Origin of the sequence: Acinetobacter sp. ANC 3813 (assembly GCF_002135435.1) — a bacterium.
GTDB lineage: Bacteria > Pseudomonadota > Gammaproteobacteria > Pseudomonadales > Moraxellaceae > Acinetobacter.
On sequence record NZ_NEGK01000011.1, the window covers coordinates 1 to 57671 of the forward strand.

53 protein-coding genes and 2 pseudogenes (1 of these 55 running past the window's edge) are annotated in these 57671 nt (G+C 42.1%); 29 read left to right on the top strand and 26 right to left on the bottom strand.

The window, feature by feature from the left end; translation table 11 throughout:
• A pseudogene (locus tag B9T34_RS15285) lies at positions 1–183 on the top strand (hypothetical protein); the annotation flags it as partial.
• 150 nt (positions 184–333) lie between these two features.
• On the opposite strand, the gene B9T34_RS19070 reads toward B9T34_RS15285, so the two are convergent.
• Positions 334–483: a hypothetical protein gene (locus B9T34_RS19070; protein WP_086214000.1), complete on the bottom strand. Its 150-nt coding sequence runs from the start codon at positions 481–483 to the stop codon at positions 334–336.
• Between the two features lie 512 nt (positions 484–995).
• On the opposite strand from B9T34_RS19070, the gene B9T34_RS15295 reads away from it, so the two are divergent.
• From B9T34_RS15295 to B9T34_RS15305, 3 genes are all read left to right on the top strand, one after another.
• Positions 996–2000, top strand: a complete 1005-nt coding sequence (locus B9T34_RS15295) for an LLM class flavin-dependent oxidoreductase (RefSeq protein WP_086214001.1) — start codon at positions 996–998, stop codon at positions 1998–2000.
• Between the two features lie 158 nt (positions 2001–2158).
• Entirely contained in the window at positions 2159–2623 is a 465-nt protein-coding gene (yiaA, locus tag B9T34_RS15300) for an inner membrane protein YiaA (RefSeq protein WP_086214002.1), read from the top strand.
• Between the two features lie 186 nt (positions 2624–2809).
• On the top strand, positions 2810–3376 hold the full coding sequence (locus B9T34_RS15305; RefSeq protein WP_086214003.1) for a flavoprotein: 567 nt from the start codon (positions 2810–2812) through the stop codon (positions 3374–3376).
• A 292-nt stretch (positions 3377–3668) separates the two neighbouring features.
• Here B9T34_RS15305 and B9T34_RS15310 read toward each other — a convergent pair whose 3' ends face one another.
• Positions 3669–4505 (bottom strand): pyruvate, water dikinase regulatory protein, encoded by an 837-nt coding sequence (locus B9T34_RS15310; protein ID WP_086214004.1) that lies wholly within the window; start codon positions 4503–4505, stop codon positions 3669–3671.
• A gap of 153 nt (positions 4506–4658) precedes the next feature.
• Between B9T34_RS15310 and ppsA the strand changes: the two genes are divergently transcribed.
• From ppsA to alr, 12 genes are all read left to right on the top strand, one after another.
• A complete protein-coding gene (gene ppsA / locus B9T34_RS15315) occupies positions 4659–7037 on the top strand; it encodes a phosphoenolpyruvate synthase (RefSeq protein WP_086214005.1) in 2379 nt (792 codons plus the stop codon).
• A gap of 81 nt (positions 7038–7118) precedes the next feature.
• Positions 7119–7907 (top strand): RDD family protein, encoded by a 789-nt coding sequence (locus B9T34_RS15320; protein ID WP_086214006.1) that lies wholly within the window; start codon positions 7119–7121, stop codon positions 7905–7907.
• 304 nt (positions 7908–8211) lie between these two features.
• Complete coding sequence (cyoA, locus tag B9T34_RS15325; RefSeq protein ID WP_086214007.1) at positions 8212–9288, top strand: ubiquinol oxidase subunit II; 1077 nt, start codon at positions 8212–8214, stop codon at positions 9286–9288.
• A gap of 3 nt (positions 9289–9291) precedes the next feature.
• On the top strand, positions 9292–11280 hold the full coding sequence (gene cyoB / locus B9T34_RS15330) for a cytochrome o ubiquinol oxidase subunit I (protein WP_086214008.1): 1989 nt from the start codon (positions 9292–9294) through the stop codon (positions 11278–11280).
• 4 nt (positions 11281–11284) lie between these two features.
• Positions 11285–11905, top strand: a complete 621-nt coding sequence (cyoC, locus tag B9T34_RS15335) for a cytochrome o ubiquinol oxidase subunit III (RefSeq protein WP_086214009.1) — start codon at positions 11285–11287, stop codon at positions 11903–11905.
• On the top strand, positions 11902–12231 hold the full coding sequence (gene cyoD, locus B9T34_RS15340; protein ID WP_026253413.1) for a cytochrome o ubiquinol oxidase subunit IV: 330 nt from the start codon (positions 11902–11904) through the stop codon (positions 12229–12231). The genes cyoC and cyoD overlap by 4 nt, the downstream gene beginning before the upstream one ends.
• A 10-nt stretch (positions 12232–12241) precedes the next feature.
• The gene (gene cyoE, locus B9T34_RS15345; RefSeq protein WP_086214010.1) at positions 12242–13120 is read left to right on the top strand and encodes a heme o synthase; all 879 of its coding nucleotides are present in this window, start codon (positions 12242–12244) and stop codon (positions 13118–13120) included.
• A 504-nt stretch (positions 13121–13624) separates the two neighbouring features.
• A complete protein-coding gene (gene rpsF, locus B9T34_RS15350) occupies positions 13625–14011 on the top strand; it encodes a 30S ribosomal protein S6 (protein WP_086214011.1) in 387 nt (128 codons plus the stop codon).
• 12 nt (positions 14012–14023) lie between these two features.
• Positions 14024–14251: a 30S ribosomal protein S18 gene (rpsR, locus tag B9T34_RS15355; RefSeq protein WP_054582282.1), complete on the top strand. Its 228-nt coding sequence runs from the start codon at positions 14024–14026 to the stop codon at positions 14249–14251.
• A gap of 9 nt (positions 14252–14260) precedes the next feature.
• On the top strand, positions 14261–14707 hold the full coding sequence (rplI, locus tag B9T34_RS15360; RefSeq protein ID WP_086214012.1) for a 50S ribosomal protein L9: 447 nt from the start codon (positions 14261–14263) through the stop codon (positions 14705–14707).
• A 206-nt stretch (positions 14708–14913) separates the two neighbouring features.
• Positions 14914–16344 (top strand): replicative DNA helicase, encoded by a 1431-nt coding sequence (gene dnaB, locus B9T34_RS15365; protein ID WP_086214013.1) that lies wholly within the window; start codon positions 14914–14916, stop codon positions 16342–16344.
• A gap of 50 nt (positions 16345–16394) precedes the next feature.
• Positions 16395–17468 (top strand): alanine racemase, encoded by a 1074-nt coding sequence (gene alr, locus B9T34_RS15370; protein WP_086214014.1) that lies wholly within the window; start codon positions 16395–16397, stop codon positions 17466–17468.
• A 57-nt stretch (positions 17469–17525) separates the two neighbouring features.
• On the opposite strand, the gene B9T34_RS15375 is transcribed toward alr, so the two are convergent.
• Genes B9T34_RS15375 through B9T34_RS15390 form a run of 4 tightly spaced genes read right to left on the bottom strand, consistent with a single transcriptional unit; the run spans position 17526 to position 21237 of the window.
• Complete coding sequence (locus B9T34_RS15375; RefSeq protein ID WP_086214015.1) at positions 17526–18260, bottom strand: proteasome-type protease; 735 nt, start codon at positions 18258–18260, stop codon at positions 17526–17528.
• A gap of 17 nt (positions 18261–18277) precedes the next feature.
• A complete protein-coding gene (locus B9T34_RS15380; RefSeq protein ID WP_086214016.1) occupies positions 18278–19057 on the bottom strand; it encodes a transglutaminase family protein in 780 nt (259 codons plus the stop codon).
• Entirely contained in the window at positions 19054–19656 is a 603-nt protein-coding gene (locus tag B9T34_RS15385) for an alpha-E domain-containing protein (protein WP_086214017.1), read from the bottom strand. The genes B9T34_RS15380 and B9T34_RS15385 overlap by 4 nt, the downstream gene beginning before the upstream one ends.
• Before the next feature lie 21 nt (positions 19657–19677).
• Entirely contained in the window at positions 19678–21237 is a 1560-nt protein-coding gene (locus B9T34_RS15390) for a circularly permuted type 2 ATP-grasp protein (protein ID WP_086214118.1), read from the bottom strand.
• 250 nt (positions 21238–21487) lie between these two features.
• Between B9T34_RS15390 and B9T34_RS15395 the strand changes: the two genes are divergently transcribed.
• Together B9T34_RS15395 and B9T34_RS15400 are read left to right on the top strand one after the other, a co-directional pair.
• Positions 21488–22492, top strand: coding sequence for a helix-turn-helix transcriptional regulator (locus B9T34_RS15395; RefSeq protein ID WP_086214018.1), 1005 nt, complete (start codon positions 21488–21490; stop codon positions 22490–22492).
• Positions 22493–22971: 479 nt separating this feature from the next.
• Complete coding sequence (locus tag B9T34_RS15400; protein ID WP_086214019.1) at positions 22972–24642, top strand: FMN-binding glutamate synthase family protein; 1671 nt, start codon at positions 22972–22974, stop codon at positions 24640–24642.
• An 85-nt stretch (positions 24643–24727) separates the two neighbouring features.
• Here the strand turns inward: B9T34_RS15400 and B9T34_RS15405 are convergent, their stop codons facing one another.
• The 4 genes from B9T34_RS15405 to B9T34_RS15420 are packed head-to-tail and all read right to left on the bottom strand — an operon-like array spanning position 24728 to position 28471.
• Positions 24728–25768: an alpha/beta hydrolase gene (locus B9T34_RS15405; RefSeq protein WP_086214020.1), complete on the bottom strand. Its 1041-nt coding sequence runs from the start codon at positions 25766–25768 to the stop codon at positions 24728–24730.
• A complete protein-coding gene (locus tag B9T34_RS15410) occupies positions 25768–26895 on the bottom strand; it encodes a YdcF family protein (protein ID WP_086214021.1) in 1128 nt (375 codons plus the stop codon). The genes B9T34_RS15405 and B9T34_RS15410 overlap by 1 nt, the downstream gene beginning before the upstream one ends.
• An 18-nt stretch (positions 26896–26913) precedes the next feature.
• A complete protein-coding gene (gene murB, locus B9T34_RS15415; RefSeq protein WP_086214022.1) occupies positions 26914–27942 on the bottom strand; it encodes a UDP-N-acetylmuramate dehydrogenase in 1029 nt (342 codons plus the stop codon).
• 10 nt (positions 27943–27952) lie between these two features.
• Complete coding sequence (locus B9T34_RS15420) at positions 27953–28471, bottom strand: low molecular weight protein-tyrosine-phosphatase (protein ID WP_086214023.1); 519 nt, start codon at positions 28469–28471, stop codon at positions 27953–27955.
• Between the two features lie 116 nt (positions 28472–28587).
• On the opposite strand from B9T34_RS15420, the gene B9T34_RS15425 reads away from it, so the two are divergent.
• The 3 genes and pseudogenes from B9T34_RS15425 (at position 28588) to B9T34_RS15435 (ending at position 31484) form a co-directional block, all read left to right on the top strand.
• Positions 28588–29748: an iron-containing alcohol dehydrogenase gene (locus B9T34_RS15425; RefSeq protein WP_086214024.1), complete on the top strand. Its 1161-nt coding sequence runs from the start codon at positions 28588–28590 to the stop codon at positions 29746–29748.
• A 316-nt stretch (positions 29749–30064) separates the two neighbouring features.
• Positions 30065–30887 (top strand): annotated as a pseudogene (locus tag B9T34_RS15430) (OmpW/AlkL family protein).
• Positions 30888–31034: 147 nt separating this feature from the next.
• Positions 31035–31484: an acyl-CoA thioesterase gene (locus B9T34_RS15435; RefSeq protein WP_086214025.1), complete on the top strand. Its 450-nt coding sequence runs from the start codon at positions 31035–31037 to the stop codon at positions 31482–31484.
• Here the strand turns inward: B9T34_RS15435 and dnaX are convergent.
• The 6 genes from dnaX to B9T34_RS15465 all read right to left on the bottom strand — a co-directional run bounded on the left by dnaX (position 31477) and on the right by B9T34_RS15465 (position 38979).
• Complete coding sequence (dnaX, locus tag B9T34_RS15440) at positions 31477–33696, bottom strand: DNA polymerase III subunit gamma/tau (protein WP_086214026.1); 2220 nt, start codon at positions 33694–33696, stop codon at positions 31477–31479. The two genes, B9T34_RS15435 and dnaX, sit on opposite strands and share 8 nt — an antisense overlap.
• Positions 33697–33878: 182 nt before the next feature.
• The gene (locus B9T34_RS15445) at positions 33879–34508 is read right to left on the bottom strand and encodes a hypothetical protein (RefSeq protein WP_086214027.1); all 630 of its coding nucleotides are present in this window, start codon (positions 34506–34508) and stop codon (positions 33879–33881) included.
• Between the two features lie 140 nt (positions 34509–34648).
• Positions 34649–35095 (bottom strand): copper resistance protein NlpE N-terminal domain-containing protein, encoded by a 447-nt coding sequence (locus B9T34_RS15450; RefSeq protein WP_086214028.1) that lies wholly within the window; start codon positions 35093–35095, stop codon positions 34649–34651.
• Between the two features lie 106 nt (positions 35096–35201).
• A complete protein-coding gene (locus B9T34_RS15455) occupies positions 35202–36461 on the bottom strand; it encodes a serine hydrolase domain-containing protein (RefSeq protein WP_086214029.1) in 1260 nt (419 codons plus the stop codon).
• Between the two features lie 79 nt (positions 36462–36540).
• Positions 36541–37392: a MaoC family dehydratase gene (locus tag B9T34_RS15460; RefSeq protein ID WP_086214030.1), complete on the bottom strand. Its 852-nt coding sequence runs from the start codon at positions 37390–37392 to the stop codon at positions 36541–36543.
• Positions 37393–37587: 195 nt separating this feature from the next.
• The gene (locus B9T34_RS15465) at positions 37588–38979 is read right to left on the bottom strand and encodes a 3-oxoacyl-ACP reductase (protein ID WP_086214031.1); all 1392 of its coding nucleotides are present in this window, start codon (positions 38977–38979) and stop codon (positions 37588–37590) included.
• A gap of 240 nt (positions 38980–39219) precedes the next feature.
• Here B9T34_RS15465 and B9T34_RS15470 point away from each other — a divergent pair, with 240 nt between their 5' ends.
• Positions 39220–40737 carry an acetyl-CoA C-acetyltransferase gene (locus B9T34_RS15470; RefSeq protein ID WP_086214032.1) on the top strand — a complete coding sequence of 506 codons (1518 nt, stop codon included), beginning with the start codon at positions 39220–39222 and terminating at the stop codon, positions 40735–40737.
• A gap of 70 nt (positions 40738–40807) precedes the next feature.
• Here the strand turns inward: B9T34_RS15470 and B9T34_RS15475 are convergent, their stop codons facing one another.
• The 3 genes from B9T34_RS15475 to aceI form a co-directional block, all read right to left on the bottom strand.
• Entirely contained in the window at positions 40808–42991 is a 2184-nt protein-coding gene (locus B9T34_RS15475) for a hypothetical protein (RefSeq protein ID WP_086214033.1), read from the bottom strand.
• A 467-nt stretch (positions 42992–43458) separates the two neighbouring features.
• The gene (locus B9T34_RS15480; RefSeq protein ID WP_086214034.1) at positions 43459–44577 is read right to left on the bottom strand and encodes an OmpW/AlkL family protein; all 1119 of its coding nucleotides are present in this window, start codon (positions 44575–44577) and stop codon (positions 43459–43461) included.
• Between the two features lie 195 nt (positions 44578–44772).
• The gene (gene aceI / locus B9T34_RS15485; RefSeq protein ID WP_086214035.1) at positions 44773–45195 is read right to left on the bottom strand and encodes a chlorhexidine efflux PACE transporter AceI; all 423 of its coding nucleotides are present in this window, start codon (positions 45193–45195) and stop codon (positions 44773–44775) included.
• A 125-nt stretch (positions 45196–45320) separates the two neighbouring features.
• Between aceI and B9T34_RS15490 the strand changes: the two genes are divergently transcribed.
• The 4 genes from B9T34_RS15490 to B9T34_RS15505 all read left to right on the top strand — a co-directional run bounded on the left by B9T34_RS15490 (position 45321) and on the right by B9T34_RS15505 (position 49320).
• Entirely contained in the window at positions 45321–46211 is an 891-nt protein-coding gene (locus B9T34_RS15490) for a LysR family transcriptional regulator (protein ID WP_086214036.1), read from the top strand.
• Between the two features lie 89 nt (positions 46212–46300).
• On the top strand, positions 46301–47290 hold the full coding sequence (gene tal, locus B9T34_RS15495) for a transaldolase (RefSeq protein ID WP_086214037.1): 990 nt from the start codon (positions 46301–46303) through the stop codon (positions 47288–47290).
• Between the two features lie 72 nt (positions 47291–47362).
• Positions 47363–48013, top strand: coding sequence for a leucine efflux protein LeuE (leuE, locus tag B9T34_RS15500; RefSeq protein ID WP_086214038.1), 651 nt, complete (start codon positions 47363–47365; stop codon positions 48011–48013).
• A 140-nt stretch (positions 48014–48153) separates the two neighbouring features.
• Positions 48154–49320, top strand: coding sequence for a benzoate/H(+) symporter BenE family transporter (locus B9T34_RS15505; protein WP_086214119.1), 1167 nt, complete (start codon positions 48154–48156; stop codon positions 49318–49320).
• Positions 49321–49375: 55 nt separating this feature from the next.
• On the opposite strand, the gene B9T34_RS15510 is transcribed toward B9T34_RS15505, so the two are convergent.
• From B9T34_RS15510 to B9T34_RS15520, 3 genes are all read right to left on the bottom strand, one after another.
• Complete coding sequence (locus B9T34_RS15510; protein WP_086214039.1) at positions 49376–49933, bottom strand: TetR/AcrR family transcriptional regulator; 558 nt, start codon at positions 49931–49933, stop codon at positions 49376–49378.
• Positions 49933–50277, bottom strand: coding sequence for a DMT family transporter (locus B9T34_RS15515; protein ID WP_086214040.1), 345 nt, complete (start codon positions 50275–50277; stop codon positions 49933–49935). Before B9T34_RS15515 ends, B9T34_RS15510 begins: the two co-directional genes overlap by 1 nt.
• 90 nt (positions 50278–50367) lie before the next feature.
• On the bottom strand, positions 50368–51363 hold the full coding sequence (locus tag B9T34_RS15520) for an alpha/beta hydrolase (protein ID WP_086214041.1): 996 nt from the start codon (positions 51361–51363) through the stop codon (positions 50368–50370).
• Between the two features lie 262 nt (positions 51364–51625).
• On the opposite strand from B9T34_RS15520, the gene B9T34_RS15525 reads away from it, so the two are divergent.
• On the top strand, positions 51626–52069 hold the full coding sequence (locus B9T34_RS15525; RefSeq protein WP_086214042.1) for a universal stress protein: 444 nt from the start codon (positions 51626–51628) through the stop codon (positions 52067–52069).
• A gap of 96 nt (positions 52070–52165) precedes the next feature.
• Complete coding sequence (locus B9T34_RS15530) at positions 52166–52612, top strand: universal stress protein (RefSeq protein WP_086214043.1); 447 nt, start codon at positions 52166–52168, stop codon at positions 52610–52612.
• Between the two features lie 64 nt (positions 52613–52676).
• Here the strand turns inward: B9T34_RS15530 and B9T34_RS15535 are convergent, their stop codons facing one another.
• The 4 genes from B9T34_RS15535 to B9T34_RS15550 form a co-directional block, all read right to left on the bottom strand.
• A complete protein-coding gene (locus tag B9T34_RS15535; protein WP_086214044.1) occupies positions 52677–53126 on the bottom strand; it encodes an RDD family protein in 450 nt (149 codons plus the stop codon).
• Between the two features lie 116 nt (positions 53127–53242).
• Complete coding sequence (locus tag B9T34_RS15540) at positions 53243–53458, bottom strand: hypothetical protein (RefSeq protein WP_086214045.1); 216 nt, start codon at positions 53456–53458, stop codon at positions 53243–53245.
• A gap of 287 nt (positions 53459–53745) precedes the next feature.
• Entirely contained in the window at positions 53746–56355 is a 2610-nt protein-coding gene (pepN, locus tag B9T34_RS15545) for an aminopeptidase N (RefSeq protein ID WP_086214046.1), read from the bottom strand.
• Between the two features lie 381 nt (positions 56356–56736).
• Positions 56737–57012, bottom strand: coding sequence for a hypothetical protein (locus B9T34_RS15550; protein ID WP_086214047.1), 276 nt, complete (start codon positions 57010–57012; stop codon positions 56737–56739).
• Positions 57013–57477: 465 nt separating this feature from the next.
• Here B9T34_RS15550 and B9T34_RS15555 point away from each other — a divergent pair, with 465 nt between their 5' ends.
• A protein-coding gene (locus B9T34_RS15555; protein ID WP_086214048.1) for a hypothetical protein crosses the window boundary here: on the top strand, positions 57478–57671 show its 5' portion. 70 nt of this gene lie beyond the right edge of the window; the window shows 194 of its 264 coding nt (coding positions 1–194); its start codon is at positions 57478–57480; its stop codon lies off the right edge, out of view.

The window sequence follows — 57671 nt, forward strand, 5'->3', positions numbered from 1 at the left end:
GGGGGTGCGGTTTTAGGAAAAAAAGTCAGCGAAGACCGCCGTTATGATGATGAACGTTATGACCGCAACTATAATAATAGCCGCGGCTACCGTTCAAACAACTACCGTTACAACGACCGCGGATATTACAGCAACGATAATGGCCGCCATCTAGGCCATTATAAAAATGGCAAACGCCGTTAAGCACAACTAGCGCATACTCATTCAGCTGAGTACGCAATTTAAAAAAGCACCTCATTCAGGTGCTTTTTTTTGGCCTTATTCCACTGACCCAGATTTACGAGTCTCAAACTGAGATCAATCTGAATCAAAAACAATATGCAGTTTTAATGCTTAATAATGAGCTTTCTTTTTAGCGCCGCCATCTGATTTATTGACCGTTGCCCATTCAATCCGCTCTACCTCTTCTTCTGAAAGTCCACGCACCTTTTCCGACGCTATAATGTGCCGAGCCTGCCTTTTCTGCTTGGCAGAATTGCAGATTTATCATCTGGCAGCATATTCACACTCCCCCCTAAATATCTGCAGCTCATATTCCTAAATCAATTGCTTCATCGCCCACGCCAAGTATTGCATTCAATCTAGCGCATCTCTTTATTCATTTTTGATTTTGATCTAAAGCAATATACAGTCCTGCATTAGACTTACATACTGAAATCGGCCATTAAAATGGTCATTTCTTGCTGCAATTTTTCTATTAACAGCAAGATTCTTTACTCACAGATCTGCTCTATAGCTGTTTAAATATAGACTGAATCATCGACTGAACCCTTTCTATCGCATTATTTAATTTTCTAAGCGACTACATCTTGCTAGCAAATATAAACCCTGCACAAATCCAAATACGCGCCCTCCTCCTCACCAAGAAAAAAATTAAAAACCGTATTAAAAAATGCAGCTTATTTTATATTGCAGCATTCATATCGAAATAAATCGATATACATCACAGCACTTATATCGTATTATTTCGATATAGATAAATTCAGAGAACTGATATGCGTTCATTGCAAGAAACAAAATTTTCTATCTTAGAGCTTGCGCCTGTTAGAGAAAATAAGAGCATACAAGATGCGCTGCATCATGCCTTGGCGCTTGCACAGCATGCAGAAAAGCTGGGCTATGAACGTATTTGGCTTGCAGAACATCACAATATGTCTGGCATTGCCAGTTCTGCTACATCAGTGTTGCTGGGTTATTTACTGGCCAACACCTCTAGCATTAAAGTCGGCTCAGGCGGTGTGATGCTGCCCAACCATGCGCCTTTAGTAATTGCAGAACAATTTGGCACATTAGAAACACTTTATCCAGGACGTGTTGAACTTGGCTTAGGCCGTGCGCCGGGTACAGACCAAGCAACCATGCGTGCATTGCGCCGCGGTCATCAAGAAACTGAAGATCAATTTCCGCGTGATGTGGCTGAAATTCTGCACTACTTTAAAGACCCTACACCCACACAGCGCATTATTGCGACACCAGGCCAAAGTACTCATGTTCCTGTCTGGCTGCTTGGTTCAAGCTTGTTCAGCGCTCAGCTGGCAGCACAATTAGGCCTGCCTTATTCATTTGCTTCGCATTTTGCACCACGTATGCTTGGTCAAGCCATTCAGCTCTACAGAGATAATTTCACGCCATCTGAGTATTTAGATAAGCCTTATATCTCTATGGGTGTACCAGCTATCATTGCCGAAACGGATGAAGAAGCTCACTATTTAGCGTCAACGCCTTATCAGCGCATATTAAGCATGATTCGCGGCACACGCGGCAAACTTAAACCGCCTGTAGATAACATCAACGAACTGTGGTCTCCAGCCGAAAAACAATATGTTGATAATTTCTATGCCGTTGGGCAAATTGGTTCACCAGAAAAAGTAAAGGCCGGCTTAAAAGCTTTACTGGAAAAATATGATGTCGATGAATTGATCTTCACCTGTGATATTTATGACACAGCAAAACGGCTCAAAAGCTTTGAATACCTGATGGACATAAAAGCGCAGCCTTAAAAAAACTCCCGCCATCTATTGAAAAAGCACTGCACTCCGCAGTGCTTTTCTTTTCATACATCTGCCGTTCGCAACTGTTGCACAAAAGAGCATTGCATTCCTCATCCTTTACAGCATAATCAAAGCATAACAATGAAAATTAAACGTAGGAACAGCGTATGAATCAATACATTAACAAACCAACGCCTGCCTTTGTGGCAGCCAGCTGGGTTGCATTGCTTGCTGGCGGCGCTGCTTACTGTATTGGACTTTTTAATGCCAATATGATGCTGAATGAAAAAGGCTATTATCTGATTTTAATTTTATATGGGCTATTTGCTGCAGTTTCCCTGCAAAAGATCATCCGCGATAAACTTGAAGGCGTTCATGTCACCCATATTTACTATGGGCTTTGCTGGGCCTCCGTTGCGATCTGCATTTTCCTGCTGGGTGTAGGCCTCTTTAACGCCTCATTGAGTTTGAGTGAAAAAGGCTTTTACATCATGTCTTTTTTACTCAGTTTATTTGGCGCGGTCGCAGTGCAGAAAAATATCCGTGACATGGAATATTTACGCCAGCACAATCAAAGCGAACTTTTAGAACTTTCCAACTCTAAAGCTATGCCTGAGCATGACGACGAATAATATAGGCAATAGTTTCACAATCATCTGCATAGTCATCATTCATGCCGTTCTCGATGGCTATGCACAATCACATTCCGCGATGACTGTTCAGACGCAAAACTTTACTTTACCTGCCGTTTAATCTTCGCTATCAATATACCTGCATATAATTCGAACGATCAAAAGAAAATATAACGGACTATTGATATGAACACATTTGAACAGGATCACCCTTATCCCGTCTTTAAAAACCTAACTGCGGATTTTGCAGGGTTTGAAGGCAGTCTAGTCGAATCCAGCCAAATCAAACATACAGATTTTACAGGTAAAAATGTCGCCATCATCAATATTGATCAGGACTCCGCCTCACAGCTTTCCGAACTATGCAATCAAGCTGCTCAAGTTGCAGTGTTTCAAATTCACCCGCATTTTGTCCTGCCTAAAACAGAACGTTTTACACAAAAATTAATCCGGCACCCATTGTTTGCTAAAAACCGCCGGCTTTTTAATAACCGGGTTAAAAGCCTGCTGGCTTTACGATTTTTAGAAGATCAAGTCAAAGACACTTGGCTCAAACATTTGCTCATGCCAAATACAGCATTGCAGAACAAAACCTTTATAAAAGCAGACCACTATTATTCGGCTTTACAGCGCGCAAACTGTACACTGGTCACGTGGCCCATCATCAAAATTCACAGCCTTGGCATTCAAGCAGTCAATGGTCATATCTATGCCTGTGACTGCATTATCTATAACCCCAATGAAAAACTGTAATGACAAACGCATACTTTCTCAGATAAAAGCTCTAAATTTAAATGAAGGCAAACTTTCATTTCTGCTTCACCCATTTCATCAATAGGCTAAGTATTAAAATGTTTTTGCCCCAACCAGAGCTATTGAAGAGTGTTTTCAGCGCTTGCTTAGACACCCAAAAATGGTATTTAGATATTAAATGAAATAAATGAAGGTATTTTTTAAAGATATAATCATATTATTTATATATGAGCAGATAGGTTATTTTTATAATAAATGGGCCACATCAGTGGCCCATTTATGGCTTCAATGATTACCCAATGCGGCGTTTCAGGCCGGTCATTTGCAGAACGCGCGTAGAAATTTCCTCAATCGACATCTCAGAAACATTCAGATATTTAATGCCTTCCGAAATATAAATCCCCTCAATTGCACGTAATTCCATCTGGCATTGACTAAAACTTGCATAACGGCTGTTCGCTTTTCGCTCACTGCGGATTGCAACCAGACGATCCGCATCAATCATTAAGCCAAAAAGTTTTTGTTTATGCGGTCGAAGTACCGCTGGAAGACGGTTATCGTCTAAATCTTCTTCAGTTAATGGGTAATTCGCTACACGTATGCCAAACTGTAATGACAAATAAATTGATGTCGGTGTTTTACCCGAACGCGACACACCAATTAAGATCAAATCAGCCTTGTCATAGTGACGTGTACGCGCGCCATCATCGTTATCTAAAGCAAAATGAACCGCATCAATACGCGCTTTATAAGACTCAGAATCCGTCACTGCATGCGTCTGTCCGACTAAAGTCGTAGGCGATGTACCTAACTCATCCGACAATTTACTAATAAGCCCCTCAAAAACATCAAGATTTATTGCATCCGCAGTGTTAATAATATCACGGACATACGGGTCAACTAAGGTATCAAAAACCAAGGGCTTTTGACCTTCTTTTTGTGAGCGCTGATTGATCTCTGCAACCACATTCATAGCGGCTTCTTCAGAGGTAATATAAGGGATAATATGAATGTCAAAATCAACATGCGGAAACTGCGCAAGCAGCGAGTGCCCAAGGGTTTCAGCTGTAATTGCAGTACCATCGGAAATAAAAAAAACACTGCGCTGAATTTGTTTACCTTCGGACATTAAATTTCTCCTCAAATATTTGTCTAAGTGCTATATAATCTTTATAGTAAGCCATCTTACATGACTATGACTTAGTTGAAATAAAAAGCTAAGTTTTTTGATATAATTTCATGCCAAGATAGTGATTAATACTGCAAAAGTGGAGTAACAACTTTGGAAGCGCGCGTAATTGGTCTAGAAAAATTAGGAAAGCACGACGTAGAACTCGTGGGCGGTAAAAACTCGTCTCTGGGCGAAATGATCAGTCATTTATCAAATGCTGGCGTTTCTGTTCCTGGCGGTTTTGCCACTACTGCTGAAGCTTATCGTGAATTCCTTGAGAAAAGCGGCCTAAACGCTAAAATCAACGCAGAGCTTTCAGCTCTAGACGTTGATGACGTTAATGCTCTTGCTGAGACAGGTGCAAAAATCCGTCAATGGATCATCGAGTCTCCTCTTACACCAGAACTTGAAAAAGAAGTTCGCGACGCTTTTGCAGAGCTTTCAAACGGCAATCCTGATATTGCGGTTGCAGTTCGTTCATCTGCAACTGCAGAAGACTTGCCTGACGCATCTTTTGCTGGACAGCAAGAAACTTTCTTAAATATTCGCGGCATTGACAACGTTCTAGTCGCAATTAAAGAAGTTTTTGCTTCACTTTATAACGACCGCGCAATTTCTTACCGCGTACACCAAAACTTTGCTCATGACGTTGTAGCATTGTCTGCAGGTATCCAGCGTATGGTTCGCTCGGAAACTGGCGCAGCAGGTGTAATGTTCACTCTAGATACAGAATCAGGCTTCCGTGATGCTGTATTCATTACCGCTTCCTACGGTTTGGGTGAAATGGTTGTACAGGGTGCAGTAAACCCAGACGAATTCTATGTTTCTAAGCCGCTTCTACGTAACGGCAAACATGCTGTACTTCGCCGCAATCTTGGTTCAAAGCACCAAAAAATGATTTACGGTGAAGAAGGCGCTGCAGGTAAATCTGTCGTTGTTGTCGACGTAGAAAAAACTGAACGTCAACAATTCGCGCTAAATGACCATGAACTTCAAGAACTTGCTAAACAAGCATTGATTATTGAAGAGCACTATCAATCTCCGATGGATATTGAATGGGCTAAAGACGGCGATGACGGTTTAATCTACATCGTTCAAGCGCGTCCAGAAACTGTAAAAAGCCGTGAAAATGTCGGCACAATGGAACGCTACCTGCTTAAGCAAAAAGGCACAGTAATCTGCGAAGGCCGTTCAATTGGTCAACGTATCGGTTCTGGTAAAGTACGTGTTGTGACGTCTATTAAAGAAATGGACAAAGTACAGCCGGGCGACGTTCTTGTTTCAGACATGACTGACCCAGACTGGGAACCAGTAATGAAACGCGCTGCTGCAATCGTAACTAACCGCGGCGGCCGTACTTGCCACGCTGCGATTATTGCCCGCGAACTTGGTGTTCCAGCAATCGTTGGTTGCGGCAACGCAACTGAAGTATTGACTGATGGTCAAGAAGTGACTGTTTCATGTGCAGAAGGTGATACAGGCTTCATCTACGAAGGTTCTTTAGACTTTGAAGTACAAAAGAACTCTGTAGAATCTATGCCTAAGCTTCCGTTCAAAATCATGATGAACGTCGGCAACCCTGACCGCGCATTTGACTTTGCTCAAATTCCTAACGAAGGTATTGGCCTTGCACGTCTAGAATTCATCATCAACCGTATGATTGGTGTGCATCCTAAAGCGCTTCTTAACATTGACAGCCTGCCACGTGAAACTCGCGCAGCTGTAATGGCGCGTACTGCAGGCTACTCTTCTCCAATCGAATTCTATGTAGAAAAATTGGTTGAAGGTATCTCTACACTCGCTGCAGCTTTCGCTGACAAACCAGTTATTGTTCGTATGTCTGACTTTAAGTCTAACGAATACGCAAACTTAATTGGCGGTAAACTGTACGAGCCAGAAGAAGAAAACCCAATGCTGGGCTTCCGTGGCGCTAGCCGTTATGTGTCTGACAACTTCCGTGACTGCTTCGAATTAGAATGCCGCGCACTGAAAAAAGCGCGTGACGAAATGGGCTTAACCAATATTCAAATCATGATTCCATTCGTCCGTACTGTAAACGAAGCGAAACGTGTAATTGAATTATTGGCGCAAAACGGTCTTAAACGCGGTGAAAACGGCCTTAAAGTCATCATGATGTGCGAATTGCCTACCAATGCATTACTTGCAGAGCAATTCCTTGAGCACTTCGATGGTTTCTCTATCGGTTCTAACGACTTGACTCAGTTAACACTTGGTCTAGACCGTGACTCTGGTATCGTATCTCACCTGTTTGACGAACGTGATGCGGCTGTGAAAGTTCTTCTTTCAATGGCAATCCATGCATGCCGCAAAGCGGGCAAATACGTAGGTATTTGCGGTCAAGGCCCTTCTGACCATCCTGACCTTGCAAAATGGCTCATGGAACAAGGTATTGAATCTGTTTCGCTAAACCCAGACTCTGTTTTAGACACTTGGTTCTTCCTGTCTGAAGAAAAAGCTCAACAAGCTTAAGTTTCTGTGTTAAAAAAAGACCCACATGTGGGTCTTTTTTTTCATCTATACTTTTTTATACGTTTTTGAGATTTTAGTTTTATGCAAATTTACTTGGCGCGAAATAATCAGCAAGCCGGACCTTACAGCCTTGAGCAGCTCAATCAAATGCTCGCAAGCCAGCAAGTGCTTCTAACCGACCTTGCTTGGCACCAAGGCATGGCTGAGTGGAAAGCTTTGGGTGAACTCACACAAGGAAAATCCGCATACCACCCAGAAGGCTACAATGCGCCTGCAGCTGAACAGCCCTTCCCATCTGCACAACCTGTCAACGATGCTGTACAAAATCAAAATACAGCGAAACCGAATGCATCACAGCAGGTACTTGCATCCATTCCAAGCCGCGTACTCGCTAAAATTGTCGATTTACTGCTTTGGGTGCCCGCAACCTACATCCTTACAGGTTTCTTTTCTAAAGAAGAATCACAGCAATTTAATGCCTTGAATGTGCAATTTATTGAAGCAGTCATGGGCACTACAGCCAACCCGGCACTGGCTCAGGAACTGCAAAATAAAATGGTGGAAATGTTCTCTCAGCAAGCTTGGTTTGCAATGGGTGCTTACCTATTCATTATGCTGGCAGTACAGGCTTACCTAATTGCAAAATCAGGACAATCCATCGGCAAAAAAATCACCAAAATTAAGATTGTAGATGCGGAAAACGGTGAAAAAACAACACTGCTGCGCGCATTCACATTGCGCAGTGTATTTTTCGTTTTCTTGAATTTTGTCTTTTTATTTAGTGCAATTATCGACCTTGCCTTTGGCTTAGGCCAAAAACGCCAAACCTTGCACGATAAAATCGCCAAGACCAAGGTCATAAAGCAATAATTTTATCCTTTTAAAAAAGAGATGATTTTTTCATCTCTTTTTCCACAGCATATTGAAATTAAAATAGAATTATTAAAAAAAATCCTTAATCCCGACCGGCAAAATCGGTTTTTATAACAGTCATTTAAAGCATCTTTATGTATAGCTTAGTTGGTCGATATGAGGCATAATGCCCTACAACGTAGCGGTGTCTCATGATTGAGAAGGATTTTCTATGTCTATAAGAAAAGTTCTCAATCATGCGACACTATAATCGCTATCCCATATTTAATTAGGGAATGGGACTCTTCACCGAGGTTGTAAAATGAGACAAACGATTTTAGCTGTATTGTCTTTATCTGCGATGGCTGCACTCTTAACTGGGTGTGGCGGTGATATGGTACTTCTAAACTCAAAAGGTCCAGTAGCACAAGGTCAATCTGATCTTATGATGACTGCGATCTATTTAATGCTTCTAGTGGTGATTCCATCAGCACTTATGGCAGTTTGGTTTGGCTGGAAATATCGCGCATCGAATAAAGATGCAGACTATAAACCTACATGGGCACACTCTACTGCGATTGAAGTTGTAGTATGGGGTATCCCTGTCATTATTATTGGTATTTTAGCTTGGTTAACTTGGTGGGGCTCCCACAAGTATGACCCATACCGTCCAATTGAGTCAGACAAAGCTCCTTTAACTGTTCAAGTTATTGCTGAACAGTTCAAATGGATCTTCATCTACCCAGAACAGAACATTGCGACCGTTAACGAAATGCGTTTCCCTGAGAAAACTCCGGTAAGCCTTCGCTTGACGTCTAACTTCACAATGAACTCGTTCTTCATCCCTGCATTATCTGGTCAGATTTATGCAATGGCGGGTATGCAGACTCACCTGAACTTCTTAGCAAATGAAACTAGCCCAGCTGAAGGCTACCGCGGTTTCTCTTCTAACTATTCAGGTTATGGCTTCTCACAAATGCGCTTCCGCGCTCACTCTGTGACTGAAGCTCAGTTTGCTGAATGGGTAAATGCAGTTAAAGCTGGTAACGGTACTTCAATTAACCCTGAAGCAGTTCAAAAAGCTGTTTTAGACCAAGCTGAATTTGCAACCTTACGTGACGGCAACCGTTCTAAGCATCAAATTGAAGCAATGGTTGCTCACGCTGAAACTGAAAAGCAAAAAGAAGCAGCAGCTCTAGCTGAAGCAGAAGGTCCATATCCTACTAAGCCACATCCTGTGACTTATTACTCTTCAGTTGAACCTAAATTGTTCGAATCTGTCATTAACAAATACATGAGCAACTACCACGGTGCTGATCACTCAGCAGCGGGTCACGAAGCAGCAGCTTCTGAAGCTCATGCAAATGCAGATCACGCGACTGCTTCTGTAGGGGAATAAGACATGAGCTTATTAGGTAAGTTAGGCCCAGATTCAATTCCACACGATCCAATCGTGCTGGTCACTGTGGCTATGATGGTCCTAGGCGGTATCGCAGTTGTTGCGGGTATCACCTACTTCAAAAAGTGGAACTACCTGTGGACTGAATGGTTCACATCTGTAGACCACAAAAAAATTGGTATCATGTATATCTTCGTATCTATTGTCATGCTTGTGCGTGGCTTTGCCGATGCGATCATGATGCGTCTTCAGCTGTTCCTTGCGAAGGGCGGCGGCGAAGGCTACCTACACCCAGAACATTACGACCAGATCTTCACTGCCCACGGCGTGATCATGATCTTCTTCGTAGCAATGGGTCTAGTTGTTGGTTTAATGAACGTTGCTGTACCGCTTCAAATCGGTGCGCGTGACGTAGCATTCCCATTGTTAAACTCTCTAAGCTTCTGGTTATTTGCCGGCGCTGCGGGTCTAATGATGGCATCTCTTGCAATTGGTGAATTCGCTGCTACAGGCTGGATGGCTTACCCTCCACTGTCAGGCATTGAATACTCTCCAGGCGTGGGTGTGGACTACTATATTTGGGCACTTCAGATTTCTGGTCTAGGTACACTTTTAACTGGTGTTAACTTCTTCGTTACCATCATTAAAATGCGTGCGCCTGGCATGAAACTTATGGACATGCCTATTTTCACTTGGACTGCGCTTTGTACAGCTGTACTGATCATTGCTGCCTTCCCTGTGTTAACTGCAACTATTGCAATGCTTTCACTTGACCGTTACTTCGGTTTCCACTTCTTCACAAACGACATGGGCGGAAGTCCAATGCTGTACGTGAACTTGATTTGGACTTGGGGTCACCCAGAAGTTTACATTCTTGTATTGCCTGCTTTCGGTATTTACTCAGAAGTTACATCTACATTTGCACGCAAAACTTTGTTTGGCTACAAATCAATGGTGTATGCAACTGTAGCAATTACAGTATTGTCTTTCGTTGTATGGGTTCACCACTTCTTTACAATGGGTGCTGGCGCCAACGTTAACGCGTTCTTCGGCATCATGACCATGATCATTGCGATCCCTACTGGTGTGAAAATCTTCTCTTGGTTATTCACCATGTACAAGGGCCGCATCACCTTTACAACTCCAATGCTTTGGACACTTGGCTTCCTTGTGACTTTCGGTATTGGCGGTTTAACAGGCGTGTTGATGGCAGTTCCACCAGCGGACTTCTTGGTACACAACTCTTTATTCCTTATCGCTCACTTCCATAACGTAATTATTGGCGGTGTAGTATTCGCAATGTTTGCGGGCATCATCTACTACTGGCCAAAAATGTTTGGCTGGAAGCTGAATGAAGCTTGGGGTAAAGCATCTTTCTGGTTCTGGTTCTTCGGTTTCTACTTTGCATTCATGCCGCTTTATATCCTTGGTTTCATGGGTATGACTCGCCGTCTGAATACATATGACAACCCAGAATGGGATCCGTACTTAGCTATCGCATTCTTCGGTTCTATTCTGATTGCAATCGGTATCTTCTGTTTTGTTATGCAAATCGTTGTAGGCTTCCTTCAACGCCATAACAACATGGACCATACTGGCGATCCATGGGATGGCCGCGTACTTGAATGGGCTACTTCGTCTCCTGCTCCGTTCTACAACTTTGCTCACATGCCGAAAATCAATGGTATTGATACTTTCTGGACTGACAAAGAGAACGGTATCGCTTATGCGAAACCTACCAAGTATGAAGATATTCATATGCCAACAAACCGTGCTGCAGGCTTTGTAATTGCAATGTTTATTACAATTATGGGCTTCGCTTTAATCTGGCACATTTGGTGGTTAGTAGTGATTACTTTCATCGCATCAATCATCAGCTTCATCGTATCTTCATTCACTAAGAATGTTGACTACTATGTTCCAGCTGCAGAAGTTGAGCGTATTGAAAATGAACGCTATGCGATCCTTGAAAAACACTTGAAGAAGGATTAAGACGATGGCTGAAGTACTTCATCACGACAACCATGAGCATGATGATCATCACCACCATGATGATACTGACATCACTGTCTTTGGTTTCTGGACTTACTTGATGAGTGACTTGATCCTATTCGGTACACTCTTCATCGCGTTCGCTGTATTAAGCAGCCACGTTCCAATGGGAACTCCAAGTGCAAAAGAATTGTTCGGCGATACTTTAGGTTTCGTTCTAACAGAAACTTTTGCCCTGTTGATTTCTTCTGTAACGTTCGGCTTTGCTGTTCTTGCTGCATACAAGAAAAACGTTAACCAAGTTCTTACTTGGTTGGCAATTACTTGGGTATTTGGTGCTACCTTCATTGGCATGGAACTTTATGAGTTCAACCACCTAGTACACGCTGGCCACGGCCCAAGCGTAAGTGCGTTCTTATCATCGTTCTTTACTCTTGTAGGTACGCATGGTATTCACGTAACTTCAGGTTTGGTATGGATGCTTGTGTTGATGTTCCAAATCAAGAAAAATGGTTTGACACTTCCAAACACTCGCCGCCTTGCTTGCCTAAGCTTGTTCTGGCACTTCCTTGACATCGTTTGGATCTGTGTATTCAGCGTAGTTTACTTAATGGGAGTTCTATAATGAGTCACGATCATAACTCTGCTGGTGCAGCTCACGGCAACACTAAACAGTATACTATCGGTTTCATTCTGTCAGTTGTTCTAACCATTATCCCTTTCGGTATGGTTATGGCTGGCGGATTTGGACGCGGTCTGCTAGTTACTGTGATTGCAATTACAGCTGTTGCTCAGATCCTTGTGCAGTTGATTTATTTCCTGCATATGAACTCTTCTTCAGAACAGCGCTGGAACGTTATTGCATTCGTGTATACGATTCTAACCGTTGCTATTCTGCTTGTAGGTTCTGTTTGGATTATGAACTACCTGCACTACAACATGATGATCTAAACTGGTCATCATGCTGAAAAAGTATTTATTCCTGACTAAACCAGGAATTCTCTTTGGTAACTTCGTTACCACTCTGGGCGGCTTCTTTTTAGCCGCTCAGGGGTCTGTAGATTTCCTCCTCCTTCTCATCACCCTGCTCGGTACAACTTTAGTTGTCGCTTCTGGCTGTGTTGTCAACAACGTCATTGATCAAGATATTGATCAAAAGATGGAACGGACAATGAACCGCGCATTGGTCAAAAAAACCATCAGCCCTTCTGTTGCACTGACATTTTCTGCTGTGCTTGGAATTGTAGGTTTTGCCCTACTGTGGTTCTTTGTCAATGCCTATGCTTTTGGCTTCGCTGTACTTGGTTTTGTGGTTTATGTAATTTTTTACAGTCTTTGGAGCAAACGTACTTCTATTCACCAAACAGTGATTGGCAGTATCTCTGGCGCAAGCCCTCCTGTAATCGGCTATACCGCTGTTTCAAATGAATTTGACGTTGCTGCGCTGCTAATTTTCTTAGCTTATGCGTTATGGCAAATGCCGCATTCATGGGGAATTGCTGTTTACCGATTTAATGACTATAAAAATGCCGGCATTCCAATTCTGCCTGTAGCGCGTTCAATTTTCCGTACGAAAGTTGAGAGCTTGATTTACGTCTTGCTGTTCGCTGCCGTCTTAAATGGTTTGTATTGTTTTGGCTACACCAACATGTTCTTTTTAATCACCTTTAATGCACTGTGTGCTTACTGGGTGTATTTATCGATCATTGGTTTCAAAGCTGAAAACGATCAGGTTTGGGCGAAACGCTATTTCTTATATTCGGTAATCTTAATTACTGCGCTAAGTTTCAGCTTCAGTTTCAGCTACATCTCACCTGCACCGCATTTGCCGCTGTTTTAAAAAAGATAGAGTTCTCTCTATCTTTTTTTGCCTTACATCTTTTCAGCTGCATTCATATCAAAATAAAAACGTCCTTATTTGCAAATGATCTTAAGTCATAAACTCCTGATTACGCGCAATTCAGGTCACTTGTGAAAAATTATCCCACCCTACCCTAAAAATTTTAAATTCATGAGATTAAGCCACTCATCAAATTATAAAATTTGATTGAAAGATATCTCTCTAATTAAGCTTTTCTATAAAATTTACACGGCTAAACATTAAATAAAGCTGATCTTCATTTTAAGCATGTTACAAACTTGCGTATGTTCTAATATTCTTGTTACGCAGCTCAGCCAAAATATATAATCTTTAAAAAATGCAGGCTTTTTAACCCCATGCCTTGTATTCTGTGCTCAAACACACTAAAATTCATGCTTCGCAAATTTTGCGGCGCAACTTCGGTTGTGACTCCTTGCTTCTGACAATCGCGTCAGGGGCTGTATAATCCGTAAGGAGCTGACAATGCGTCATTACGAAATCGTACTTTTAGTACACCCAGATCAAAGCGATCAAGTGGTTGGTATGGTAGAACGCTATATCTCTCACATCAAAGACGCTGAAGGTCAAATTCACCGTCTTGAAGATTGGGGCCGTCGTCAATTGGCTTACCCAATTAACAAAATTCACAAAGCTCACTACATTCTTATGAATGTTGAGTGTGGTCAAACTACTCTTGATGAGCTAGAAGAATTGTTCCGTTACAACGATGCAATTATTCGTAGCCTAGTTATTCGTCGTGAAAACGCGATCACTGAAGAGTCTTTATTGGCTAAGAGTGCTGAAGAAAAACGCGCGCGTAAAGCTCAGCGTGAAGAAGCACAACAAGCTAACGACTCTGCTGAAGCATAAGGAGAACACTACATGGCACGTTTTTACCGTCGTCGCAAGTTCTGCCGCTTTACAGCTGAGAACGTAACGTACATCGACTACAAAGATATCGACACTTTAAAACAGTACATCACTGAAAACGGCAAAATTGTTCCTAGCCGTATTACAGGTACTAAAGCTCGTTACCAACGTCAATTGGCGTTAGCGATCAAACAAGCTCGTTACTTGTCTTTGATTGCTTACACTGACAATCATAAGTGAGGTTGAGCTGTGGATATTATTTTATTACAACGTGTTAAAAACCTTGGTAAATTAGGCGATAAAGTATCAGTTAAAGCTGGTTATGGCCGTAACTTCCTTATCCCTCAGGGTATCGCAGTTGCTGCAACAGAATCAAATACTGCTGCTTTTGAAGCTCGTCGCGCTGAACTTGAAAAGCAAGAAGCTGATATTTTAGCTGCTGCTCAAGCACGTGCTGACCAATTGAACGAAGTAAATATCGTAATCACTGCGAAAGCTGGTGACGAAGGTAAATTATTCGGTTCAATCGGTACTCGTGACATCGCTGATGCGTTAACGAATGCTGGTCTTGTTGTAGACCGCGCTGAAGTTCGTTTACCAAACGGTGCGCTTCGTCATACTGGCGAATTCAACATCGCAATCCAATTGCATCATGATGTTGTTGCTGAAGTTCTAGTTACTATCGTAGCTGAGTAATTTCTAGCAAAAAAAAGAGCATGCAGAAGCATGCTCTTTTTTTATCTTTAAAATTTGACTTTAGAGATCAGATTTAACTTTTGCATAATATATTCGCATTTTTTTTTAAATTGCGAGTATCATTTGCCTTGCTATTCAAGTTGAAATTAAGCGCCCATACACCATTTCTTATTTAAGCATAGACTGTATTAAAATCAGGGATTCATATGTCACAGGCGAATGCCAGCTCCAAAGCAGAAACTAAAAATAGCGAATCTGGTCAGCTAAAAGAGTTCCGTACTCCACCGCATAACCTCGCCATTGAACAAGCTGTATTGGCAGCCCTAATGACCGTAGCTGAATCTTTTGAACAAGTTGGCGATGTACTGACTGAAAATGATTTTTATGCAACCCGTCATAAATATATTTTTCGCGCAATTGATCAACTGTCTAAAGACAACTCGCCGTATGATGCTGTTTTAGTTCATGATTGGCTAACTAAGCAAAATTTGCTTGATGCCATTGGCGGTGAGGAATACCTCATGCAGCTGATGTCAGACTCCCCTTCAAGTTTTTATAACTTAGAAACCTATGCCAATAAAATTAAAGAATTCTCAACCTTAAGAAGCATGATTAAGGTGAGCTCTGAAATTCTACAAAATGCTTACGATACTAAAGGCCGTACAGTCAGCGAAATTTTAGATTTGGCAGAAACCAATATTTTTTCTATTGCCGAGCAGCATAATAACAATGCTAAAGCGCAAGGCCCTAAACCGATCAACGCAGTTGTTGCATCCGTTTTCGATAAGCTGAATGAACTGTCTCAAACCGAAGGCAGCATCACAGGCTTAACCACAGGTTTTGTAGAATTAGACAACAAAACATCAGGCATGCAAGCTGGCGATTTAATTATTGTCGCTGCCCGTCCGTCTATGGGTAAAACCACCTTTGCCATGAACTTGGTTGAAAGCGTACTCTTTAATAATAATTTGCCCGCACTGGTTTACTCCATGGAGATGCCTGCAGACTCTATTGCTATGCGTTTGATTTCATCGTTTGGACGTGTACATCAGGGGCATTTGCGTGCCGGTAAAATGGATGCCGATGAATGGTCTAAAGTGACCAGCACCATTGTGCATCTGCAGGAAAAAAGTCTTTATATTGATGACTCATCCGCACTGCCGCCAACAGAATTGCGTTCACGTGCGCGCCGAATTGCCAAAATGCATGGTGGCAAACTCGGCTGCATCATGGTCGATTATCTTCAGCTGATGAAAGTTCCAGGCATGGGCGATAACCGCGTAGGCGAGATCTCAGAAATTTCCCGAAGCTTAAAAGCATTAGCCAAAGAAATGAACTGCCCTGTAATTGCCTTATCTCAGCTTAACCGTGCACTGGAAAACCGTCCGAACAAACGCCCTGTAATGTCAGACTTACGTGAATCTGGTGCGATTGAGCAGGATGCCGATTTGATCATGTTTATTTACCGTGATGAGGTTTATAACAAAGAATCAAAAGAAGCAGGTACTGCAGAAATTATTATTGGTAAACAGCGTAATGGCCCAATTGGTACAGTTCGCCTAGCGTTTGAAGGCCAATACACCAAATTCAGCAACCTTTCACCTGAGTTTTATGCCCAGTACGATGATGAAGAATAAGTCAACTTCATCACCGCTTTTTCTTTCATGACCCTGTAGGAGTATCTAGGGTGCGCCAAGCAACAGTTTATATTGACAGTGAAGCACTGCAATATAATTTAAACCGTGTCAAACAACTTGCCCCAACCGCTAAAATCGTCAGCATGGTCAAAGCCAATGCTTACGGACATGGAGTTAAAGACTGCTTAGCAGCCTTAGCAGACAGCGATGCCTTTGGTGTCGCCTGTTTAGAAGAAGCCTTAGAAATCCGTAATTTAGGTTTTCAGCAGCCAATTACGTTGATTGAAGGCATTTTTTCAGCAGATGAAATGCAGATTGTCATCGATCAGCGCATTGAAATTGTAGTGCACCACCAGCAGCAGCTGAATTGGCTGCGCGCTCATAAAGACGCTTACATCGCAAAAGACTTAAAAGTCTGGGTTAAACTGAACAGCGGCATGAATCGCTTAGGTTTTAAAGTCCCTGAAATCATTGAAGTGATTCATCAGCTCAAAGCGGAAGGCTTGACTTGCGTTTTAGCCATGCACTTTGCCAACGCAGATGCCGACAATCATCCTTTAAATGAGCAGCAAAAAAATCAATTTTTACAGGTTAAAGAAGCATGTGCGCCTGTATTGGCTTCTTGCTGTAATTCCGCTGCGATTTTCAAATGGCCTGAATTGAATTTTGACTTTGTCCGTCCGGGCATTATGCTGTACGGCGCATCCCCTTTTGCCGATAAAACTGTACATGACTTAGACTTAAAGCCAGTGATGACCTTTAGTGCCGAAGTCATTGCACTGAATACGATTCAAGCGGGTGAGTCTGTAGGCTACGGTTCAACATTTGTTGCAGATCAAGCGATGAAGCTTGCCATTGTTTCAATTGGCTATGGTGATGGCTATCCACGCGCATTTCCAAAACAAAACTATGTAGCGATCAATGGTCAGCAGACTCGTGTCATTGGCCGTGTTGCAATGGATATGATTGCCATCGATGCAACAGGTCTAAATTTAACACTGGGTACCGAAGTTGAACTTTGGGGTAAAAACCGTTTAGTCGATGATGTTGCCGAAGCCAATGGCACCATTGGCTATGAACTGCTTTGCCGTTTAAGCGCACGTCCAGCGCGCAAGCTGAAATAATTTAAAAAATAAAAAAGCCCAGCATTCGACTGGGCTTTTTTGAATATTGAAATACAATTATTCAAAATAATCTTGCGTTGGAACAGGAAGCTCCTGTAAACCTCGTTTTAGTAATGCAGACCATTGTTTGCTGATATTTGAAAAATAAGGATCTTCTTCATAAATGCGCTTGCCGATCGGCACTTTTAAACTGTCTTTATCATAAACCAGCGCATCTAAAGGTAAACCAACAGACACATTAGAACGCAGTGTAGAATCGAATGAAATTAAGGCACAGCGCACAGCTTCATCCATTGGCATATCATAATGCAGCGCGCGGTCTAAAATCGGCTTGCCATATTTGCTTTCACCAATTTGGAAAAAAGGTGTATCAGAGGTCGCGGAGATAAAATTACCTTGCGGATATACATTATACAGCTGCATGTCAGCACCTTGGATCTGACCGCCCACCAGTAAACTGCAGTAATAATTGCTCTGTTCTACGGTATCAGCGGTGACATCCGCAATAACTTTACGCAGCGTGTGCCCCACCAGCTCTGCAACTTCAAACATGGTATTTACACTGTACAAATTCGGTTCTTGCTTGGTTTCCAGCTGATTCTGCAAATGGCCAATAACGGCCTGCGTGGTCGCTAAATTGCCAGAGGTCTGTATGACAATAAACCGTTCCCCTTGTATGCCAAAGGTATATAACTTACGAAAAACAGAAATATGATCTACACCCGCATTGGTTCGAGTGTCACTAATAAATACCATTCCGTCTTTTAAGCGCAATGCACAGCAATAAGTCATTTCCAATCCTTTCTTTACTAACAGCTGAGTACCTGAACAATTGAATTCATTGACTCAAAACCTCCTTTTTCACGGACTCCGCGCACTGGCGCAACATCCCAATAATCCCGGCCTATAGCCACGTAAATATGTGAATTTGGTCTAAAAAGCTGATTACTGACATCAAAACAATACCATGCATTATCCAAAAATACTTCTGCCCAAGCGTGACTCGCCAGATGCATGGTTTGCGGCACAAATAAATAGCCTGATGCATAGCGCGCAGGCAATCCTAAATATTTGCACATCGCAATAAATACATGACTATGATCCTGACATACACCTTGGCGGCGGCTAAAGGCCTCTTCCGCTGTCGTTGTGACCAATGTGCTTCGCGGCACATAAGGCATATGCTCAAGCAAAGCGCCTGACAAGCGCACAAGACTGTCATGATTGAGTGCAGCGGTATAAATCTGCGCAAACTGCTTCATCTCTTCACTGCAGAGTGTACAGTGTGTCGGCTGTAAAAATAAATTAGGATTTAAGCGGTCCAAAACACATGATTGGCTTTTAGGATTCAACTCAACAATGCCCTGCGCCATAATGGTCATCTGGCTATAAGGTTCACGCTGTGAACTGGTCAGCCAAATATTGCTAAAAGCATCCACCTTGCGCTCCAGTTCACCCGGCACGCTAATATTCCAATGATGCACCTGCTGGTGTGCATTCGATGACGGAATCATCTTGATGTACTGAATACTATTCTGCACTGGTGCACTATAAGAATAATGTGTTTGGTGATTGACCATTAATTTCATGCATCCGCCTCAAACATGGCTTGGATATAATCACTGAAATGATAGAACTGCATACTGCAAGGGGCTAAATTTAGCTCATCGAGCGCATCCTTCAATCCATTTGGCCCCATGCCCGACAATGCGGCAACCACATGTTTTAACTGCGCCAATGATGCGGTCATATCCTGTTTAAAACGCAGTTGACGATCCAAATCTTCCATGCACTGGCCTAAGCTGAAAAATAAAAACACCGCCTCAGGTTCGGCTTCCAATACATCTTGGCAATCCGCGGCCACATCACAGATATATCCTGCATTTTCAGTAGCGTTGCAGATCAGCTGATTCAGCTCTGCATAAGCGCCGGCGGAAAGCACACCACGCAAATCCAAAATATTATTCTGCGCATACTGGAATTGAGAAACAAAAGAGATCGGATGCTGAGGGTCAAGCACCAGCTCATTTAAAGAGCTTGCATCAAATGCCGGCAGGCAAAAAGCATGCGCATAATCCCGTGCAGCATCATCATTTTGAAAAGGATAAATACTGCATAAATACTGTGTGCGCGCTAAATAGCGCCCCAGCCAAAAAATATTTTCAGCATTGCTGTTTAATAAAATCATTACTGCTCCTTGTGTGGAGTTCTAAGAATGCAGATTGTCGACAATCCAAGTATCCTTAATCCCGCCGCCTTGAGATGAATTCACCACCAATGAGCCTGCCTGCATCGCAACACGGGTCAGGCCGCCAGGCACAATTTCTGTACGGTAAGGCGAACTCAATACAAAAGGGCGCAAATCAATATGGCGTTCCGCTGCGCCAAAATTCGTCAAAGTCGGACAAACCGATAGATCTAAAGTAGGCTGAGCAATATACAAATGTGGTGCTGCCAGTACTTTTTGCTTAAATTCTTCAATTTGCTGTGAAGATGCCTGTGGGCCAATCAGCATGCCGTAACCGCCAGACCCTTGCGCCTCTTTCACTACAAGCTGATCAAGATTGGCAACGACGTAGTCCAAATCTTGCGATTCACGGCATTGATAGGTTGGAACATTTTTTAAAATAGGCTGCTCACCTAAATAAAAACGAATCATCTTATCAACATAAGGATAAATAGATTTGTCGTCTGCGACACCCGTACCCGGTGCATTTGCCAGCACAACATTGTGATTCAAATATGCAGACATTAAGCCTGCAACACCTAATGTACTGTCTGGCTTGAAACACAGCGGGTCTAAAAATGCGTCATCGACACGTCTATAAATTACATCAACCTGCTGCCTTCCTCGGATAGTTTTCACATAAACTTTATCGTTCTCTACAAAAAGGTCACGTGATGTCACCAAAGGCACATCCATTTCCCTTGCTAAAAAAGCATGTTCATAATAAGCGCTATTGAAACGTCCCGGGGTCATTACCACAATAAATGGATTATCACAGTAGGCATTTTCCGCCAGCATTTCTTTTAGGAGCTGCGGATACTGCTCTATACCTAAGATATTGCTTTGTTTACATAAATCCGGCATCAGTTTTTGGCTGATTTTACGGCTCTCCAGCATATACGATACGCCGGATGGTGTTCTTAAATTATCTTCCAGCACATAAAATTCACCTTGTTTGTCACGAATAATGTCAATTCCGCTGATTTGACTATAAATCTTGCCTTTAAGCGCATGCTGATACATATGCGGCTGATACGCTTCGTGCGTTAGCACCTGCAGCTCAGGCACAATGCCAGCTTTTAAAATATCCTGCTGATGATAAATATCATGCAAAAATAAGTTCAACGCTTTTACCCGCTGTGCGCTGCCCGCAGCTACGGTATTCCACTGCTTTTTAGCCATAACCCTTGGAATTAAATCAAATGGAATTGTACGTGCTGTTCCCTGTTCATCGCCATAAACAGTAAAAGTAATCCCTTCATATAAAAAATGCTCTTTGGCCCGCTGATTCAAAGCATTCAGCTCATCTATACTATGCTGTGTAAGCCATTGCTCTATTCGCCCGCATGCCTCTCCTGATACAGCATGATCATCACGCATTTCATTAAAAAAATTGGAATTTAAATGCTCAAACAAAGCATAAGATTTTGCTGCCGCTGTTTCTTTTATCGTTAAATCCACAGCCGCTTTAAGTACCGCTGGATTGCCTGCATACCCGTCTAATGCAGCGTTGGAAGTTGTGTCTTGATTCTCTTTAAGCATACCAACCTCTTCATTGTTATCTATTGTAAGTAGAACAAAGCAATTAATATGCCATGCAGATTGAATTGCGTTTTTCATACTCACATGTTGATTATTAATCCATCAAAAAACCTCAGCCACAAGTGTATTGCTGTATGAACATGTTTCAAAATATAGACGTAATTGACTGTGAAACACTTGCGCTGGAGGTATAGATTTCTTATTGTGTATATCGATTAAATTACAACTTACTCACATTCTTTCAATCATTATGTCCTCACAAGAAAAAGAAACATCCAATAGCCTCTATAGACAGTGGCAAATTCTTTCGCGGCTTTCTACTGGCAAGTGGATGGGCACACGTGAATTACAGGAGATCCTTGTCCGTGAAGGCATCGATATCAGCCTGCGTACAATTCAGCGTGATCTAAATCAGATTTCTCAGCGCTTTCCCATAGAAAGCAGTAAAACTTCGCCTCAAGGCTGGCGCTGGCGTTCGGATGCTCCTATTCAGAGTCTGCCGCATATGACCAGCTCTCAAGCGGTCACCTTTATGATGGTGGAAGAACATTTAAAGCATTTACTGCCGCCCAGCCTGATCGAAGAAATGAATCCTTGGTTTGACTTAGCACGCTACAGTCTTTCCACTCAAAATAATGTCCGTCAATGGATTAACCGTGTCCGCATTGTTCCCGCAACTCAGCCTTTAATACCGCCATTGGTAGAAAAAACGGCTCAGCAAGCAATCTATGAAGGACTGCTTCAAGACAAGCAGCTGGAATGCATCTACCAGGGCCGCGGCCCAAGCAGTGAAGAAAAAACCTATACCCTAAATCCTCTGGCTTTGGTACAAAAAGGTGCAATCATTTATTTGGTTTGTACCCGCTACGATAAAACTGATATTCAAACCTTTGCTTTGCACCGTTTTAAGTCAGCAAATGTCCTAAATTCGCGCGCAATGCACCCGGTTAATTTTGATATTGATGCTTATATCGAATCTGGCGCACTCGGCTTTAGAGTTGATTTTAATAAACCAACCGAGAACATTCATCTAAAATTACTGATGAAGGATCAAGAAGCCTCTTATTTTGAAGAAACCCAACTGAGCAAAGACCAAGTCATCGAAAAGCAGGATGACGGTTTAAGCCTAGTTTCAGCGACTGTACCCTACACCTCTCAATTGGTGTGGTGGCTGCGCAGTTTCGGCAAGCGCATTCAACTGATTGAGCCAGCTGAGGTTTCTGATGCCGTCAAGCAAATCGAAAAAGACTGCTAATGAAAAGACAAAAATAAAGTCCCAATCACGGGACTATATAATTTCTTAAAATATTTTTTGTCATTTTTTTGCTGTGTGCTGAGTTTCATACAATAGCAGCGCCTGTACCCGCCCTGCCATTCGTATACCAAGTTCGGAGATCTTCATAAACATTGCATGCATCGGCAAGCCAATTCTGCACTGTTATAACGAATGGATTTTTTTGTCATCGTTTAACCCTCTTGCTGTGAATGTATTTTTAATCTAAGCCATAAATTCATTGCTGTGAAATCACAAGATTTGCATTCTTTATCTTTTATTATTTTTAGCTGAATAACGAATTAGATTATTCACCGTACTATATTTACTGCCTGTTTTATCTGGGAACCAAATGTCAGGCTTAAAATTGCTGCATTGCAGTAACAAAGTCATGCTTCTGCTTCTTTTTTTATAGTGTCAGATTTATAGTCGAACAATTAACGTTCAGGAAAATTCGAATAATGCCAGAAGCTACTCAAGCCATTCGCCATAAATTGCTGAACACCTTTTTTTCACGGCATTCTATTTGGTTCGCTTGTATTTTTATTACACTGCTGATTACTTCATTTCATATTGGCTACGAACCGCACTATATTCATTATTTTATTTCAGAAACACTGCTTAACAGCATTTGGCTGATTACAGCGTTACTCAGCTTATTGGGGCTGTATGATGTGCTGCAGAATAAACATTCTATTTTAAAAAATTACCCCATCATGGGGCATTTCCGCTTTATTTTCGAAGAATTCCGTCCAGAAATCCGTCAGTATTTTATTGAATCGGATCAGGATGCCCTGCCATTTTCACGCATGCAGCGCAGCTTAGTGTATCAGCGCGCCAAAAATGAAAATGCAGACAAACCTTTTGGCTCTATTATTGATGTGTATCAAGAAGACTACCGCTTCATGACACATTCCATTACGCCTTGCCCGCCTGCCAATACCGATACTTTCCGGATCCGCATAGGCAATGCGCAGTGCAGCCAGCCATACAGCGCATCCATCTTCAATATTTCTGCCATGAGCTTTGGCAGCTTGAGCGCAAATGCCATCCGCGCATTAAATAAGGGCGCAAAACTGGGCAGTTTCTATCACGATACAGGTGAAGGCAGTATCAGCCCCTATCATTTAGAAAATGGCGGCGATATTGTTTGGGAACTGGGCAGCGGGTATTTTGGCTGCCGTACCTTGGATGGCCAATTCGATCCTGTTCGTTTTGCAGAACAAGCCAAGTTGCCGCAAGTAAAAATGATTGAAATTAAAATGTCCCAAGGCGCAAAACCCGGCCATGGCGGGATTTTGCCCAAAAATAAAATTTCTGCAGAAATTGCGCAAATCCGCGGTGTGAGCAGAGAGCATGACTGTGTATCACCATCAAGCCATTCAGCCTTTAAAACACCCATTGAAATGATGCATTTCATTCAGCAGCTGCGAGAACTGTCTTTAGGCAAGCCTGTGGGCTTTAAACTATGCATAGGACAGCCTTGGCAATTTATGAGTATTGTCAAAGCTATGCTGGAGACTAAAATTGCGCCAGATTTTATTGTGGTTGATGGTTCTGAAGGCGGTACAGGCGCAGCGCCAGTAGAACTGATTAACAATATGGGGACACCGCTGCGTGAAGGCCTGCTATTTGTTCATAACACACTGGTTGGCGCAGGTTTGCGGGATCAGATTAAAATCGGCGCCAGCGGCAAAATCATCAGCGCTTTTGATATAGCCAGCACCATGGCGATTGGTGCCGACTGGGTAAATTCAGCGCGCGGCTTTATGTTTGCTGTCGGCTGTATTCAGGCGCAAAGCTGCCACACCAACCAATGCCCAGTTGGGGTCGCCACGCAAGATAAAGACCGCCAAAAAGCCATAGATATCCCAACGAAATCTATGCGTGTATTCAACTTCCACCGTAACACCATGCATGCACTTTCAGAATTGATTGCATCTGCAGGTTTAAAGCATCCGGCTGATATTAAAGCGCATCATTTGGCGCAGCGCGTGAATGATCGGGAAATTAAAAATTACGCCCAGCTGCATTTTTGGCTGAAACCTGAAGAGCTGCTCAGCTGCGAAAATAAAGACGAAGAAAACTTTTATTTCCGCATGTGGAATTTAGCCAATGCCGATAAGTTTTAGCTCAACCTAAACCATTTCAGCATATGACTGAACGCAATTAAAAAAGCAGCTGAGGCTGCTTTTTTATACTACTGAAATTTTGCGCTTAATAATAATCTTTAGCGCTATGTGCATGTAAAAATGCTGGGATTAGCCCAGTAAGCGCAGCTCGAATATCCGCCCGCTCATTGATCAGCTGATGCGAACCCTCTTCCAGCATCAGCAGCGTTTGCAGACGGAATTTACGGCGGATGAATTCAATGTTGTAACGCCAATCCACGGTTTGATCTTGCGCCCCCTGAGCCAGCCATACAGGTATACGGCAAGCTGGACGCTCTTCCATTTCCTGCATCCATTTTGACATCGCTAAAATCCAATCCATACCCATCATGCGTGGCTGCAGTGGATCTTTTAAACGTACAAAACGTAAGAACTCAGGATTATGGTTATTACGTCTAAAATGACGCGGCACTTCACGTTTAATTCTACGAATAATGCCCAAGCCTACAGGATTATGCCACCAAGCTGTTTTAGCTGGACGAATTAATGGCGATAGCAGCAGAACACGGTTTACATATGGATTTTCACGGCGTTCAGCAAATTCCAGCAAATGATGCAGCCAAATAGCGCCGCCAGTACTCTGCCCAATCCCTAGCCAAGGCTGCGGCAATTGATTCGCATGGCGCACATATTGACGAACGGCATGCAAGACTTGCTGGTAGTGGTCAAAATTCTGAATGCTGGCAGACGAACCATTACTTAGCCCATGGCCGGGCAAATCATAAGTCAGTACACTAAAACCCTGCTCTAAAATTTCACGAATAATCGGCTGGTAAATACCGCTGTGCTCTAAATAACCGTGCAGTAAAAAAACCGTGCCTTTGACTTTTTCGTCAGCAGAATCAAACTTAGGCTGAAACACTTGAACATGCAGCTTAAACAAAGGCATATCGATATAGCCTTGCCAATGTTCACAGTTCAAGCTGTCTAAAGCATATAAGCGCCGGTAAGATTGAAGCTCAATGGATGGAGCAAAAGGCTGATTCAAATTCAGCTGTTCCAGCAGCAATGGCGTGGTTTCACGGCTTGGAACAGGCAAATCCAGCTGCTTTAAAATTGTTGGATTTAAAAATGGAATATCAGCCATTAGGGCACCTCTCTGCATTCAGTGCCAAACCACATATCGCGCATGGTCGCCAGCATTTCATAATTCGCGCGCCGGCTATGGTCATAATTTTTTTCGCTCGGACGCCAGCGTGTCAAAGACGAAGGCATCGGCGCTTCGACAGGAATCGTTTCTATGCCGTTTAGGGCAAATAAACGGCGTGTACGCGGCATATGGTAACGGTCAGTGATTAAAATCACGGTTGGCGCACCGCCTTTTTTTTGCAGCAGCAAGGAGCTGAAGCGTGTATTTTCACAAGTATTCATACTGCGGTCTTCTAGCAGCTTGGCATCGACCTCATGCTGCTTGAGCCAGCTTTGCATATACGGCGCTTCTACACCGCTCAGCACAATCGGCAACTGATATTTTTTTTCAACCGCCATCGTCGTTTCTAAGCGCAAACGTGTGTAGTTATTAATGACAATATCTTTGCCATTTGGGTCTAAAGTTAAACCTCCGCCCAAAACCACAATAGCATAGGGTGCCGATTGCGCTTCTTTCTTTTGCTGATTCTGATCATGAATATAGGCAATATCTTTAAAAATTTGCTCATCCACAGGTTCCGAAGCCGCCGCTTCAATCTGATGTGTATTTAAAAAGTCGGTATATTGCGCCATTAATTCTTTATTTTCAGAGCTATCTAACTCTAAAAGCTCTTTCACTTTTTGCGCCGCATTCGGTGTTTCAGAAGCGGCTATTTCTGAAGATGCGTTAACAAGCAAAGGAACAGCCGGCTTTTCTTTTTTGTCCGCGTTCTTTTGCTGATCTTCTTCAATAATGGCCTGCAATGCTTTATAGCGCGCTTGAATCAGCGTTAAATTTTGAGAGTTATTGGATTGAATGGCGTGTTCCATCACCTGCATGTAGGCCTGACGGGCAATCCACATATTAGATCCCGGCTCAAAACTGTCCTGATCACTTAGCGCCGCAAGCTTTTGACTTTTGGCAGCAACCTCATTGACTTCAACTGGAACAAAATAATTCAGCGCTTTAACAATCAGCTGAGAATAAAATGGTGTGTAGATAAAAACCATCAGGCAGGCCAATAGCGTAAACAGCACAGCGGCTATTTGCACTATACGGACCATCCAATGCTTTTTTTTACTCATAATATATCCTGATGTCATTTAATGCGGGCAAATCATTCCAGCCTGATCAAACTGTACAGGTTCTGGCTCTAATGCAATATTAAATTTTGCAAATACATCTTTTTGCACAGCTTGATACGCTGCGCGTACGTGATGCAAATCAGCATCTGCATAGTTGACCAAAACCAAAGCCTGTTTATGGAACATGCCAACCATATCCAATTTTTTGCCTTTCCAGCCCGCTTGATCAATCAGCCAGCCTGCAGCTATTTTAACGTGACCATTGGGCTGTGGATAATGGGGCAAATTTGGAAATAGCAGTGCAATTTGGTCATATTGGCTTTGGCTGATAATTGGATTTTTGAAAAAACTTCCCGCATTCGGAAATTCTTTCGGATCTGGCAATTTGCTTTGGCGGATTTGAATGACTTGATCCTGTAAATTCTTCGCAGTCAAGTTATCGCCTACTGCCATTTTTAAATCGCCATAATTCAGTTTCAAATCTGCTTCTTTCAGTAATTTAAAAGAGACATGCGTAATAATATAACGGTTTGGATCATCTTTAAAAATACTGTGGCGATAGCTGAATTGGCAATCTGCTGCAGCAATATCACTAAATTTATGTTCATAACGGTCATACACATGAACCGTCTGAATAAATTCGCCTGCCTCTACCCCATAAGCGCCAATGTTTTGCACAGGTGATGCGCCAATCAGGCCTGGAATGAGCGCCAGATTTTGCAAGCCATAAAGCCCTTGATCAGTCGTCCACAATACAAAATCATGCCAAATCTGCCCTGCGCCTACACGCAAAGTTGCAGTTTCACGATCTTCGGCAACTGTTTCTATGCCTTGAATATCCATATGCATGACCAATGCATGGATCTGTTCGGGCAACAGCATATTGCTGCCGCCTGATAAAATCAGCAGGTTTAAATTTTGCGCTTTGGCATATTCAACGGCTTTCAGCAGTTCATCTATATCTTGTACTTTTACATAATGGGAAGCTACAGCATTCAGGCTCAGCGTATTAAAAGGTTTAAGCTGTACTTGTGTTTGAATCTTCATAACTTAAACCTTAGTTTTTTGATTGCTGAAATTGCTTTTGGAAGATGCCGATCCAAGCCTGACTGCTGGATTCACATTGATTTAGCACATGTTCAAAGCCATCTTGACCGCCATAATACGGATCTGGCACTTCTTGCTGAGGGTAATTTGAATCATGCTGGCTCATTAAGGACACGGCCGCGCGGATTTGCGATGCGCCAAATTCTTGCTGCGCTTGACGCATCAGCTGCTGAATATTGTCCAGATTTTCATAATCCATCGCTAGAATTAAATCAAATTCGACGAAGTCACGAGTGAGCAGCTGACGGGCACGCAAGGATGATAAATCATAGCCGCGTTTTTTTGCATGCAGCTGACTGCGGCTGTCAGGCGCTTTATTTGGATGATAATTGCTGGTTCCGGCAGAATCGATCATCACATTGAGGTTTGCTGCATCACAATAATGTCTGAGTACAATCTCCGCTGTTGGAGAACGGCAAATATTGCCTAAACACACACATAACACCTTATATGGCGTTTTGGATGACATAACAACCTCAATGTACTTTTATTTCAAGCATCTTATGTTAAGTTATTTAGCAAATGAATCCTATATCAAGACTCAAGAATAATGTTCATTTAGGTATAAAAATTAAGGATAAACGTATGAGTAATTTTCAGTTTCAGACCGTCAGCAACATTATTTCAGGACTTGGTTCAATTATTGAACTGAAAGCCTTACTCAATGAATTTAGTCCCAAGCGCGTATTGCTGGTCACCGATCCTGGCATGATTCAGCATCAGCTGCATTTACCTATTTTGGAAATTCTAGAATCTCATCAGCAGGACTATGCTGTTTATTCCAATGTTCAGGCCGACCCCGCTGAACATATTGTTTTAGATGCCGTGCAATTTGCAAAAGATGAAAAAGCAGATTTGGTCCTAGGCTTTGGCGGCGGCAGTTCTTTAGATGTGGCGAAAATCATCGCCATTTTGGCTCATCCTGAACAGAGTCAGAAAATTCAAGATATTTACGGTATTGGCAATGCCAAACGCCCTCGTTTGCCGCTGATCCTTGTGCCAACCACTGCAGGAACAGGTTCAGAAGTTACGCCTATTTCCATTGTGACTACAGGTGAAACAACCAAAACTGGCATTGTTTCGCCTGTGCTGTATGCCGATGCTGCAATTTTAGATGCAAATTTTACCAAAGACCTTCCAGCTCAAATTACAGCGGCGATAGGCATTGATGCCATGGTGCATGCGATAGAAGCCTATACGTCAAAAATAAAGAAAAATCCTTATGCAGATATGCTGGCTAAACAAGCCTTACGCTTATTAAATAAAAATTTACCGCTGGTGCTTAAAGATGGTCACGATTTGCAAGCCCGCCAAAATATGCTGGTTGGCTCTATGCTGGCTGGCCAAGCCTTTGCCAATGCGCCTGTCGGTGCAGTGCATGCCTTAGCTTACCCGCTTGGCGGACACTTTCATTTATCGCATGGGCATACCAATGCTTTGGTTTTAACAGAGGTCATGAAATTTAATGCTCCAGCGGCCAAACAGCATTATGCAGAGCTGATGCAATGGATTGACCCATACAGTACGGGATGTACAGATGGACTGTGCGATTTATTCATTGACCATATGCAGAATCATCTGGACAGCAGCGGTTTAACTTTAAAGCTGAGTCAGCTGCACGTACCAAAAAATGCGCTGGAACAGCTGGCAGATGACGCAATGTTGCAAACCCGTTTACTGCAAAACAACCCACGCACTCTGGCAAAAGCCGATGCGCTGAACATTTATTCATCGATCTATGAATGATGTAACAAGCCAATATAGTATGATATTAATCAAACAGCCTACCAAACAAGGCTGCTTTTCAAACAAATAGCCTTGTTTTCTTTTATTGATAAAAAACAAATGATTAAACAACTATCTAAAGCAAAATTTTTCTAAATCATTATTAAGTAAATTAAATGATTCAATCACTTTCATCACACTGAGTCTTTACAATGTAATTTTTCTTTATTCACTGAATATTTTATGTGAAAAATCACCTAGACTGATTTTAAAGGTTCTCAAAAAAAGAAAACGAGAACCTTAAATATGGAATCTAAAAATAATCAGGGAGCATATTATGAAAAAAATCTTAACAGCAGTTTTGCCTTTATCTGTACTCTGCGCTATGCCAATTGCGCATGCCGCAACCTCTGACGGCAAAACATGGGGCGTATCTGCAGGCTGGCTGCATGTGTGATGCCGCAAGGTAAAAACAGGGAATTTCAGGAAATACAACAGCTCAAACGCCGATATTGGGCGCACAGCAAGCATCATCACCCAATGCTGGATTTGAAGTTCAGGATGCATACACGGCTGGCTTAATGCTGGATTATTTCGTTAATGACAATGTTTCACTAGAATTAGTCTTAGGCGCTCCTCCTGAAATGGAGCTCTCTGGCAAAGGCGATATTTCTCTGCCAATTGTTGGAACAGTCGCTAAACTCGATCAATTCGAAAAAATTGCAACCACGGATGCTTATACCCCAACCGTAACCGCACGCTATCATTTTGGTTCCGTTGAAAACCGTGTTCGCCCCTATTTAGGCGGCGGTGTCATGTATGCCCACTTCAGTAATGTCGAAGCAGATCCAGCCGTTAATGCCGAACTGCAAAGCCGCAATCCGCTTGTAGGCAATTTGCTTAAGCCCGAACTAGGAAAGATTAAAGTGGATGACGCATTTGCGCCAGTCGTCCTTGCTGGTGTTGATGTCAACATTAACAAAGACTGGTTTGCCACTGCTTCTGTCAGCTATGCGCATCTATCTACCACAGCAAAATTAAATGTTATTGGTAACACTGGTCTTACACCCGCAGCGCCAAGAGGAACTGTCTTAGAAGGCCGCAGTAAAATTGAGATCAACCCGGTTGTCACCTATTTAGGCATTGGCTACCGTTTCTGAGTCTCCCTTTCAGCTGTTACTCCTTAAAAGTCATTCAGTTTATTTGAATGGCTTTTTTTTATTATTTTTAAGACAATTTTTATTCACTATTGAATGGCCTGCTAAAATTCAGTACAACAGAATGCACAATTATTTGCAGTTAAAACAATGAAACTTCCCGCAAAACAAAGACAGCACTTTAAATTTATATTCCCTATTCAAACCCGCTGGTCAGACAACGACATGTATGGCCATGTCAATAATGTCATGTACTACAGTTATTTTGATACTGCGGCCAATGCACTGCTGATTCAAAAAGCGGGATTTCATTTGCAGGATTCACCAATCATCGGCTTAGTGGTCAATTCTTCCTGCAATTTTATGCAGGAACTCAGTTACCCAGAAATAATCGAAGTGGGCGTCAGCATTGCTAAAATAGGCAATTCATCTTTAAGCTATGATTTGGCGATTTTTAAACAAGGACAGAATAACGCAGCCGCGCAAGGAAGCTTTGTACATGTATTTGTGAACCGCCAAACACGAAAAAGCACCCCGATTCCTAACGAAATGCGGGATGCTTTAAGCGATTACTTAACTAGAGACGAAACTGTTATTTAAGCTGAATATTATCCAGCTTGCCTTCAAATGCATTCAGTAAAGACTTCACTACAGGCTCATTATGCAGCAGCTCAGATGCCCGGTTAAATGCGCGGCCTTTACGTTCATGCTGCAATGCATAAGGCGTCAGCTGCTCTAATTCTTCATACACCACATCAAAACGTGTTGATGGCCACTGTGTATGCAGCGCCTGCTCCAGCAAGTGCTGCATTTGCGTCAATAAACGCTCATATTGCTTAGGAATATGAAAGGTTGACGCGCCATCAATATCACCGCTCATTAAGCCATGCTGTGCAAGCTCTTGCAGCGCTGGCGACAGTTCACTGCTTCTGAACCAATACTCCCACTTATCAACCGTCCACTCACCTTCTAGAATTTGCGGCTGCAGTTTGAGAATGTCTTGCGGCATTAAATTTGCAGGCGCTGATTCATTTGATGCTGCAGCCGCTTGCTCTACTGACTGCACTTGTGACGCAGTTGGTACAGAAGCAGCTGGTGCTGTGCTCTCAGCTAAAAGATCATTTACGATTGCTTGCTCAGCCAGTACTTGCGTATTTGCTTTCTGCGCTGGCTCAGCCGATTCAGTCACTTGCAGGACCATATCATCGAGCGGCGCAATAGCTTCAAAAACTGATTGATCAGCATCTGATTGTTTATCTGCAGGCTGATCTTTCTCAACGGCATCCATACCAAACAATGCATCATCACTATTGGCATCAAATACAATTTGGTCTGCCGATGGCGTAGCTTGTCCGCTTACAGCTTCCTGTTCCGCTTCAGAACTATCTTCTTCTGGCTCATCCAGAAAATCATCTGAAGATGGTTCATCTGCCGTGATGTGACGCGGTGTGTCATCAAATTCATCTTCATCCGCATAATAGCCGTCATCAATCTCAGAGATAGATGCTGCAGGCATTTCCTGTGAAATTAATGGCGCTTCAGCAGTTTGCGGCGCTGGTGATTGTGATGAATCTGCATTCACAGGCTGTTGCAGCATTACAGATGTAACTGCTTCTACAGCATTTTGCTGTGCTGTAGTTTGAATTGGAGCCGCTGATTGAGCATTATTCTGCTCAAGTTGCTGTGGCTGCACTGCATTTGGCGCAGAAACTAAACGCTCATTCGGCTGCATTGGACGGAATGCCAGCAAACGCAGCACGCACATTTCAAAGCCTTGTTCTTGCGTCACTGAAATTTGCAGATCCGCACGGCCCTTGCAAGCAATCTGGTAATACAGCTGCAAATCTTGCGCAGAAACCATTTGCGACAGCTGCATAATCTTGGCGTTAATTTCAGAACTGTATTTTAGGCTTAAGTTTGGCAAATACTGCAGCATCGCTAATTCATGCAACGTCGAAATCAGCTGATCCAGCACCAAAGACACATCCAGCGCCTGCTGTCTAAATTGCAGCAGCAGCTCACTAATGCGCTCTTTTTGATTTTGATGAATGGCCGCAATCAAGTCGTAAATAATAGTGCGGTCAATCAGACCCAACATTTCTTTGACATCTTGGTGATGTACTTCGCCTTGACCATAGGCAATGGCCTGATCCGTTAAAGACAATGCATCACGCAACGAGCCTTGTGCAGATTCCGCAATTTGCCAAATAGCATCTTGATCGGACTGAATGCTTTCTTTATTTAAAATATTGCCCAAATGCTCGGTAATTTCATCTACCGCCAATGGGCGCAAAGTAAATTGCAAGCAGCGGGAAATCACGGTAATTGGCAGCTTTTGTGGGTCGGTCGTTGCAAACAGGAACTTCACATGTTCTGGCGGTTCTTCCAATGTCTTAAGCAAGGCATTGAAAGAGTGCGTAGATAACATGTGCACTTCATCGATCAAGTAAACTTTAAAACGGCCTTGCGTAGGTGCATATGGGACGTTATCTAAAAGTTCACGCGTGTCTTCTACTTTGGTGCGTGACGCCGCATCGATCTCAATTAAATCGATAAAGCGCCCTTCATTCACAGCTTTACAGGTGGCACAGACTTCGCACGGTGTAGAGGTTACACCTGTTTCACAGTTCAAGCACTTCGCCAAAATACGCGCAATAGTCGTTTTCCCGACACCGCGAGTACCCGTAAACAAATAGGCATGGTGCAGGCGCCCGCGTTCCAGCGCGCTGGTTAAGGCACGGGAGACATGGTTTTGACCAACCAATTCATTAAAGTTGCGGGGACGGTATTTTCGCGCAAGTACTTGATACATGTATGCTCCTTTTCACATGCATAAGGATACTGTTTTTTTGGCTAAGAGTGAATGAAGATCTCAGTCTGTGGAAGTAATTCGATCGATTTCTTCAAATTTAACCACTTTAATGTTGGAATTGTTTTTTAACATTCTGATTTGACTGTTTTACGAACTGTAAGATAAGTTTATTAAGAAATAATTTATTCACTGACGAATTGCATTTTTGAAATTCTTTCCGACACCGTTCCCTCATCCGTACCTATTTGTATTCCAATACCTCTTATCTTAGAACCAGTTTGAGTAAATTCTTGGGTTACATAATGGTCCAATTTACTTTTATGAAATTTTGTACTTGGCCCCCAAAACTCACCAAGCCCCTGCCAAAAGCTATCACCTTGTGCAAATTCAATTGAATAATTACCAATTGGCAACATAGTTTTTTCAATGCTTTGTCTTGGAACTTGCACAATCGCCATAATTGCATTGTTCAATTTATTTCTAACAATAAAAACAGCATCTTTATTGTTAGATGCTTTCAATTGCACTGGCCCTAAAACTGAACCATCATCTGAATAACGGAGCATTACTTTCGCGACAAAAGGTTGAGCGTTTTTGTTCAATTCTGTCTCATGTCTTTCATCATCTTTTTCTATATTTTCTAAAGCATTTGGCTGATCGTTATTTTCAACAGATGAATATGATTTTTCTAATGCAACAGAATGGTTAACATTTTTATCAGCGAAAAGAAAATACAAACTTCCGACAATTACTGCCGCAATAATAAAACCAGAAAATTGCGAACCTATTTTTTTATTTCTATTAAAATTCACTATATGCTCAGCTTTTTAATTAACTACTGTTTTATCAATACCTTATTAGCTACAAGAAAGCAACTCCCATCATATTTATACTTTCGTTAAAAGCCATAAGTGATCAAGCATATAGTGAAGTTTCCAAATCTGTTCTAAGCTTAACTAAGCTCTAATAAAAAATCATCCTGTACGGCATAAGGCTGCGCTGTTTGATCCATACGAATTTCCAGCAGTTGATTTTCCAAGTCCACAAAAATCATGTTGCGGGTTTTGACATTCAATAATTCCAGCTGAGTTTCATCCGCATCTTTAAACTTAAACTGCCCTTTCAATACTTCTACTTCATTATGACCGCTTAAACTTTCACGGTGCAATTCAAAAGATTGATCAGCGTTCAGGACTAAATCGACCGCCATGCCTGGACAGTCTTCGCAGCGAGATGAACAGCCCATACAAGGCGTGGTGCCGCTGTATGAACCTGCCCACAGCGGTTTTTGCATTTCCTGTTCAAGTGCCGCTTTGTCTTTGGCTTGTGACTGATTCGCATCCTGACAGCCGAATAATGCGCCCGTGGCTATTAACGGAATCAAAATCACTTTTTTCATAACACTCTTTTCCTGAATATCGCGGCATTCAAAATTCAGGCGCTAAAATAACATAAATGAATGCAAAATTTGTGAACGGTTACTTCAATTCAGCACACACAATGCATTAAAACCAGCCTTTTTTACCTTTTAAAATTTTATCCGCACTGCGCAGCGCCTCTTGTGTGAGCGCCCATAAACGATAGTCTCCTGTCAAAGAACCTGTAGGGAAATTATGCGTATAAGCAAAACTCAACTGCCGCTCAGGATCACACCATGCACCTGAACCATTAAAACCGATATGCCCAAAGCCTTGAGACGATTTACCCAAACTCAAAACACGGTGATAGCCTAAACGCCAATGCATCGGAATAGGCATTATTCGGTCACGCTTCCGGCTTTGCACTTCACTTAATTTGGCAAAGGTTGCTGGATTAATTAACTGTTGTCCACCCCAAACACCGCGGTTCGCCAGCATCGCATAAACCTTGGCAAGACTTTGAGCAGTAAATGCGCCATTGGCAGCAGGTATAACTGCTTGTATGCCTTCATCACTAAAAAAGCTGAATTTTCTCATTCCCTTGGGAATCATCGCATCCTGAAAATCTTGAGGATTTTGCCCGCTCAGCTGTATCAGTTTGTCTATAGGCGATGCTCTACGTGTAGCAGGCTGCTTTTTTTCATCAGAAGCTTCTTCAGCTTTCTTCGGTTTTGGCAATGGACGTGCGACACGGTATAGCTGCTCATTAGGCACGCCAAAATAAGCGCCGTCCAGCTCGAGCGGTTCAATCAAATATTTTTGCATTAACTGTGACAAGCGCTGACCTGATGCTTTTTCCAATACACCGCCCACCAGCCAGCCAAAAGTTAAGGGCTGATACGCCAGATCCTCCCCAAAGCTGAACCTTGGCTTCGCTTGAGCCATCACTTCCAGCATGTGCTGCCAATCTGCCATTTCAGTAGCTTCTGCAATATTGTTACGGACATCATATAAACCGCTTTGATGGCTCAGAATATGGCGCAATGTCATTTGCGCTTTGCCATTTTGTGCAAATTCAGGCCAATAATGCGCAATCGGCAAGTCATAGTCAACAATTCCCTGACTCACCAAAATATGTGCTAATGTTGCTAATACGCCTTTACCTGTCGAATAACAAATGGAAAGTGTATCGGCCTGCCACGGCTCAGCAGCAGACTTTTGCCCAGTATAAATATCGATGACTTTATGACCTTGGAAATATACTGCGAGCGCCGCGCCGCCATAAGCCGTGCGCGCATCCTGAAGTTGACTGAACAGTTGCGCCAAATCGATAAAACGTTCATCTACAAAGCCCTGATAATGTGCTTTATCGGCTGAAAAGAACTGTTTGATTTGACGGATATCCATGTCCTGAACCTCAATATTTCTTGTATTTATCTATTAAAAAAAAGCCTAAATCATGGCTGATTTAGGCTTCTTATTTACGTTACAGTGCTTTGACTGTACCTGTTACATGCGGCTTTTGATTTTTCGCATTTCGGATTAAAAACTCAGTTTCATTTCCTTCTGCTGTCATAAACTCAACTGTAGATGGCAGATACATCGGCAGCTTGAACCAAACGTCCGCCTCATAAGCATCAGCCAATGTCAGGCTTGCTAAAGCTCTCGCCTTACTCCACATACCATGCGCAATCGCTTGCTTAAAGCCAAATGCTTTTGCTGTTACAGCATGAATATGAATTAAATTAAAATCACCAGAAGTCATCGCATAGCGGCGGCCTGTATTCTCAGATACATCCCAAGTCGCAGACAATGTATATTCAGGTGTTTTAGTTTCTGCTGGTTTTGCACCCGCACCGCCTGATGTTTTCTGGCGCGCTAAATAGGTTGTCAAAGCCTCTACAACCACTTCATTGCCCACTTTTGCCGTGGTAATAAAGTCAAACTGCACACCTTTGTCATGCGGCTTCAAATCGCCAAAATTGCACGACAAGGTCAGTTTTTCATTTACACCTACTTTACGCAGCTGTTTCACTTGGTTTCGTATATGCACCAAACCTAATATCGCAAATGGAAATGCTTCCGTTGTCATCATATGCATTTGCAGGCTTTGAGACAGCACGGCTAAATAAATAGCAGGAATGTAGCCATTATTTTTAAAGCCACACACTTCATTATAAGCTTTGAGATGTTTTGCATCGACCTGAAATGAATCCACCACATATTCAACTTGCGGCAGAACTTTCTCACCTTTTGGCTTTTTAAAGATTAAGCCTTGGATGACTTTAGGGTAAGCCAAATAAGGTTTCGGCAGCTGACTAAAATGGCGAGTATTCATACTGAACCTTTGGAAGTTATCGTTATAAAGTTCCCTCTCCTTTAAGGAGCGGGTTAGGGAGAGGTATATACAGAATTAATATCCAATTTGTAAATTCATCCCAGTCATCTCTCAAAGAGCAGAATAAGATAAGGGAAGATTAATTAACATCTCCCTCTCCTAAATCCTCTCCCCAAGGGAGAGGACTTTAAGGTATTAAGCCCCTAACAGGCTCTGACCGCAAACACGCACAACATTGCCATTTAAACCTGTAGATGCAGTCGATGCAAACATCGCAATCGTTTCTGCAACATCTACAGGCAAACCGCCTTGGCTCATAGAGTTCATACGGCGGCCCGCTTCACGGATTGCAAATGGAATGGCGGCTGTCATTTGCGTTTCAATAAAGCCAGGAGCAACAGCATTAATGGTTACACCATTTTTCAATAATGGCGCAGTAAATTTCACAACTCCAATAACACCAGCTTTAGAAGCAGCATAGTTGGTTTGACCCAAGTTGCCCGCAATACCTGAAATTGACGATACACACACAATACGGCCATTCGCATTAAAGCCATCATTGCTAAGCAAGTAATCGTTTACACGCTCAATCGCAGATAGGTTAATGTTAATCACCAAATCCCAAAGCTCTGGCTTCATATTAGCCAAAGTTTTGTCACGGGTAATACCCGCGTTGTGTACGATGATGTCTAAACCGCCCTGCGCTGCCGCTGCATCTTTAATTTTTTGACCTGCATCTGCAGCTGTAATATCAATAGCCAAAGTAGAACCGCCAATCTCACTTGCAACGCGGTCAAGGTCAGCTTGTTGCTGCGGAACGTCTAAGCAAATCACATGCGCGCCATCACGTGACAATACATGTGCAATTGCTTCACCAATACCGCGGCTCGCACCTGTAACTACCGCTGTTTTGCCTGCAAGGGGTTTTGCCCAATCGACATCTACTGCATCTGCTTTAGATACGCGAATCACTTGACCCGATACATAAGCAGAACGTGGAGAAACAGCAAAACGAAGTGCAGACTCAAGGTTTGCTTCAGCGCCCGCATCTACATAAATTAAGTTGGCAGCGATGCCTTTTTTAAATTCTTTACCCACAGATTTTACAAAGCCTTCCAGCGCACGCTGAGCAATGGCTTGTTTTACTGTAGGTGCTGTTTCTGGTGTTGTACCTACAACCACTACACGGCCTGCTGCTTGAATTTGACGCGCAATTGGATTAAAGAATGCATACAGCTCATGCAGCTGTTCAGAGCTTTCAATCCCAGAAGCATCAAAAATAACGACTTTAAATTTAGACTCTTTGTCGCCTTCATTAAAAGCGCCAAGATTTAGACCTGCTTTTGCAGCAACTTGCTGTAATTCTGCGTTGTTACCTGCATAGCCATTTGCATGAATATTTGCCAGAACTTGTGCAATAGAAGCAGATAATGGGCTGTTTGAAGCAGCACCAACTAGAACTGCACCTTTGACCACAGGAGCAGCAGACTCAAAACGCTCTAGGAAAGTCGGTGCAGGCAAACCTAAATTTTTGATGACAAATTTACCAATTGGAGATTTTGCGAATGCTTGGTATTGGTCAGTCATGTTTGTATCTCTCGAATAAATTAATTTTTTGATGGCTTTGAAGATATCCTTTAAACTTCAATATGATGTCATTAACTTATATTTCAATAGTTCCATCAGTCTGTTCAGAATAATACTTGAGTTAAAGTTCTGATGTCTTGACCTGAAAGCATTCTGCAATGTCATTCTAGTCAATTCAGCCCCTCTTTGAATATGTTAATGTACAGCTCAGGAATCCTTTTACATGCTTGGAAAAGCCTTATGAGCAAAACAACTCAAGAAAATCCGGCAGTCGAAAATTCTGCTGAAGCGGCTGTGTCAAAACTATCAAAAACTGCTGCGCCACGCACTGCAAAAAAGACAGCGTCAGCAGCTAAACCTGCTCGTCCACGTGCAGCTTCTGCGCGAACTAGCAAAAGCACAGCTTCGACATCTGCAGCATCAACAAATACAGCTTCAAAACAAACAACTCAAACTTCTGTTCAACAGGATAAAACCATGAGCCAAAACACTGTTCGCCGCGTTGCTATTATTGGCGGTAACCGCATTCCATTCGCCCGCTCTAATGGCGCTTATTTTACTGCATCAAATACAGACATGTTTACTGCAGCATTAAATGGTTTGGTCGAACGCTTTAACCTGCAAGGCCAGCGTTTGGGCGAAGTTGTGGCTGGTGCCGTGCTTAAGCATAGCCGTGACTTTAACATGACTCGTGAGTGTGTATTAAACACAGAACTTGCTCCTGAAACACCTGCTTACGATATTCAGCAAGCTTGCGGTACTGGCTTACAGGCAGCATTCCTTGTTGCCAACAAAATTGCACTTGGTCAAATTGATGTTGGCGTAGCTGGCGGTGTAGATACAACTTCTGATGCGCCAATTGCTTTTGGTGATGGTTTACGTAAAGCGTTGCTTGAGTTGAACATTGCAAAAACAGGTAAAGACCGTTTAAAAGCTTTAACAAAAATTAATGTAAAAGATTTAATGGATGCGCCTAAAAATGGCGAGCCGCGCACTGGCTTATCTATGGGTGACCATCAAGCAATTACTGCGCTTGAATGGGGTATTCCACGTGAAGCGCAGGATGAACTTGCTGCAACTTCACATCAAAAAATGGCTAAGGCATATGACGCAGGTTTCTTCGATGACCTTATCACACCATTCTTAGGTTTAGACCGTGACAATAACTTGCGTCCAGATTCATCTGTAGAAAAATTGGCGAAGTTAAAGCCTGTATTTGGTAAAGGCGACGGCCGCACAATGACTGCGGGTAACTCGACTCCACTAACTGATGGTGCTTCATGCGTGCTTCTTGCTTCTGAAGAATGGGCTAAAGCCAATGGTCACGAAGTTCTTGCTTACCTAACTTTCCAAGAAACTGCAGCTGTAGATTTTGTTGAGAAAAAAGAAGGCTTGTTAATGGCGCCTGCTTATGCAGTTCCGCGTATGCTTGACCGTGCAGGCATTAAGCTTCAAGACTTCGATTACTATGAAATTCATGAAGCTTTTGCATCTCAAGTATTGTCTACGCTAAAAGCGTGGGAAGATCCAAAATTCTGTAAAGAGCGTTTAGGTTTAGATGCGCCATTGGGCTCAATTGACCGTACTAAACTGAATGTGAATGGCTCTTCATTGGCTGCGGGTCACCCATTTGCTGCCACTGGCGGACGTATTTTAGCGACTGCTGCCAAACTGATTAACCAAAAAGGTTCAGGCCGTGTATTAATCTCAATCTGTGCCGCTGGCGGTCAAGGCGTAACTGCAATTGTAGAAAAATAATTTTCTCGCGTTATACAACTAAAAAAAGCACCTCAATTGAGGTGCTTTTTTTATGCTTAAATACTAAAACTTATTTCGGCAATGGATTATTTTTAAAGTATTCGTCCACTTTATTCCAAGGTGTTTTAGAAGCAACACCATTCAAGATATTATCCCTAATGTCTCCACACAACTCATCATTCGAACGCGTATGGAAACTGTTCAAATTCGGATCCATATACGGCAATGAACCTGGCTGACGCTGGAAATAGAAATTCAGATTATCCATCATTGCTTCAAAGCCCCAGCCTTCCATCGCCCATGCGCTGCTATGATTGCCCCAATGATGCCCAAATTCATGTGCAACAATTCGATAGCCTGATTGTCTGTAATGGCCGTAGTAAATCCATCCATCTACACCGAGTACCTGACCGCCGCCTAGCCCGCCACCCATGTTCGTTACACCTAGGCTAATCTGGCCACGGTTGAAAATCTCGTTGTAAACACGGGTATAGTCTGCAGCTTTAAAGAAGCCATTTGTGCCTTCAACTTTACCTGCGTTGCCAAAAAAGTCATGTCCCATGGCCGCTTTATGGTTAAACCACAGTGTTTCAAACTCCGGCGTACTTAACAGATAGGCAAAGTTAGTCATCATGATGACCCATTCACGCGCATACAACGGTGTAATACGGCACCACTTAGAATCACTTTCAGGATTGTACGTACCAAAGGTCAGCTTCCACTTCGCTTTGATCGTATTCAGCTTCTGTACATGCGTATCTGAATCTGACGTGATTTTCACTTCTTCGAAGAGTTCAACAGGCACTTCACTAAAATTGCTTAGGCCTTCAATACGGGCCGAACCAATTTTATTGATCAAATTAAATCCGGCATTTTTATCAATGGTCAAATTGAGTTTGCTGGTAGAAAATGGCGTCAAACGATCCAGTGTGGCAATTTCAACCCATTGGTCACTTTGGCGCAGCTTGCCTACAATTTTTAAATTATTAACTTCTGCAGCACTGTAGCTTTGCAAACTGATACCGTTGCCGGTAAAGGAAGCCGATAATATTTTATTGACAGGGATATTGCGCAAAGTGGTATTGGTTAATGTTGCCCAGCTTTCGCCGTCTTGCAGCATGCGGGTTTGTTCAGTCGCTTTCGACTCGAGCAAGCCAGTTGACGCGACTGGTGTATCTGAGATTACTTGCTTAATTTTACGCAGCGGCAATGCAATAATTTTTTGATTGGACAGTGTATAAATAACATCGCCATATACCGTTAAATCTAAAGACTTAGGCAAAGTTTGAGCATTCTGTCCAGCCAAACGGTACTGCTGTACAGTATCTATTGCACTGCTTGGCAATGCCGTAGTGAAATTGGTTAGATTATTTTTTGAATAACTTAATATCTTGCCGTTCGGCTGCGCTGCATAGAGTAAGTTGTCCGTTGCGCTGTGTACAACTGTCGATACTGAATTTTGCGTTTTATCTGGCTGAATCAGCGTAGATTCATTGAGCGCTTCTGTAATGGCTTTAATATTATAGACATGGGTATGTCCGTTTGCAGTGCTTGCATAGAGCTGATCGCCAATGATTTCTAAGCGAGGTACACAGCCTGCTCCACAGCTTGGCAATGCAAGGCGGCTAAACTTTCTTAACGAAGCACTGGCTTTGCCATTAACAGTTTCTTGAGTCCATACATTTATACGGTTTAAGTTATCTGCGACAAAAACATATTGATCATTTGCGATGATTGCGCTTGGATTCGTCATTGCAAAGAATGGCTGACCGCCGCCAGTAGACCCTGTACCTACCGACCAGAAATAAACCGGTGCTGTTCCTGAAATATCAAAAATATCCGCGCGGTGACTGCCGGATGAAGACACATAGAGGCGATTGCCAGCGATGTATAAATCGCTGATATCTGTCCATGTTTTTCCTGTATTGCCAAAAGCGCTTGCTGCGGAAATTGAACTCAGCACTTTCTTATTTTTTAAATCATAACGCAGAATTTCTACTGTCGGCTGATTGTTTGCGATATATAAAATATCGCCGCTGCGCTGGATTGCTGTTGGATTCCATGATTCTAAAGAGAATGCCGCGGCATTTAACTCTGACGCAACATCAGCTAAACGTATGCCTGTCGCTAAAGTAATTTGGCCTTCATTCTGTGTAGATTCTGCTGGATTAGCAGATTGTCCAGATTCGCCGCCACCACCACCACACCCCGTCATTACCAATGCAACGACTACAGCTAATGCACGTAATTTCATCTGACCACCGCTAAAAAAATAAAATATAAATAATCAATATCTTATAAATTAAAAAGCGGCATTCACCTAACAATTAAACTGGGATCAGCATCAATACAGGCCCGTATTTTTAATACACTTTTCACACTAATGGCGCAAAAAAGGTCTTGTGATACACTTTTTACAGCCGAATTAGTATTAATTTTTCCGATAACTTAACCCAAAAATAAAAGATTCTTCAATATAATCATAGATCCATTGGAACACAAAGGTATAAACCAAAACTCATAGAGCCTAACTATAATCTTGTTTTATTAACCGAATCGAATTCTTTAAGTCTATCCATTTGATATAGTTAGAAAGATTTGATAATTGAATAACACTACATTCTTTAAATTTAAAATCTTAAGGAAAAACACCCTTCCAATTAAAATAAAAGTATTCAATTTAAAGGATGCAGATAAAGCGGCTTTAAAAAAAAAGCCTCATTAAAAGCGATACCCCACACCTATATAGGTAATAAGAGGATCAATATCAATTTTAGTTGTAGCATGAATCAGTTGCTGACCTGTTGTTTCATTCATGACATTAATGGTAGTTTTATTATTAAGCTTTGCATATGAAACTGAGGCAACACCATACCAATTCTCAGTTAAATCATAAGTAAAACCTGCTGTAACAATAGGTGCAATTGCATCATCAGCATCAACGTCTACACGCATTGCACCAGAGGATACCTTACCATCCAGCGCTGCCCCTGCTTTATTATCTAAAACATTTTGAATCATATGTCCAGCAGCCTCCAAATCAGATCGAATTTCTGGATTCAACTTAATATCATTAAAATAGGCATACATCAGGCCAGCACCCACATAGGGTCTAAATTTATTTACGCCACTTTTACCAAATTGATATTGTGCTTCTAGAGCTGGTGTCCAAGCGCGTACAGTCGCTGCCTTAGATTTATTTCCCAGATTAGTAATAGGAATATCTTGCTTCAAATCTAAACCATCAGGAAATAATGCCGCAGATGTTCCTGTTGGAGTTGCATGACCTGATAATGGTGCTGTAATTTCCCCTTTTCCTTTAATATCGACTTTCGGTGGAAGTCCCCCAATGAATTGTAATGAAACATTGTCATTTACATAATAATTGAAAGTTAAACCCAATGTATCAACATCATCAGCTTCGAGGCCAGTGCCATCCGCCTGCCAAGAATCCAAACCATTGACTACTGCACTGCCAGACTCACTTGCTAAAACATTTCTATCAGCATCAGATATACCAAACATTCTTAATGCATCTTGATCAATAAGATCTTGAAGTACTTTCTTCGTATTGAAAGGAGTATTCGTTCCATAATCTATACTAGTAGCACTTGGATCTATAGAATTTACAAAAGCTTCTTCACTAATTGACCCAACTGAAGAAACAGTTCCTTGTTTTACGGCCGTACTGATATTAAACGGATTAGCTTTACCTTGCGGCATAACATGCAACCATCCAGCAGAAACCGAAAAACGCTTAAAATTTCCCGATGTTGCTGCAACCCCTGCCTGTGTTACGCCTATTAAAACAAGCGGTACAGCAACTAAGCTTAATTTCATTGTCTTATTCCTTTTCGACATGATTTATTTACAAATAGACTTGTTTGTTTTGTTAATAAACTTTTACTTAATCCATATTTTTAAACTAGTTTTGTTTATTTTTTTTATCGTATGTTAAAATTGTAATTATTTTTATACCCCAAAAGACCTGAACATATCATTTCAGGCCATTAAACACTTTTTACGTGAAATATATCAATATTTAGGTTGGTAACCTAAATATACTTCTATGTGGTCATAACACCATTGGAACACAAAGGTATAAACCAAAATACAGAGGGTCATACTAAAATCCAGCACAATCGCCTGCCAAATGCCCAGTTCTAAAGCATAGGCAACCATAGGAATGGTGGCTAACATTAAACCGCCCTCAAAACCAATGGCATGTAAAATACGCACACCTACTGTTCTTTTCAGCTTTCTTTTTGCTTCAAATTTTTCAAAAAAGTAATTGAAAATCATATTCCAAATCACGGATGTTACAGCCATGGCGATACCCAATACACCTGTTACCTCCATCGGCATTTCAAAAATAAAACTTAATGCTATCGCGATGATCACCAATAAGATGATTTCATAGCTTAGCGCATGGATAATCCTTCTTTTGGAAATCAACATTTTTAAATACTCAGCTTGTTTGTTTAAGATACGCGCATTTTATTTGTATAATTTTGATTGATCGAGTTAGATTCTTTCAGTTTAACTGATAGATTGGATTTATGTTTTCTACACGATAGATTGGTATGAATCTGAATCAAGAACAGCTGATGATTTTTAAAACCGTCATAGAAACCGGTTCATTTTCTGCTGCTGCGCGTAAATTAGGCAAAGTTCCCTCTGCTGTCAGCATGTCCATTGCCAATTTAGAAATTGATTTAAATTTAAAATTATTTGAACGCATTGGCCGAGAACCTATCCCTACAGCCCAAGCCATGACCTTGTTTGAAAAAACCGAACAGCTTTTGGTTGAAATGAACCAGTGGAAACAGCATGCTTTTGCCCTCAGTTCAGGCTTAGAGTCTGCATTGAATATTGTGGTGGTTTCTGAACTGCTGCATACCCGCTGGACTGAATATGTAGCAGTACTTGAACAGCAATTTCCTGAACTGCAAATAAATATCTTTACTGCACCGCAGGAAGATGCACAGAAAATGCTGATTAACGGTACGGCGCAATTTGCGCTCATGTTTGAACGTGAACAGCTGGAAAGCAATGAACAATTTGTAGAGCTTAAACGGCAAGCACTCATTCCTGTCAGTTCAATCCACTCTCCCCTAACGCAGCATCCGCAGCTCAGTTTTGAGCACATTCTGCAAAGTAGGCAAATTGTTGTCGCCAGCCGAGACAAAACCATTCGGCCTGAACTACTGTACTCCAAAACCTATTGGCGGACGGATAATCATCACTCTGCATGCGCCTTGATTTTGCAGAATTTAGGCTGGGGCGTATTGCCCGAAGAAATGCTCTTCGAAAATCCATATCTTCAACAGCAGCTGAAAATTTTAGACTTCACAGACTTCACGCCTAAATTCGAATATTTTGTAGATTTGGTCTGGAATAGAGAAAGCCAGCAAGGTGCAGCTGCTCGTTTTTTGATTAATCACGTCAGAAATCAGCGGAAATCTGCATTTTAAGGCGGATCAAAGTAGGCAATTTACTTGGGTTAAAGCCACTTTGTGATATAAAAGAACAAACAGGCAATAACTTTAAGAACTAGATCGAAATGACAAACTCAGCGTTAAACCAATTAAAAAGCATGACCACTATTGTTGCAGACAGCAGCGATTTATCTGCAATTGAAAAATTTCGTCCCTTGGATGCAACCACGAATCCTTCATTAATTACGGCAGCAGCCAACCAGACAGAAAATAAAGAACTGATTGAAAATGCTTTTGCTCAAGCCAAAGAAGAAGGCTATACGGGCGATGAATTGGTTGAACGCACCATTGATATTTTAACGGTCAAATTTGGCGTAGAAATACTCAAACTGATTGATGGCCGCGTATCAACTGAAGTCGATGCAGCCCTTTCTTATGATACTGATGCAACGATTGCCAAGGCCAAAGAGCTGCTTGAACTTTATAAGCAATACGGCATCAATCAAAACCGCATTTTGATTAAAATCGCTTCAACATGGGAAGGGATTCAAGCCGCTAAATTGCTGCAAGCAGAAGGTATTAACTGTAATCTGACACTACTATTTGGCTTACACCAAGCGCAAGCCTGTGCTGATGCCCAAGTCACCCTCATTTCACCGTTTGTAGGCCGAATTTTAGATTGGTATAAAAAAGCTGAAAATGTAGACAGCTATCCGATTGAAAAAGATCCTGGCGTACTTTCAGTTAAACAGATTTATCACTACTACAAACAGAATGGTGTCAAAACTGAAATTATGGGCGCAAGCTTCCGCAGTACGGCTCAAGTGCTAGGACTTGCAGGATGTGATCTTTTGACTGTCTCTCCAAACTTACTGGCAGAGCTGGAACAAGACACCCAAACTGTTGTGCAGCAGCTTTCAGAACATCATGCGCATTCACATACAGAGCACCCTATTGCAGTTTTAACTAAAGCAGCGTTCAAAGAACAGCTTGAACATGACTTAATGTCATTCCAGCTGCTGCAAGGCGGTATCGACGGCTTTATCAAAGCGCGTGAACAGCTGAGTACACTTTTACGTCAATCATTTGGATTAGATGCTGAAATTCAGGCTTAATTAGAATTTTTCAGCAAGCAGCACAGCTGATGCAGCTATAATGCTTCATCAGCTTTTTTATGGGAATATTCCGTGTTTGGCATCACTGACCTAAGTACCTATATTATTGGGACGTTGTTGATCGTGCTGCTGCCGGGTCCAAACTCAATGTATGTCATGACCATTGCTTCTCGATATGGCATAAAAGCAGGCTATATCGGGGCTTTTGGCGTATATACCGGCGACATGGTGTTAATTCTGCTTACCGCTTTAGGCGCCGCTTCTTTATTGCATGCTTTTCCTTGGCTATTTATTCTGCTGAAAATTGTAGGCGCGGCATATTTAAGCTATTTAGGCATCAAATTGCTGCTTGCAGCCTATCAAACGTGGAATACAACAGCTGCACCTGAACAGGTTCAGCAAAAACAGGAATCCTTAGAACAGCAGCATCCTTTTCGCACAGCGCTTACCATCAGCATCTTAAATCCTAAAGCGATTTTATTTTACTTGTCATTTTTTGTGCAGTTTGTTGACCCTGCTTATGAATATCCTGCGCTTACCTTTACTGCGCTGGCAATTATTCTGCAAATCATCAGCATGAGTTATTTAACGGTATTAATTTTTTCAGGCGCGAAATTAGCAACGTATTTTTCTAACCGCTTTAAGCTTACAGCCTGCTGTGTCGCGTCTGTCGGGATTCTGTTTTGCGGTTTTGGGCTCAAACTAGCAACATCTTCACTTTAAATCATTAGGTCTTTATTGATAGGAATACTCAATCACTAAAGGCCTCTCAATGCTGTGTTTTACCTTTCAGCAAAAAAATGAATCACGTATGATTATTACGCTTTTCAATAAATAAGATGCGCTTTCTGCCGCCGTACATTATGCAAAAACTATTTCATGACTTTTCCGTGCCCGCGGTATTTGCAGGCTTTATTACTTTTCTTGTCGGAATCAGTGTTTCTGCTGTTTTAGTTATTCAGGCCGCTCAAACGCTGGGCGCTTCTAGCGAACAAATTACCTCTTGGTTTTGGGCATTAGGATTAGCCATTGGCTTAAGCGGTTTACTGCTTTCGTGGAAGTTTAAATACCCTGTTGCGACCTCATGGTCTACTGCAGGCCTCGCACTTATTTTGGCCACTGGCAGCGGCTACAGCTTAAATGAAGCTATCGGCGCATTTTTAGTTTGCGGTGTGTTAACTGCAGCACTTGGTTTTTTAGGCATCTTTCAAAAAGTATTGTCTTATATTCCGCAAAGCCTCACCAGCGCCATGCTGGCAGGTGTTTTGCTCAAGTTTGGCATTTCATTATTCGCCAGTATGCAAAATGACTGGGCATTTATTTTGTCTTTATTGGCGGCTTATATTCTGGCAAAACGCTTTTGGCCGCGCTACAGCATCGTCATTACTGTGATTGCCGGCATTGCATTCTGCCCGCTTTTTTTAAATTTCGATATGCCTTCCATAGCCATTGCTATGGCAAAACCGGTCTGGGTCAGCCCTGAGTTCAGCAGTACAGCCATTTTAGGCTTAGCGTTACCTTTATTCGTGATTAATATGGCTTCACAATATTTGCCCGGCTTAGCTATGATCAAGAGCTATGGCTATCAGCCGCATGTTAATCAACTGATTGGCTGGACAGGCACAGCTCAAGCAGTCTTTGCGCCATTTGGCAGTTTTAGTGTCAATATTGCAGCCATCAGCGCGGCCATCAGCTTAGATGACCAAGTGCATCCAGATCCTGCAAAACGCTATATAGCAGGAATGAGCTGCGGATTCTTCTATATTCTCATGGGGATTTTTGCAGCAACTTTGACCAGCTTTTTAATGTCATTTCCCGCTGTATTTATTACGGCACTTGCAGGCATTGCCTTGCTTGGCACCATTAGCCATAACATTGCCATCGCCTTTCAAGATGTATCTGAACGTGAAGCGGCTTTATTAACTTTCTTATTCAGCGCTTCCGGTATTCAATTCTTTGGTATAGGCGCTGCCTTTTGGGGACTGCTCTTTGGTTTTGCCGTGCATTACATTTTAAAGTTTAAAAAATAAGCTTCTTCTCAAAAAAAAGTATCTGACTGCAGATACTTTTTTTGATCATCTTCATTCACTGTACATAGGTACGGCGCAGCAATTCCTGCTGCATATTTTGCATCAGCTGCATATCTTCACTGCAGCCAAATACATTCAGCCAGACACCGTCCGCCGTAAAACGCAGCAGCTGCAGTTCAATTCCGCTGTCTGTCGGCTTATGCTTTGCCAAACGGCCATTCAGCCAATTGAGCCAAACCGCATTAAAAGCATGGTCTGTCAGCATGGTCATCGAAATTGCTGACCATAAACTGCCTATACCTTTAGGTTCTGTTTGCAGCGTAAAGTAAATATAGGCACGGGTGAAACTGCCGTAAGATTCAGAATCTTTTTGCATATATTCATCAACGGCCTGATCCAGCTGAGACAAGACTTCTTGCACCATCGCTTCCAGCAATTTTTGCTTATTTGGATAATGATGAAACACCCCGCCCTTGGTCACACCGGCTAAATCAGCAACAGCCTGAATTGATACTCCAGCCACGCCTTTTTCCGCCGCCAATTGAATAGCAAAGGCGAGGATTTTCTGACGAATCAATTCGGGTTCTTTTTTACGCTGATGAGCATTTTGCATTAATGGCCTGCAGAATGAGAAAAAAGGTTAATCACAATTACACCTGAAACAATCAAAGCGATACCCACTAAAGCAGGAACATCTAAACTTTGACGGAAAACAAAATAGCCAATAACAGCTGTCAATACAATGCCTACACCCGCCCATATTGCATAAGCGATGCCCAGCGGTATGACTTTAATCACTTGAGACAGTAAATAAAACGCTATACAGAATGTAATCACCACAATCAGCGAAGGCCCTATTTTGGTAAAACCTTCCGATTTAACGAGAAAGGTAGAACCTGTCACTTCCGTAATAATTGCGAGGGCCAGCATGCCATAAGCCATATAAATAGGATTCATCACCACACCATAAACATACCTAATGGTTGGTATGTTATATTTTTATAAAAAATAAGCAAGCTTAATACTCAACGTATTCATACATTCAGATTACGGTGTATAGGTTTTTAAAAACTGTATGGTTTGATCAAAGGTTTGTTTACTGGCCTCTTTACCCATCATGAATTGATATTCATGCACCAAAAACTCTTTTGAATCTGGATAAAAAGCTTCTGTTACAGGAATGCCATATTGTTTTAAGCTCTGCACCATCGGCAAAGATTGCGACGCTGTTAAAAAGTCTTTATTGCCGCCGCTGATAAACACAGGGGGATAATTCGCATTCAAATGTTGACGCGGCGAAATACTCGATAAAAATGCGGCATCATTTTTACGTTCAGCGGTATATGCCTGCACTAAATTATTGATCCCCCACTCCAGCAAGCTGATTTCATCGGGCGCGGTATCTACAAAATGATTTAAATCATAAATACCGCAATGCAGGATTAAGCCTTGTAATTGATGCCTTTGAATGACTGGGCTGAAGTTTTGCGCTTGAGCATAGGCTTGGTTTGCAACAAAAGCAGCGTAATGGCTCGCCATATTGGCGCCAGCCGAATCACCAGCCAAATACAGCTTATTGGCATTGATATGCAATTGCGCCGCATGCGACTGTATATAGCTTAAGGCCTGATTAATTTGATGCAGCTGCTCTGGGTACACTGCTTGAGGTGCAAACTGATATTCTACAGCGACCACATTATAGCCCTGCGCCGCCAGCAGTTTAAAATAGCCTCGGGCATGCTCTTTGGAGCCAGAAATCCAGCCTCCGCCATGAATCCACACCACAGTTGGGCGAAGCCCTTGCGCTGCAATATCTTGCGGCTGATAAAGATCAAAGTGCAGCTTAGGGTTATCTAGATACTGAATATTGTTTTGCACCAATACATCTGCTGGCGCGTGCCGATCAATAAATTTTTTTTGAATTTCGGTCGAAGTATTAAAAACACCGGCAATCAATTTCGTATTGTTTTGCAAATTTTGGCATGCAGTTAGATTCAAGAATAAGCCGCAGACACACAGCATTAGTGCAATTTTCAACGTCATTAACCCATGGTGTAAATATGGTATTTTAATCTGCAAACAGGATAAATTGCGCAAAATTTACAAGTCTTTGTTTTCATGCCAATCTTCCCGAAAACCAATCTTTACGCTCAGTTTTATTTGCAAACCAATTGGCAAATGAGTTCAAAAATTTATGCTAATTTTATGAAATTACAATATTTTTCCTAATATTAAATTGAACAGCACCACACAATATGCTATCAATGAATGAAAGGGTCATAACAATATATTCGGAGGTTCTGTCATGTCTTATCATCAAATTTTAGTACCCGTAGACGGCTCGCAAATCTCTTTTTCCGCTGTAAAAAAAGCAGCGCAAATCGCGAAAGCATTTAACAGCCAGCTGACTTTGATCAGCCTTGTTGCAGAAGATCCATTTACCGATGCAGACTTTTATTACTCGTCTGCCATTATGAAAGAATATTTTGTCCAAGCGCATGCAAATGCGACTAAGTCTCTATCAGAAGCGCTGGAATATACTCAAGCCGAAGGTGTAGACGCCAAAACTAAAATTATTAAAGGACAAGTTTCTGCTGAAGGCATTGCCGAAGCTGCGGCTGAACTCAAAGCAGATTTAATTGTTATGGGCTCTCATGGCCGTAAAGGTTTTCAAAAAATGCTGCTGGGCAGCTTTGCGCAAGATGTACTGCGCAATACTGAATTGCCTGTACTGATTATTAAATCTTAATATCGGCCTAAGCCCGCCTTTTGGCGGGTTTTTGCTATCTGAAAAGAACATCTTAAAAATTGAAAATGATAGAACAAAGTACATAAGGAGCAGCGCATGACCACTTACCAGCACATTCTCGTCCCTGTAGATGAATCCCCTATTTCTTACGCTGCTGTAGAACATGCATTAGCCTTAGCCAAATCACTGAACAGTCAAGTCACTCTCATGAGCGTGATTGCTGTAGATCCTTTTGTTGGCGTAGATTTTTATAAAGTAGCGCCTGCTATTACAGACTATTTTATGCAGGCAGAGAAAAAAGCCAAAGAACGCTTGGAAGAAATTAAACTATCTTTTGACCGTGATAATGTTGCCGTCAGCACGAAACTCCTTCATGGCGTATCCCCTGCAGAAGGCATCATGCATGCAGCAGACGAAATTGGCGCTGACCTAATCATTATGGGCTCACACGGCCGTACTGGCATTCAAAAAATGTTTTTAGGCAGTGTGGCACAGAATGTTCTGACTCAGTCTCCTATTCCCGTACTGATTGTCAAAATCTAATTTACGGCGCAAAGACTAAATAATCCCTCAAATGAGGGATTTTTAGCTTATGGAGCTTACCTCTTTAATCTGTAGTTCTAATGACGACAGTATTGGCCATTTTGTCATGCCAGCCCTGCTTGCGCTTATCAAAAGCCACCCAAAAGATTCCAATCATGAAGACCAGCATTGCAGGGAAATACCCAATATAGCGGATCAGTGCCTGTTTCAAATTCAGCGGATTGCCTGAATTGGCATCAACAATTTTCATGCCCAATAAAATCTTGCCTGGAGACGCAGACCACAGCATCCAAACCAAAATGGTATATAAAAAAGGCAGAATATAATTCATAAGAATATCAAACCACACAACCTGTGGCTGTTCTGATAAACCTGTAGCAAGAATCAAATCCCAATCCCCGTGGTAGAAAAGCCAGAGTAAAGGATAGATCGCAACCATCATAATAAGAATATCAATCAGCGAAGCGCCAATCCGCACCCAAAAGCCCGCATATTCAACATCTGTATCCAGCATTATTATTACCCTTATTGTTGTTGTTTTAATTTAACCTAAATTTAAACCAGCCTCGACCTCTATGCATTGTAAAAAACAAAAATCCCTCAAATGAGGGATTTCACATACAACACGCTTTATGACTTGCTGATGCTTTGATGCAAGCTTTGCAAATAGGCTTCTGCTTGGGCGCCATTACTGAATGACTTCTCCAAAAGCCCCGTGCTCTGCACACTGTTTGGCGTATATTCAACCGCAACAACAAAGGTGCCTTCATGAGGATTTCTAGAGATTTTAACCGCAATAATATGCTGTGAGTTTAAATAGAAACCATCTTCAACTTTAACTAACATGCTTGCCTCAGCTTGATAACTTCCACACCTTGACGCATTTCAAGCATCAATAAGTGTGTCAAAAATCTAAACAATTTAGACCTTAAGGCATTAAATGTTACCCCTTAAATGTGATTTATTTAATACTATTCACATAATTAATGTAATTTCATCAATAAACCAAGTAAATTCAATTAATTATTGCCCAATAAAAATACCGATTATTTCAATCGGTATTTTAGTCTATTTTTCTAGCATAATTTTAAATACCTCTTGCACTTGACAGTACAAGAGGTTTTTATTTTAAATTATACATTTAGCATGCTATTTAAAGTTTCTACCACATTTTTCGATTTGACTTGAGGTTTAAGCGCTTCCAACTCAGTTTTCACTGTACTGCGCTGCGGTTCCGCTAGGGTATACCAGCGTGATAACGCTTGCAGCAGACGAGAACCCACAATTGGGTTTTTCTCATCGAGATATTTCGCCAATTGAATAAAATGCTGAACGCCGAAGCTCCATGTATTGACTGGATTGGCATTTAAGCCGCCGCTCACAGAGCGAATGCGGTTCGGCACAGCCAAATCATAATCTGAATGTGAAGTCAGGTACGCTAAAGTCTCCGCAGTCGCATTAGGATGAGCCGCTTGAACCATAAACCACTGGTCTAAAGACAAGGCTTCATCTTTAAAGCGTGCATAGAAATCTTCCAGTGTAGCTTTAGCTTGCGGTGCATCATTCCATACCAGTACACGCAAAGCGCCCAAACGCTCAGACATATTGCCTGTGGATTGATATTGCTGATGCGCCAAATCAAACGCTTCTGTGTCGCCTTGACGCGCCAGCATAGTGAGCATGATATTTTTCAGCGCACGTACACCCATGGCTTGTGAAAACTCTTTTTGACTGTCTGGATCTAAAGCCAAATAGGTTTCTTTGCAAAAACCGCCAAAAGCGAGTGCGAGCTGTGACAGCAGCGCATTGCGCTTTTCTTGAATCAGCACTGGATTATAGTTTTCATCAATGCGGCTGCCCAAATAACCTTCAGTAGGCACATCAAATAAGCGTGATACCAATAATGGATCTTTATTGATTAAATCAGGCACAGTATTCTGCATTGCCTGTACGTAAATCTCTGAAGCATGATCATTCAGTAAAATACGTTCAAGTAAAGTTTGCGCAGCCTGCCATTGGTTAAAGCCATTGGTTTCATACTGCATTAAGAACGCTAATTCTTCATCGGAATAGTTAAAATCCAGATTGACTGGCGCAGAGAAATTACGCAGTAAAGAAACAACCGGTTTAGCTTCTACACCGCTAAATTCAATGCTGGCTTGATCTTGATCAAATAAGTAAACACCGTCTTTAACGCCATTTTCAAACAATACAGATGAATTTAAGGTCAGCTGCTCGCCTGTTTCTGCGTTAAACAGCGCTAAGGCCACTGGAATAGGTACCGCTTTTAGGTTTGGATATTTGGGATGCGTTTTCAGGCTTTGCTTAAAGCTCAAACGGTAAGTTTTCGCCGCAGCATCATATTCACCTTGTGCTTCCAGTTTTGGTGTACCTGGCTGGTTGTACCATGTCAGAAATGCAGATAAATCAATACCTGAACCTGCAGTTAAAGCAGCAACCCAATCTTCTACCGTAACGGCTTGGCCATCATGGCGTTTGAAATATTCGTCAGTACCTGCACGGAATTTTTCTCTGCCCAATAAGGTAGACATCATGCGGTTAATTTCCGCACCTTTTTCGTATACTGTCGCAGTATAGAAGTTATTAATCTCGACAAAATGGTCAGGACGCGGCGGATGCGACAGCGGGCCTGAATCTTCAGGGAACTGATGCCCTTTCAGCACAGCTACATCATCAATACGCTGTACAGCAGCAGACTGTAAATCTTCAGAGAACGACTGATCACGGAAAACCGTCAGCCCTTCTTTTAAACACAATTGGAACCAGTCACGGCAGGTAATGCGGTTGCCTGTCCAGTTATGGAAATATTCATGCGCAATGACAGACTGCACACGCATGATGGCAGCATCTGTTGTGAATTCTTCATCGGCCAAAACGCATGACGTATTGAAGATATTCAGGCCTTTATTTTCCATAGCGCCCATATTGAATGCGCTAGTTGCGACAATCATATAGTTATCTAGGTCATAAGCGCGGCCATAATGCTCTTCATCCCATTGCATTGAATGCTTTAAGGCTTCCATCGCAATACGGCATTTCGGAATGTCTTTTTCTTCTGCGTAAATTTCCAGTGCGACATTTCGGCCTTCAGAAGTCACATAATGATCTTTCATGACAGCCAAATCACCAATCACACAGGCAAACAAATAGCTCGGCTTTTTAGTTGGATCTTGCCAGATTGTATAGTGACGGTCAGAACCCGCTTCGCCGGCTTCAATTAAGTTGCCATTGGCCAAAAGTACAGGGAATTTTTTGTCTGCTTCAACGCGTGTGGTAAAGACTGAGAGTACATCTGGACGGTCAGGATAGAAGGTGATTTTTCGGAAACCTTCAGGCTCGTTTTGAGTCACGAATAAATCGCCGCCAGCTTGATACAAGCCTTCAAGCTGCGTATTGGATTCTGGATGAATGATGACTTGCGTTTCAATCACTGCGTGTTCTGGTGCATTTGCAATGACCAGCTGTTCTGAGTCTAATTTGTACTCACTTTCAGAAAGTGGCTTACCGTTTAAAGAAATGGATTTTAGTTCTAGGTCACGGCCAAGTAAAACAAGGTCACCTGCAGTCTGACGCTGCATTACCAATTTACTGAGCACATGGGTATAGTCATCATAGACTTGAATATCTAAATCAATACTCTCGACCAAAAAGGACGGCTTTTGATAGTCTTTTAAATAAACAGTTTGGTCTGCTTCGACCACTGGATTTGCCGCAATATTCATATAATGTCCTATTCCTTCGTTTTTAGGCATTGAGCATAACGCACTTGGCTATGCTTCGATCTTAGAGCAACATGCAGTCACTGTCTGCGTTTTACATTGTTTTATCTATGGGCGCGTTATAATTTATTTTCAATTGCAATCACTGAATAAATTGTCAGGCTGACACTTATTTAAGCAATCTTTTATATAAAGTACTTAAAAACAATACTAAGCCTGCCGAAATAATCACGAGCCACAAAGTACAGCGGCGCACATCGGGACTTGATAAAAAAGAAAAAGCACCGTGATGGTGCTTTAGCATACTGGTTTGGATCACTAGAAACTGCAAATGATGCCACGTATACGCTGATTAATTGCGCTTACCCGATGAAAATAAGTCTGTTAGGCCTCAGCAAAAATCAAATCCAAAGCACCTTCATAGTCTACTGCAAAATGAAAATTAAAACGTGTGATTGTGGCTTTTAAAAATTGTTCAATTTCTTGTGTAGCCCCAGCCACATAAATCGTCGCAACCTGATGCTGCGCAGCCAATGCTAATAATTCTGCGGTTTTTTCTAGTGTTTTATCATGTCCAATCACCAGCGCACCGACCATGCCTTGGCTTCGTTTATACAGCTGCATGCGGGTAATATTGCTGGTCTTGAGTGCATCGGACATTGTCTTTCCATCCATGTTTCGGCGTGATAATTTAAGCCTAATTAATTCAACTTTGACGATTTTGGGGAACATGCTGCTCAATCTGCAGCGGACGTTCCGAATTCAACAGTACCCGTTATAACATAAGCTCCTATCAGCGAATAGCAGTGTCAGCCATTTCATTTATATGGTTTTTTATAGATAGCTCACTTATGCACCATATCATCGCAAAAATGCCACCGCATGGCGCCATGAATAAACGAGTGCCCATCTAGTACAGCGTTAGTATTCTTAAGCTCATTGCACGATGCCAATATTTAAGTTTTGTTACCTTTTAATAAGTTATTTTTATTCATTAAGTTAATTCAACACTTTCAATAAAACCAATATTAGCATCAGCAAATCGGCCTATCTTGCACAGTAATTGCATAGATATAAGCTGTACACAAAAGCAATTCATCCATAGAAAACAAAAAGAGGTGCAAGATGTATTTAAAAGACCATATCGTCCGCGTTGAAAACATCAAAACCCTGCAAGCGCTTGATGCAGCGAATATTGATCATAAAGTGATTGCAATGTTTATGACCTGTGAAGGTATCCCCATGCAAACTTATGAGGTCAGCGCCATTATTAACAGCTACGATGTTTTAGGCGTCAAAAAAGTTCCGAGCAAAAAAGC

Excerpts from the sequence above, each read along its gene's own strand:
- B9T34_RS15295 (WP_086214001.1), top strand. The coding sequence starts at position 996 with ATGCGTTCATTGCAAGAAACAAAATTTTCTATCTTAGAGCTTGCGCCT.
- yiaA (WP_086214002.1), top strand. The coding sequence starts at position 2,159 with ATGAATCAATACATTAACAAACCAACGCCTGCCTTTGTGGCAGCCAGC.
- B9T34_RS15305 (WP_086214003.1), top strand. The coding sequence starts at position 2,810 with ATGAACACATTTGAACAGGATCACCCTTATCCCGTCTTTAAAAACCTA.
- B9T34_RS15310 (WP_086214004.1), bottom strand. The coding sequence starts at position 4,505 with ATGTCCGAAGGTAAACAAATTCAGCGCAGTGTTTTTTTTATTTCCGAT.
- B9T34_RS15320 (WP_086214006.1), top strand. The coding sequence starts at position 7,119 with ATGCAAATTTACTTGGCGCGAAATAATCAGCAAGCCGGACCTTACAGC.
- cyoA (WP_086214007.1), top strand. The coding sequence starts at position 8,212 with ATGAGACAAACGATTTTAGCTGTATTGTCTTTATCTGCGATGGCTGCA.
- cyoB (WP_086214008.1), top strand. The coding sequence starts at position 9,292 with ATGAGCTTATTAGGTAAGTTAGGCCCAGATTCAATTCCACACGATCCA.
- cyoC (WP_086214009.1), top strand. The coding sequence starts at position 11,285 with ATGGCTGAAGTACTTCATCACGACAACCATGAGCATGATGATCATCAC.
- cyoE (WP_086214010.1), top strand. The coding sequence starts at position 12,242 with ATGCTGAAAAAGTATTTATTCCTGACTAAACCAGGAATTCTCTTTGGT.
- rpsF (WP_086214011.1), top strand. The coding sequence starts at position 13,625 with ATGCGTCATTACGAAATCGTACTTTTAGTACACCCAGATCAAAGCGAT.
- rpsR (WP_054582282.1), top strand. The coding sequence starts at position 14,024 with ATGGCACGTTTTTACCGTCGTCGCAAGTTCTGCCGCTTTACAGCTGAG.
- dnaB (WP_086214013.1), top strand. The coding sequence starts at position 14,914 with ATGTCACAGGCGAATGCCAGCTCCAAAGCAGAAACTAAAAATAGCGAA.
- B9T34_RS15375 (WP_086214015.1), bottom strand. The coding sequence starts at position 18,260 with ATGACTTATTGCTGTGCATTGCGCTTAAAAGACGGAATGGTATTTATT.
- B9T34_RS15380 (WP_086214016.1), bottom strand. The coding sequence starts at position 19,057 with ATGAAATTAATGGTCAATCACCAAACACATTATTCTTATAGTGCACCA.
- B9T34_RS15385 (WP_086214017.1), bottom strand. The coding sequence starts at position 19,656 with ATGATTTTATTAAACAGCAATGCTGAAAATATTTTTTGGCTGGGGCGC.
- B9T34_RS15390 (WP_086214118.1), bottom strand. The coding sequence starts at position 21,237 with ATGCTTAAAGAGAATCAAGACACAACTTCCAACGCTGCATTAGACGGG.
- B9T34_RS15395 (WP_086214018.1), top strand. The coding sequence starts at position 21,488 with ATGTCCTCACAAGAAAAAGAAACATCCAATAGCCTCTATAGACAGTGG.
- B9T34_RS15400 (WP_086214019.1), top strand. The coding sequence starts at position 22,972 with ATGCCAGAAGCTACTCAAGCCATTCGCCATAAATTGCTGAACACCTTT.
- B9T34_RS15405 (WP_086214020.1), bottom strand. The coding sequence starts at position 25,768 with ATGGCTGATATTCCATTTTTAAATCCAACAATTTTAAAGCAGCTGGAT.
- B9T34_RS15410 (WP_086214021.1), bottom strand. The coding sequence starts at position 26,895 with ATGAGTAAAAAAAAGCATTGGATGGTCCGTATAGTGCAAATAGCCGCT.
- murB (WP_086214022.1), bottom strand. The coding sequence starts at position 27,942 with ATGAAGATTCAAACACAAGTACAGCTTAAACCTTTTAATACGCTGAGC.
- B9T34_RS15420 (WP_086214023.1), bottom strand. The coding sequence starts at position 28,471 with ATGTCATCCAAAACGCCATATAAGGTGTTATGTGTGTGTTTAGGCAAT.
- B9T34_RS15425 (WP_086214024.1), top strand. The coding sequence starts at position 28,588 with ATGAGTAATTTTCAGTTTCAGACCGTCAGCAACATTATTTCAGGACTT.
- B9T34_RS15435 (WP_086214025.1), top strand. The coding sequence starts at position 31,035 with ATGAAACTTCCCGCAAAACAAAGACAGCACTTTAAATTTATATTCCCT.
- dnaX (WP_086214026.1), bottom strand. The coding sequence starts at position 33,696 with ATGTATCAAGTACTTGCGCGAAAATACCGTCCCCGCAACTTTAATGAA.
- B9T34_RS15450 (WP_086214028.1), bottom strand. The coding sequence starts at position 35,095 with ATGAAAAAAGTGATTTTGATTCCGTTAATAGCCACGGGCGCATTATTC.
- B9T34_RS15455 (WP_086214029.1), bottom strand. The coding sequence starts at position 36,461 with ATGGATATCCGTCAAATCAAACAGTTCTTTTCAGCCGATAAAGCACAT.
- B9T34_RS15460 (WP_086214030.1), bottom strand. The coding sequence starts at position 37,392 with ATGAATACTCGCCATTTTAGTCAGCTGCCGAAACCTTATTTGGCTTAC.
- B9T34_RS15465 (WP_086214031.1), bottom strand. The coding sequence starts at position 38,979 with ATGACTGACCAATACCAAGCATTCGCAAAATCTCCAATTGGTAAATTT.
- B9T34_RS15470 (WP_086214032.1), top strand. The coding sequence starts at position 39,220 with ATGAGCAAAACAACTCAAGAAAATCCGGCAGTCGAAAATTCTGCTGAA.
- B9T34_RS15475 (WP_086214033.1), bottom strand. The coding sequence starts at position 42,991 with ATGAAATTACGTGCATTAGCTGTAGTCGTTGCATTGGTAATGACGGGG.
- B9T34_RS15480 (WP_086214034.1), bottom strand. The coding sequence starts at position 44,577 with ATGAAATTAAGCTTAGTTGCTGTACCGCTTGTTTTAATAGGCGTAACA.
- aceI (WP_086214035.1), bottom strand. The coding sequence starts at position 45,195 with ATGTTGATTTCCAAAAGAAGGATTATCCATGCGCTAAGCTATGAAATC.
- B9T34_RS15490 (WP_086214036.1), top strand. The coding sequence starts at position 45,321 with ATGAATCTGAATCAAGAACAGCTGATGATTTTTAAAACCGTCATAGAA.
- tal (WP_086214037.1), top strand. The coding sequence starts at position 46,301 with ATGACAAACTCAGCGTTAAACCAATTAAAAAGCATGACCACTATTGTT.
- B9T34_RS15505 (WP_086214119.1), top strand. The coding sequence starts at position 48,154 with ATGCAAAAACTATTTCATGACTTTTCCGTGCCCGCGGTATTTGCAGGC.
- B9T34_RS15510 (WP_086214039.1), bottom strand. The coding sequence starts at position 49,933 with ATGCAAAATGCTCATCAGCGTAAAAAAGAACCCGAATTGATTCGTCAG.
- B9T34_RS15515 (WP_086214040.1), bottom strand. The coding sequence starts at position 50,277 with ATGAATCCTATTTATATGGCTTATGGCATGCTGGCCCTCGCAATTATT.
- B9T34_RS15520 (WP_086214041.1), bottom strand. The coding sequence starts at position 51,363 with ATGACGTTGAAAATTGCACTAATGCTGTGTGTCTGCGGCTTATTCTTG.
- B9T34_RS15525 (WP_086214042.1), top strand. The coding sequence starts at position 51,626 with ATGTCTTATCATCAAATTTTAGTACCCGTAGACGGCTCGCAAATCTCT.
- B9T34_RS15530 (WP_086214043.1), top strand. The coding sequence starts at position 52,166 with ATGACCACTTACCAGCACATTCTCGTCCCTGTAGATGAATCCCCTATT.
- B9T34_RS15535 (WP_086214044.1), bottom strand. The coding sequence starts at position 53,126 with ATGCTGGATACAGATGTTGAATATGCGGGCTTTTGGGTGCGGATTGGC.
- B9T34_RS15540 (WP_086214045.1), bottom strand. The coding sequence starts at position 53,458 with ATGTTAGTTAAAGTTGAAGATGGTTTCTATTTAAACTCACAGCATATT.
- pepN (WP_086214046.1), bottom strand. The coding sequence starts at position 56,355 with ATGAATATTGCGGCAAATCCAGTGGTCGAAGCAGACCAAACTGTTTAT.
- B9T34_RS15550 (WP_086214047.1), bottom strand. The coding sequence starts at position 57,012 with ATGTCCGATGCACTCAAGACCAGCAATATTACCCGCATGCAGCTGTAT.